The sequence below is a fragment of the Prauserella shujinwangii genome (assembly GCF_003001955.1).
Taxonomy (GTDB): Bacteria; Actinomycetota; Actinomycetes; order Mycobacteriales; family Pseudonocardiaceae; genus Qaidamihabitans; species Qaidamihabitans shujinwangii.
In genome coordinates this window covers 1-52,441 of sequence record NZ_PVNH01000013.1, presented here as the reverse complement: position 1 = coordinate 52,441, position 52,441 = coordinate 1, and the positions used below count along the sequence as shown (strand labels likewise).

Below are 52,441 nucleotides of genomic sequence, written 5' to 3'. Positions count from 1 at the left end.
CGCGCAGGCACCTTCCGCTGGCGGACATCGCGCACGCGGACGCCGACCGGCTGGGGATGCTCGCCATGGGCGGTTTCGGAGTCAGGGTGAACCCGGTCACCGGTGACACCGGCTACGTGCTGCGGGGTGGCCCGGCCCTGGTGCTCTCGCTGCGCTCGGGGCGGCGCGTCTTCGTCACGGTGGACCGGCCGGAGCAGGCGGCGGGGCTGGTCAACGACCTGCTGCACCAGCGGTCGACGGCGCCGGAGTGATCGGGTAGGAACATCCACGATGGGCTGGAAGAGCTGGAGCGCGGCAGGGGTGGCGCTCGTCCTGGTCGCGGCCGCGGTGGTCTTCGGCTACCTGCGAGGGGGCGAGGAACCACCCGCCCGGTACGTCGCGCTCGGCGACTCGTACACGGCCGCGCCCGGCACCGGGCAGCCGGTCGGGACGCCGCCGGGCTGCGGCCGCTCGGACAACAACTACCCGCGGCTCGTCCGGAACGGGCTGACGCCCGCCGAGTTCGTCGACGTCAGCTGCGGCGGGGCCACCACGGAGCACCTGTCCTCCCCGCAGCGGACCCGGGAGGGCACGAACCCGCCGCAGCTGGCCGCGGTCACCGCGGGGACCACACACGTAACCCTCGGCATCGGCGGTAACGACGTGGGTTTCGTCACGCTCGGCGAGCGCTGCGCGACCCGGGACCGCACCGCGACTCCGTGCCGGGACCGGTTCACCTCGGGCGGCCGCGACCGGCTCGCCGAGGCGGTCGCGGAGGCGGCACCTCGGGTGGGCCGGGCGCTGGAGCGGATCCGCGAGCGCGCGCCGGACGCGCGTGTGGTCGTGGTCGGCTACCCGGCGATCCTGCCTGCCGACCCGGCCGCGTGCTGGCCGGAGCTGCCGTACGGCACCGGGGATGTGACGTACCTGCGGCGGTCGATCGAGCGGCTGAACGCGATGCTCGCCGAGCAGGCCCGCGACCACGGGGCGGAGTTCGCGGACACCGCGCGGGCCACCCGGGGGCACAGCATGTGCGCAGCCCCCAGTGCCCGCTGGATCGAGGGTCCGGAGCCGGTGACCGGCGCGGCCCCGCTGCATCCCACCGCCCGCGGGCAGCGGGCGATGGCCGACGCCGTGCTGCCGGCGGTCAGCTGAGCCGGACCACCGCCTGCGCCTTGCCGAGCACGGTCTTGCCGCCGCTGCGGGCGGTGATGTCGACGCGGGCGGTGCCGTCGTCCCGCACCTCGGCGACCTTGCCGGTGAACTCGACCAGGGTGCCCTCGTCGTCGTCCGGGACGACGACGGGCCGGGTGAAGCGGACGCCGTACTCGGCGATGCGGCCGGGGTCACCGAGCCAGTCGCTGAGCAACCTGCCGCCGAGCGCCATCGTGAGCATGCCGTGGGCGATGACGTCCGGCAGGCCGACCTCCTTGGCGAAGCGCTCGTTCCAGTGGATGGGGTTGAAGTCGAGCGAGGCACCCGCGTAGCGGACGAGCTGTTCCCGGGTGACCCGGACCGCCAGCGCCGGAAGTTCGGTGCCCTGTTCGGGGTGCACGAGGTTCATCCGGCCTCCCCTCGGACCACGAGCTGAGCCCGGGTGGTGCACACCGGCTCGCCGTCCTCGGTCGCGATGTCGGCGCGCACGGTCAGGAAGTCGTTGCCCGCCCTGGCGAAGATCTCGTCGATGTGGGTGGTGAGCCGCAGCCGGTCACCGGCGTGGACGGGACGGTGGTGGGTGAAGCTCTGGTCGCCGTGCACCATGCGCGAGTAGTCGAGACCGAGCTCGGGGTCGGCGACGATGGCGTTGATCGCCGCCAGGTTGATGATCGTGAGGAAGGTGGGCGGCGCGATCACGTCCGGGTATCCCGCGGCCGTGGCGGCCTCCGGGTCACGGTAGAGCGCGCTGCCGTCGCCGATCGCGTCGGCGAACTCGACGATCTTCTCCCTGCTGACTTCGTAGCTGCTCGTGGGCGGGTAGGTCCGGCCGACGAAGGAGGCATCCAAAGGCACGCAGGCAGGTTACCGACCGCCGGGACTCGTGAGTGAGAAACGTTGTTCTAACCACGGTTGCCACTCACGAGCCCGGCGGCCGGCTCCCTGTCCGGTTCAGGTTCAGTTCAGGCTCACGCCGTAGGCGTTGAGGGCCTCGACGACCGGCTGGAAGAACGAGCTGCCGCCGCCCATGCCGGAGGTGATGCCGAGCCCGGTGCTGCCGGAGAACAGGCAGCCGCCGGAGTCACCGCGGTCGACCCGCGCCGAGGTCTGCACGAGCTGGTGCACCGAGCCCTCCGAGTAGTTCACCGTGACGTTGGTGCGCTGCACGGTGCCACAGGTCAGGCCGGTGGTGCTGCCGCTCTTGCAGATCGACTGGCCGACGTAGGCGTTGGCCGCCGAGCTGATCCGCTGCGTCGAGCCGTTGTAGAGGGTCACGGCGCCGGGCGCGTGGCCGGTGTCGTTGCGGATCAGGCCGTAGTCGTTGCCGGGGAAGCTGGCGTGCACGGAGGGGCCGACGTTCCACTGGGAGATGGCACCCGTGCAGTGCCCGGCGTCGACGATGTAGTTGCGCCCGCCGTAGTTGGTGTTGAACCCGGCCGAGCAGCGGCTACCGCCACCGGTGATGGCCTCGCCGTTGTACACGGCCTTGCGCATCGTGCCGTCGACCTGCTCCACCTGGACGGCGTCGCCGAAGCGCTTCGCCGTCGCGAGCAGCCGCGCCGCCTTCGCGTCGTCGGCGGCGTCGGCGATCGTCACGACGACCCGGTTGGCGGCCGGGTCCAGTCCGATCGAGGTGTGCGCGGTCGCGGCCCGCTGCAGCTTGGCCTGGATGGACTCCAGTTCCGCGGTCGAGCGGCTGACCACCTTCGCGGTCGCGCCGGAGCGCTTCACCTCGGCCGCCGCCTGCTGGGTCAGGACGTTGACGACCGGGCGTCCCCGGTCGTCGAGGTACGTGCCCGCCGCCTCGCCACCGAGGCGTTCGGTGAGCTGGTCCAGCGTCTCCACGCTGCGCTCCTGGGCGCGCAGGCGCTGTTCGGCGGCGAACTCCGTGATGCCCTCGCTCGAGGCGAGCTCGGAGACCGCGGCCTGCTGAACCTGGCTCGAGTAGCCCTCGATACTCGAAGCCGATGCCACCGAAGGGGAGAGCGAGCCGATCGCCAGCGCTCCCACGGCGAGTCCGATCGCGGATCGGGACAGTTTTCTCATACCGGCAACTCACTTTCGCAGGGTCGACCGGACGCGGCGGTGGCCGCGCCGGCCAGGAGTGGGTTGGCCGGACACTGTTTCGTGACCGACACCGGTGATAACCGGCACTCGATAGGGTGACGAGGGTCACGAACTGGACACCAGTGACTTTCGTCGGGTTCTTTCCCACCGTGCGGGCTCCCCGACAAACGAAAGGAGGCCGCCCCCGATGGACGGGGACGGCCTCGCGAAAGCTACAGCGGTGACGGCTTGGTCAGCGCGTCTCCTTGTGCACCCGGTGCGTACCGCAGTTCGGGCAGAACTTCTTCATCTCCAGGCGGTCCGGGTCGTTGCGCCGGTTCTTCCTGGTGATGTAGTTGCGGTGCTTGCACTCCTCGCACGCCAGCGTGATCTTCGGTCGCACGTCGGTGGCAGCCACAGCGGCTCCTTCTCACTAACTCGACTCCCCCGCGGGACCGGGGGGGTCCAGGGGGGCGGAGCCCCTCCTGGGCGGGGGTTTGGGGGGTCCGCACCCCCCAAGGCTATTGCGAAGCGAGGAAGGCGTGCCGTTCGGCACGCAGCATCCGCCCACTCGCGTAGCGGTGGCCGGACTCGAACCGGCGACACAGCGATTATGAGCCGCTTGCTCTACCGACTGAGCTACACCGCCTGACACGCTCAAGGCCGCGACACGAGTTTACGTATCGCGGCCCCGACGACCGAGCCCCTTTACGGAATCGAACCGTAGACCTTCTCCTTACCATGGAGACGCTCTGCCGACTGAGCTAAAGGGGCGTGCTCAACGAGCCTCGACAAGAGTACCCGAGCCGCCGGTGCGCTCGCGCAGGGGGGTCCCCTCCCGCGAACGCTCAGGTCAGCAGGGTCAGCACGGTCTCGGACTGCCTGCCGACGGAACGCGCCGTCCGCGCCTGCAGCCAGGCCTCCAGCCGTTCCTCGGACAGCGGCCGGGAGATCAGGTAACCCTGCGCCACGTCGCAGCCCATCGCCTCCAGCTGGTCGCGCGCGAGGTCCTCCTCCACGCCCTCGGCCACCACGGTGAGCCCGAGCGAGTGCCCCAGCTCGACGATGGACCGGACCACCGCGAGGTCGCCGAGGTCGGTGCCCATGCCGAGGACGAAGCTCTTGTCGATCTTGACCTGGTCGACCGGCAGCTGGCGCAGGTAGGCCAGCGACGAGTACCCGGTGCCGAAGTCGTCGACGGCGAGCACGATGCCCAGGCTGTGCAGCTCCCGCAGGATCGGCAGCGCCCGCTGCGGGTCGGCCATCACGCCGGATTCGGTGAGCTCGAACGTCAGCAGCTCGGCGGGCACGCCGAACCGTTCCAGCGCCGCGACCACCTTCGCCGGGAACTCGGCGTCGGCGAGGTTGCGCACCGAGAGGTTGACGGCGACGGAGATCCGCAGCCCCTCGTCGAGCCACCGGCGGGCGCGGCGCAGCGACTCCTCCAGCACGAACGACGTGAGCACGCCCACGAGCCCCGCGGCCTCGACGGCGGGCACGAACTCGTCCGGGTCCACCTTGCCGAACTCGGGGTGCTGCCAGCGCACCAGCGCCTCGACACCGAGGACGTGCTTGTTCGGCAGCGCGATCTTCGGCTGGTAGTGGACGCTGAGCTGGCCCTCCTCCAGCGCCTGCCGGAACTGGGTGACCATCTGGAACCGGCGCAGGAAGATCTGGCCCATGCTCGGCACGTAGCCGCGGACCTCCTCGCCGCCGCGGGTCGCCCGCACCGCGACGTCCGCGCGCTGCAGCAGGCTGTCGACGTCGACGATCTCGGAGTTCTCCTCCACCCCGGACGCGGCGTAGCCGACCATCGCGTTGGCCTCGACCGTGAGCCGGTCGACCGGGTACGGGGCGGACAGCTCCGCCCGCAGCCGCTCGGCGACGGGGTGCGCGTCATCGGGCAGGCAGTCCACGAGCAGCGCGGCGAACGAGGCGCCCTCCAGCCGGGCCAGCGGCACGTCGCTGCCGAGGACGTCGCGGATGCGCCTGCCCGCCGCCATCACCATGCGGTCGGCCCAGGCGTAGCCGAGCGCGTCGCTCACGGTGGAGAACACGTCGAGGTCCACCCGCAGCACCACGCAGCTGCCGCGCTCACGCAGCGGGTCGCGCGCCACCTGCCGGAAACCGGGCCGGTTCAGCAGGCCGGTCAGCGGGTCGTGGTAGGCGTCGTGCCGCAGCGTCGCGAGCAGCCTGCGGTTGTCCAGTGCCGTGGCGAGGTGGCTGGCCATCGTGCCGAGCAGCTGCACGTCGTACTTGCCGAAGCCGCGCCAGCGGGACAGCCGGTCGTGTGCCTCGACGACTCCGAGCAGCTGGTTCGCGCTGCGCAGCGGTACGACGAGCGCCTCCTGCGCGCCGCGGTCGAGCAGGGCGGCCCGCACCTCGGGGTTGGCCTCGGTGACCCGGACGTGCCGGACGTGCGCGCCGGGCAGCCGCAGCAGCGGGTCGTCGGCCGGGACGTCGTCGGCGGGCAGCGGCTCGCCCGCGACGACCACGCGCATCGCCTCGTCCGGCTCGAAGCGCAGGCGCAGCACCACGCGGCCGGCGGCGAGCTGGTCCTTGATCCGTTCGGCGATCGTCGCCCACTCGCCCACGTCGATCCCGCGGCGGATCTCGTCGGCGCGGCTGGCCGGGCGGGCGGCGGCCTGCTGGCCCGAGCGGGCGACCATCAGGCTGACGTCGGAGAGCGCCTCCATGTCCCGCTGCTCGCGGAGCAGGTCGGAGTAAGCCCAGTACAGGGCGGCCAGGCCGAGGCAGACGGCGAGGACGATCGGCCACGCCTCGGGGGTCGTGGAGATCACCAGGTAGCCGGTGAGCCCGACCGAGGCGTTGACGAACGCCACCACGAGGATGCGGCCGGCCAGCCGGAGCACCGTGCCGACCCGCATGCGGCGGCGCAGCACCCGGACGGCCGCCATCGCGAGCACGCAGCTGGCGAGCGGCGCGGCGAGCGTGCCGGCGAGCGCGGCGAGCCACGGCATCCCGGCCGGGTCACCGAGGGCCTGCTTGACCAGCCCGGCGACCGCGAAGGCGCTGGTGATCTCCAGGAAGAAGGCGCCGGTGTTGTAGAGGATGCGGCCGGAGACCCGGCGGGCGAGCAAGGTGCTGATGCCCGCGATGACGTGTGCGGCGAGCACCACCTCGAACGGGGCGACGAAGAACGCGATGACGAGCGGGATCTCGGTGAACGAGATCGTCCACGAGATGCCGCTGCGCACGTCGACGTTGACCCCGAGTTGCTCGGCGCCGAGGAAGGCGAGCGCGAGCAGCGGCCCGATCCACCACAGGTGCACCGAGCCCTCGAACGGCAGCCACGCGGAGACGGCGGCCGCGGCGACGAGGCCCGCCGCGAGCACCGCGGCGGTGTAGACGCCGAACCGGCGTTCGTCGGCACGGGCCTCGTCGGAGACCTGCCCGTGTTGTCTGGAGGGACGTGAATCGGCTGCAGCCGCACTGGAGCCGACGGACTCGGCGGGTGCGTCCGGCATGCAACCTCCTTCCGCTGCGCACGCCCTCGATCAGGGCAGGGTCGCCAACGAGGGCATTACTGTACCCCGGAGGGCGTAGTTAAGCCTCGTTTCGAGCACCATGACATCACCTCAGGGTTAACGAGACACCAACGCGGTTACCCGGCTCTGGGTGACGGGGTGACCGCGCCCGCGTGCCGGTCGCCCCGCGTAGTCGAGAGCCGAACCTCGTCGCCGAGGTGCCGTGACGCAGGTCATACGCCGTCCGGTTGGATGGACCGCATGGACACCGAGCACATCGCGAACATCACCGCCGAGCACGCGAAGCGGCTGCTCGCCGAGGACTCGCTGATCCCGCCGCCCACCTCCTGGGCTGGAGCCGGGGGCACGCTGCTCGGCACCGAGCACGCCGTCGCGCTGGCCACCCGCTCCGAGATCTCGCCCACGGCGGCGGAGGCACTGTGGCGCCCGCTGGTGGAGCACCGGCTCGACGTCCGCCTCGCCGGGTCCGACCCGGGCGCCCGGCTCGGGGAGCTGCTCGACGCGTGGGAACCGCACGTGCGCGAGTGCCCGCGCGGCGAGTGGGACACGGCGGCGATCGTGGTCCGGCCGAGCCGCGACACCGCGGGCACCGAGGAGCTCATCCGGCGCGGTTTCGCGCCGGGGAGGGTGATCGCCGTCCGCCCCGCCGACCGGCTGGGCGGCGGTCCGCCCGCCGTGCCGGGGGTGCGGATCCGGCGGGCCGAGTGGCGCGACCGGCCGACGGCTGTGCGGCTGCTGCTCGAGCTGCTGCGCTACGACGCGCAGTTCGGCCTGGTGACCCCGAGGGACGCCGCCGAGCGGGTGGTCACCGAGCAGGTGGACCGGGAGCTGGCGCAGCGGGAGCCGCAGCTGTGGATCGCGGAGCTCTACGGCGAGCCGCTGGGGATCGCGCAGCTGCAGCTGCCCCCGGCGTCGGACTGGGTGCGGGGCCAGGTCTCCGCGGGGCGCGTGGGCTACCTCACCTCACTCAACGTAGCCGAGCAGGCCCGCAGCACCGGTGTGGGCACGGCGCTGGCCGAGCACGCGCACCAGGTGTTCGACGAGGCGGGCGCGGAGGTCGTGCTCCTGCACCACGCCCTGGCCAGCCCGCGGTCGACGCCGTTCTGGTACGCGCAGGGTTACCGCCCGTTGTGGACCTACTGGTACCGCCGTCCGGCGGTCCGGTAGAACGGTGCGGTGACCGAGAGCAACGACGTGGCCCCTGAGGCGCCCTCCGGAGTCGACACCGAGCGGCCGTCCGCCGCCCGGGTCTACGACTGGTACCTGGGCGGGAACCAGAACTGGGCGGTGGACCGGGAGTTCGGCCGGAGAATCGAGCGCACCTTTCCGCCGATCAAGGAGCTGGCCACGCAGAACCGCAGATTCCTCGGCAGGCTCGTGCGGGCGGCGCTGGACGCGGGGATCCGTCAGTTCCTCGATCTCGGCTCCGGGGTGCCCACCGTCGGCAACGTGCACGAGATCGTGCGGGGGCACCTGCCGGAGGGCGAGCACGCCTCGGTCGTCTACGTGGACTACGAGCCGGTGGCCGTCGCGCACGCCACGGTGATCCTGGAACGGGACGGCGCGACCGACTGGGCCGGCATCGTGCAGGCCGACCTGCGTGACCCGGCGGCCGTGCTGGACCACGCCGAGACGCGGCGGCTGCTCGACTTCGCCGAGCCGGTGTGCGTGCTGATGATCGCGGTGCTGCACTTCGTCGGCGACGACGAGGACCCCACCGGGCTCGTCCGCCGTTACCGCGAGCGGCTGGCGCCCGGCAGCTGGCTGGCGATTTCGCACATGACCGGTGAGCTGGCGACGGGCGAGCAGGCGGAGCAGCTGCGCCGGTTCGTCGACATGTACCGGGGAACGAGTAACCCGATCTGGTTGCGCGACCGGGGTGAGCTGGAGCCGCTGTACGGCGGGTGGCCGCTGGTGGAGCCGGGGTTCGTGCACCCGGCCGACTGGCGGCCGGACGTCGAGCTCAACGGGCTGCAGCTGCGGGCGCGGCCGTTCGGCTGGTGCGGGGTGGCCGAGCGACCGCGCTGACCGGCGCTCGCTCACGGCGAACGGCGTGGGGGAATCCCCGCTCGCTCGGGAAGGTTGAGTCGGAGGTACTCAACTACTGAGGGAGCGATTCGATGAGTCAGACACAGCTCCTCCCCGTGCTTCCCCTCGACGACGACGTGGTGCTGCCGGGCATGGTGGCGCCGTTCGACCTGACCTCCGACGAGACCCGCGCCGCCGTGGAGTCGGCGCAGGCGCGGCAGCCGGGCGCGGTGCCGCTGCCCGGGATCCGGTCGGAGCTGCCGCGTGCGGCGGAGGTCCTGATCGTGCCGCGGCTGGACGGCGTCCTCGCCGACGTCGGCACGGTGGCCACGGTCGAGCGCGTGGGCCGCACTCCCGACGGCGCGTCGGCGGCCCTGCTGCGGGGCACGCACCGGGCCCGGCCGGGTGAGCCGGGCGCGGGCCCCGGCGCCGCCGCGTGGGTGCACGCGGAGACCCTGCCGGAGCCGTCCGACGCGCGCACGGCCGAGCTGGCCGGCGAGTTCAAGTCGATGGTGCTCGCGGTGCTGCGGCAGCGCGGCGGCTGGCAGCTGCTGGACGCGGTGCAGCGGATCGAGGACCCGTCGGCGATCGCCGACCTCGCGGGCAACGCGCCGTACCTGAGCGTGCAGCAGAAGCTCGACCTGCTGCGCACGGCCGACGTCTCGGAGCGGCTGGCGAAGGCGCTGGAGGCCACCAGGGCCTACCTCGCCGAGCTGGAGGTGACCGAGGGCATCCGCAAGGACGTCGCCGACGACATGGAGAAGCAGCAGAAGGAGTTCCTGCTGCGCAGGCAGCTGGAGGCGATCCGCAAGGAGCTCGGCGAGCTCGACGGCGGCGCCGACCGGGACGACTACCGCGCCCGGGTGGAGGCGGCCGACCTGCCCGAGCACGTGCGCGAGGCCGCGCTGGCCGAGGTGGACAAGCTGGAGCGCACGTCGGAGCAGTCGCCGGAGAGCGGCTGGATCCGCACGTGGCTGGACACGGTGCTCGACCTGCCGTGGCGGGTCCGCACGACCGACGTGCACGACATCGCGGAGGCGCGGCGCGTGCTCGACGCCGACCACGCGGGACTGGCGGACGTCAAGGAGCGGATCATCGAGTACCTGGCCGTCCGGCAGCGGCGCGCCGAGAGCGCGGCGGAGGTCGGCGGCAGGCACTCGGGGGCGGTGCTCGCGCTCGCGGGTCCGCCCGGGGTCGGCAAGACGTCACTGGGCGAGTCGGTCGCCAGGGCGATGGGCCGCGAGTTCGTCCGCGTGGCCCTCGGCGGGGTCCGGGACGAGGCGGAGATCCGCGGGCACCGGCGCACCTACGTCGGGGCGCTGCCGGGCCGGATCGTGCGGGCCATCCGCGAGGCGGGCGCGATGAACCCGGTCGTGCTGCTGGACGAGATCGACAAGGTCGGCGCCGACTACCGGGGCGACCCGACCGCCGCGCTGCTGGAGGTGCTGGATCCGGAGCAGAACCACACGTTCCGCGACCACTACCTCGAGGTGGAGCTGGACCTGTCGGACGTGGTGTTCCTGGCGACGGCGAACTCGCTGGAGACGATCCCGGGTCCGCTGCTGGACCGGATGGAGCTGGTGACGCTCGACGGTTACACCGAGCAGGAGAAGGTGACGATCGCGCGGGACCACCTGCTGCCCCGTGAGCTGGAGCGGGCCGGGATGAACCCCGGTGACGTGGTGCTCTCCGACGAGGCGCTGAGCCGCATCGCCGTGGAGTACACGCGCGAGGCGGGGGTGCGCGAGCTGAACCGGATGCTGGCGAAGGTGCTGCGCAAGGTCGCGACGCGGGTGGCGCTCGGCGAGGCCGCGCTGCCGATCCCGGTCGGCGACGGCGACCTGGTCTCCTACCTGGGCAGGCCGAGGCACGTGCCGGAGTCGGCGCTGCCCTCGGGTGCGCGGCGCACGGCGATCCCCGGTGTCGCGACCGGGCTGGCGGTGACCGGCGCGGGCGGGGATGTGCTGTTCGTCGAGGCGTCGCTCGCCGACGCGGAGACCGGTGGCACCGGGCTCTCGCTGACCGGTCAGCTCGGCGACGTGATGCAGGAGTCGGCGCGGATCGCGCTGTCCTACCTGCGGTCGCGGGGAGCCGAACTGGAGCTGCCGGTGGGTGATCTGAAGGACCGGGGTGTCCACGTGCACGTGCCCGCGGGCGCGGTGCCGAAGGACGGTCCCTCGGCGGGGGTCACGATGACGACCGCGCTGGCGTCGCTGCTGTCGGGGCGGCCGGTGCGGGCGGACGTGGCGATGACCGGCGAGGTGTCGCTGACCGGCAGGGTGCTGCCGATCGGCGGGGTGAAGCAGAAGCTGCTGGCCGCGCACCGGGCGGGCATCACCACGGTGGTGATCCCGGAACGGAACGAGCCGGACCTCGACGACGTCCCGGCCGGGATCCGGGAGCGGCTGGACGTGCGCCCGGTGTCGACCGTGCGGGAGGTCCTGGAGATCGCGCTGGAGCCCGCCGCCGCTCCCCTGGCCCACGCCGCCTGACCCCGCCACCTGAGCCCGCGGGGCAGTGAAGGCCACCTTCAGTGCGTTGAACGCAGTGAAGGTGGCCTTCACTGCTGTCCGGCGGGCGTTACTGGCGCTGGCGGGCGCCGCGCAGGCGGCTGACCACGAACCAGACGACCGCGAAGCCGACGGCGACCAGGACGATCGTCTGGAAGATGCCCGCGTAGGTCTCCACGACGTGCCAGTTCTCCCCCAGCAGGTAGCCGGCGACGACGAACCCGCTGTTCCACAGCAGGCTGCCCGCCGTGGTCAGCAGCAGGAACAGCCAGAACGGCATCCGCTCGATCCCGGCGGGCAGTGAGATGAGGCTGCGCACGAGCGGCACCATCCGGCCGAGGAACACGGCTTTCGTGCCGTACCGCGCGAACCACGCCTCCGCCCGGTCGAAGTCGTCGGTGGAGACGAGCGGGATGCGGCCGAGCAGCCGCCGGGTGCGCTCGCGGCCGAAGGTGCGCCCCACGAAGTACACGATGACCGCGCCGAGCACCGAGCCCAACGTGGTCCAGAACAACGCGCCCGCGAGGGTGAACGTGCCCTGGCTGGCGGTGAACCCGGCGAGTGGGAGGACGACCTCACTCGGGATGGGCGGGAACAGGTTGTCGAGCCCCACGGCGATCGCGGCGCCGGGTCCGCCCAGCGTCTCCATCAGGTCGACGACCCATCCGGACAGCCCGCCGAGGGGTTCGGCGGCTGCTGTTGCCAGCGTGTTCATAACGGCCTTTCGTGTTCGGTTGGCGACACACCGAACGTTACGAACCGGCCCGTCTGCCGACCATGAAGCGCGGCACCCGGTCCGCCGGATGGCTACCCCAGGGTGAAACTGTGGAAAACCTCAGTTCACCGGCTCGGGAGCGTCGCTAACCTCGGGGGCGTGCCCCAGCCCCGCCTCGACCGGCTCGCCGCGCTCGCCGTGCGCGGGAGCCGGGTGACGGCGGGCCTCGCCCTCGGTGGCGCCTCCGCGTTCGGCGAGTTCGCGTTCGCCGTGCTCGCCGCGCTCGCGGTGGCGGTGCCCGCCACGCGGCCCCGCGTTTTCGCCGTGGCCAGGGCGCTGGCCGGGTTCGAGCAGTGGCGGCTCGCGCGGTTCCTCGGCACCGAGAGCGCCTCGGGCTACTCGGGGCCGCGGGCGTTGCGCTATCTCGCGCTGCGCAGCGTGGTCGGTGGCCTCGGCGCGGGCGTCTTCCTGCTGATCCTGTGGGGCGCGGTCACCGGCGCGATCATGCTCTGGCAGCTGCTCGACGGGCAGCCGCTGGGCGGCGGCGATCCCGTCGGCACCGACCAGGACTGGTACGACCCGATCGTCGTGTTCCTGTTCGGCATCCTGCTGGTGTTCCTCGCCGTGCAGGGCCTGATCGGGGTCGCCGCGCTGGAGCGGCTGCTGGCGCGCCGGTGGCTGGGGCCGAGCGAGCAGGAGCGACTGCGGCGCCGGGTCTCGGAGCTGGCGACGAGCCGGGCCGCCGTCGTGGAGGCGGTGAACGACGAGCGCAGGCGCATCGAGCGGGACCTGCACGACGGGGTCCAGCAGCGGCTGGTGGCACTCGGCATGGTGCTCGGCAGGGCGCTGCGCGCGGAGGAGCCGGGCCGTGCCGGGGAGCTGCTGCGGCAGGCGCACGAGGAAGCCCAGCGGGCGTTGCGGGACCTGCGCGAGGTGACCTGGCGGGTGTACCCGGTGGCGCTCGACTCGGGCGGGCTGCACGTGGCGCTGGAGTCGCTCGCCGAGCGGTCGAGCCTGCCGGTTCGGCTGCGGTTCGACCTGCCTGCGCGGCCGGACACGGCGACCGAGACCGTGGCGTACTTCGTGGCGTCCGAGGCGGTGACCAACGCGGCCAAGCATGCCGGTGCGAGCCGCGTCGACATCACCGTCTCGGCCGGGGACGGCGCGGTGGTGGTGCGGATCACCGACGACGGGTGCGGTGGGGCGGTGCCGGAGGGCGGCGGGCTGTCCGGGCTCGCGCGCAGGGTCGCCGCCGCGGATGGGGAGTTCACTGTGGACAGTCCGGTCGGTGGGCCGACGACGGTGACGGCGGTGCTGCCGTGCGGGTGATCCTGGCTGAGGACTCGACGCTGTTGCGCGAGGGGCTGGTACGGCTGCTCGCGGAGGAGGGGCACGAGGTGGTGGCGGCCGTCGGCGACGGACGGGCTCTGGTCGAGGCCACCGCGGCGCACCGGCCCGACGTGATCGTCACCGACGTCCGGATGCCGCCGGGGCGAGGGGACGAGGGGCTGGTGGCGGCGCTGGAGATCCGCAGGCGGTGGCCGGAGATCGGGGTGCTGGTGCTCTCGCAGTACGTGGAGAAGCGGTACGCCACCGAGCTCATCACCGACGACGCCGGGCGGGTGGGTTACCTGCTGAAGGACCGGGTCGCGCAGGTCGGCGAGTTCCTCGACGCGCTCGAGCGGGTGGCGGACGGCGGCGCGGCGTTCGACCCGGAGGTGGTGCGCAGGCTACTGGCTCGCACCACGCACGTGGATCCGCTGGCTCGGCTGACCGCGCGCGAGCGTGATGTCCTGGAGAAGATGGCGCAGGGCCACACCAACGCCGGGATCGCCGCGCGGCTGTATGTCTCGCAGAGCGCGGTGGAGAAGCACGTGAACGCGATCTTCGACAAGCTGGAGATCGTGGCGGATGCCGGGTTCAGCCGCCGCGTGCTGGCGGTGCTTCGCTACCTGGGCTCCTAGCCGGGCGAGCAGGCCGGGACGGGCAGCCCCCGGCGGACGTCGCGGACCGTGCGGGCGAACAGCCGGATCGCGTCGGCGGCGAACCGGCGCCTTGGCACGCCGAGCCGGGCGAGCGCGGAACCGTGGTCGACGGCGACGACCGCCACCGCCGCCAGGTACAGCGCCCACCACGCCCCGCGCACCGCGGACCACAGCGCCGGGGACAGGTGGCCGTAGTCGGCGTGCAACCGCTGGACGTGGAAGGGGACGTGCCGCTCCTCGTCGGTGAGGACCCGGTCCGCGACCTGGGTGGTCAGCCGGTCCCCGGCGCCGTCCCGCAGGGCCCGGTAGTACCGCAGGGCGATCACCTCGGCGACGAGCAGGGTCATCAGTTCCAGCCGGAGGCCCAGCGCCCGCCGCACCGCGACGAAGGCCGTGTCCGTCCAGTGGCGGGTGATGGTCGGTGCGTCCGCCGCGCGGAGCAGCCGTGCGAGCAGGCGGGCGTGGTCGCGTTCCTCCGCGACGAAGAGCCGGACCGCCTCGGCGTAGTCGGCGTCACCCGTGCGCTCGGCGGCCCGGATCAGGTTCGCGCCGTCGCCGGACTCGCCGACCTGGAACCGCTGGAGGCTGCGGACGACCGCGGGGGAGAGCCCGGCGGCGCCCCGGGTCCAGTCCGGGTCACCTTCCTCTCGTCTCCGGCCGTCCGCGGCGCGGAACTCCCGCACCCACCCCGAGAACCACCGTGGGTCCATCTCGGACTCCTCCCTGCTCGCCGTCCACTACCAGATGGACGTTTCAGCGGGCCGGGCGTTGCGTTCCCGTCGTTCGCCGTCGGCGAGCACGTTACGCCGCAGGCGAATTCCGGCTCCGCGCCGACGGTTCCGCCGCTACCGTCGGCGGTAGTCCACAGGCGACCAATCGGAGGACGGAATGAGCGGTGGTCCGGCGACGCTGAACGACTCGGTGTACGAACGGCTGTTGCGGCAGCGGGTCGTCGTGCTTGGGCAGCAGGTCGACGACGACGTCGCGAACCGGATCACGGCGCAGCTGCTGTTGCTGGAGGCCGAGGACCCGTCCGCCGACATCTCGCTCTACATCAACTCGCCGGGCGGCGCGGTGCTCGCGGGGATGGCTATCTTCGACACCATGCGGCTGCTGGACTGCGACGTGGCCACGTTCGGCATGGGCCTGGCGGCGTCGATGGGCCAGTTCCTGCTCTCCGCGGGCACGCCGGGCAAACGGTACGCGTTACCGCACTGCCAGGTGCTCATGCACCAGCCGTTGGCCGGGATCGGCGGCACCGAGTCGGACATCCGCACGCAGGCCGAGTTGTTCCGGCGGAGCAAGCAGGAGCTGGCCGAGCTGATCGCCGGGCACACCGGCCAGCCGGTGGAGCGGATCCTGGCCGACTTCGACCGGGACCGCTGGTTCGACGCCGAGGGCGCCAGGGAGTACGGGTTCGTCGATCACGTCCTCGGGAGCGGTCCGCCCCGATGACAGCGAAGCGGACCGTTCCCGTGTGGACATTCAGGCCAGCTGCGGTCGCCGTTCACGCACGAGCAGGTACAGCAGGCCGGAGGCGAGCATGATGCCGCCCGCGACCCAGGTACCCACGGCCCAGCTGCCCGTGGCGTCCCGCAGCACGCCGCTGACCACGGGGCTGGCGACGGCTCCGATCTCGGACACCAGGTTGAGCATGCCGAACGCGGCGCCGCGCTGCGCGGCGGGCACGAGGTCGCCGGTGATCCCCTGCGCGATCGGCTGCAGCGCGTTGAAGAACAGCCCGGAGCAGAACAGGATCGTGCCGAGCAGCAGCAGTGAGGGCCGCTCCCCCGCGCCGATCGACAGCGCGAACGTGAAGACCAGCACCGAGTAGATCATGGTGAACGCCACCAGCAGCGGCTTGCGGCCGTAGCCGCGGCGCAGTGCCCAGTCGGCGAGCCAGCCACCCGCGGGGAAACCGAGGATGCCGGCACCGGCGTTGAACGCCGCCGTGAGTGCCGCCGCCAGCAGCGAACTGTTCGCCGCCTCGCGCACGATCTCCACCGACCAGAAGCTGAAGAACCACAGGTTCCACAGGATCGCGATGTAGGCGATGTAGATGATGACGATGTCGCGGCCGAGCAGGCTCGCGGCCTCGGGGGTCCGCCGCAGCCTCGTCACGATGATGCCGATGACGAGGACGGCGAGCACCCCGGAACCGATCGCCGTGCCCCAGGTGGGCCACCGCAGCTCGTCGGCGACCACGAACAGCAGCAGCACGGCGGCGAGCAGGGGCGCGGAGACGCCGAGCAGGCGCACCAGCGGCGGTCCGAGGTGCAGCCTGCCGCCGAGGTGGTGGTGGAAGAACCACCAGCAGCCGAGCGCGACGGCGACCGAGACGACCGCGAAGACCAGGAACGGCATGCGCCAGGCGCCGTCGCCGAACCCGAGTGCGGTGCCCCATTCGATGAGCAGCGGGGTGCAGATGATGCCGATGGTGAGACCGATCGACAGTCCGGAGATCACCACGCCGAGGCCGAGCGTGCGCCGCCTCGGCGGGGTGTTGTTGAGGATCAGCGTCCGGTCGTTGGAGTAGAAGACGCCCTCACCGAGGCCGGTGAGCACGCGCGCGGCGACGAACGCGATGAGCCCCACCACGATGCCGGACAGCGCCGTCATGACACCGGCCCACAGCAGCGAGAGCACGATCATCTCGCGGTGGCCGAACCGGTCGCCGAGCCTGCCGCCCGGGTACTGGGTGAGCATGTAGCCGGTGAAGAACAGCGAGCCGACGAGCCCGCCGAGCGCGCGCGGGTCGTTGGCCTGGCCGATGAAGCCGACCTCGTTGGCGAGCATCCAGCTCACCACGGGCCCGGTCAGCGTGCGGTCCGCGTAGCTGACGACCCAGCCCAGCAGCAGCGCCGCCCACAGTGCTCGGTACGGCCTGCCGGTGCCTTCGGCCCCCAGGAACGGAGTCTGCTGTGCCGACTCTGTCGGCTTGGGTCCTGTCATGGCGCGTCACGATGACAACCCGGCGCGGAAAACGCTCGCGGCGCGTTCCGGCGAACGGAACGGACAAAGTCTTTCAGGGACTGAAAACGGCCGTGGCCGGGCCCGGTCGCCGCCGCGCACAGTCAGCGCGGTTTCCCACCACGCATGCCAAGGAGCGACGTCGATGACGACAACGGCGACCTTTGCCCGTAACCAGTGGTACGTCGCGGCGTACAGCCGCGAGGTCGGCCGGGAACTGCTCGGCCGCACGATCCTCGGTGAGCCGATCGTGTTCTACCGCACGGAGTCCGGCGCTGCGGTCGCCCTGGCCGACCGCTGCGTACATCGCAGGTACCCGCTGTCGGAGAGCAGGTTGGACGGCGACACGATCGTCTGCGGCTACCATGGCTTCACCTACGACCGGTCCGGTTCGTGCGTGTTCGTGCCCGGCCAGTCCCGCGTCCCGCGCACCGCCCGGGTGCCGAGCTATCCCGTCGTCGAGCAGGACTCCTTCGTCTGGGTGTGGATCGGCGACCGGGACGAGGCCGACCCGGCGCTGATCCCGCGCGCGCCGTGGCTGGCCGATCCGGCCTACACCACGGTGTCCGGAATGGAGCCACTCGCCGCGCGGTACAGCCTGCTGGTGGACAACCTCATGGACCTGTCCCACGAGACGTACCTGCACGGCGGCTACATCGGCACGCCGGAGGTGGCGAACACGCCGATCACGACGGAGGTCGACGAGGAGAACGAGGTCATCTACGTCAGCAGGCACATGGCCGACGCGGAATGCCCCTCGTTCTACGCCAGGTCGACGGGTATCGAGGGGCGCATCACGCGGTGGCAGGACATCGAGTACCACCCGCCGTGCCTCTACCTGCTGCACAGCCGGATCGCGCCGGTGGGTGTGCTGCCGAACGACGACGGCACCGACCCCGACGCGTTCCACGTGGAGGTGGTCTACGCCATCACGCCGGAGACCGAGCACAGCACGCACGACTTCTGGGCGGTGGCGAGGGACTTCGCCCTCGACGACGAGGAGGTGTCGGCGTTCCTGGCGGAGAGCAACCGCACGGTGGTGCTGCAGGACGTCACGGCGCTGAACATTCTCGAGCGGGTGATCGAGGGCGAGCGCGACGGTTACCAGGAACTCAGCATCAACATCGACACCGGCGGGCTGGCCGCGCGCCGGTTCCTCAAGCGCATGATCGAACGCGGCGAGCGGGGCGCCGCGGCGCGGCCGGTGGCGGTGCGGTCGTGACCGACCGCGTCCCGATGCTGCGCGGCGACTCCGTGTACCGCATCCACTGGGTACTGGGCACCGACCGGCTGCTCGGCGTCTGCCACTGCGGCGCCGAGCACGAGTCGGACGACCCCGTCGAGCTGTGGGACTGGCTGCTCGCGCATCCCGAGCGGCACCCCGCCGGTGCGTGAAGGAGGCGCGATGGAGGAGCGCGAGCTCGTGCTGGCACACCGGGAGCCGGTGGCCGACGGGGTGGTGTGCCTGACGTTACGCGCCCCGGACGGCGGCCCCCTGCCCGCGTGGGCTCCCGGTGCGCATCTCGACCTGCTGCTGGCCGAGGGGCTGGAGCGGCAGTACTCGCTGTGTGGCGACCCGGCGGACACCGGCGCGTACACGGTGGCGGTGCTGCGCGAACCGGAGGGGCGGGGCGGGTCGGCGTTCGTGCACGACCGGCTCGCCGAGGGCGACACCGTGCGGGTGCGCGGCCCGCGGAACCACTTTCCGCTGGAAGCGTCGGCGCGCTACCTGTTCCTCGCGGGTGGCATTGGGATCACGCCGATCGTGCCCATGGTCGCCGAGGCCGAGGCGAGAGGCGCCGACTGGCTGCTGGTGTACGGGGGCCGGAGCCGGTCGTCGATGGCGTTCGCGGACGCGCTCGCGGCCGAGTACGGCGACCGGGTGCGCCTGCACCCACTGGACGAGTGCGGTCCGCTGCCGCTCGACGAGGTGCTCGGCACCCCGCACCCGGGCACGGCCGTGTACTGCTGCGGGCCGGAGCCGCTGCTCGCGGCGGTGGAACAGCGGTGCGTTGCGTGGGGTCCGGGGGCGCTGCACGTCGAGCGGTTCGCTCCGAAGGCGGATGCGGACGCGGGACCGCGGGTGGCGTTCGAGGTGGAGCTGGCCGTTTCGGGGCGGACGTTGCCCGTTCCGCCGGGGAGGTCGATCCTTGAGGTCGTCGAGGACGCCGGGGTGCCGGTGCTCTCGTCGTGCCGGGAGGGCACGTGCGGCACGTGTGAGACGGAGGTGCGCGCCGGAGTGCCCGACCACCGCGACTCGCTGCTCACCGACGAGGAGCGGGCCGCCGGTGAGACGATGATGATCTGCGTGTCGCGTTCGTGCGGCCCGCGGCTGGTTCTCGAGTTGTAGGAGTTCGGGTGGGCACAGTGGCCCGGGACACGCGGTCGGTGACGGCCAAGGTCCTCGCCATGCTCGAGGCGTTCACCCCGGCCACCCCGCAGCTCACCCTGAGTGAACTCGCCCGCAGGGCGGGCATCTCGCTGCCGACGGCGCACCGGCGAGCGGCCGAGCTCGTCGAGTGGGGCGCGCTGGAACGCGGCGCGGACGGGCGTTACCGCATCGGGCTGCGGCTGTGGGAGGTCGCCTCGCTGGCCCCGCGCGGGCTGCGGCTGCGGGACGTGGCGATGCCGTTCCTCGAGGACCTCTACGAGGTGACGCACGAGAACGTCCAGCTCGCCGTGCGGGAGGGGCTGGAGCTGGTGTTCGTGGAGCGGATCGCGGGCAGGCGGGCGGTGCCGGTGCTGACCAGGGTCGGTGGCCGGTTCGCGCTGCACGCCACCGGGGTCGGTCTGGTGCTGCTCGCGCACGCCCCCGCGGAGGTGCAGGAACGGGCGCTGGCCGCGCCGCTGCAGGCGTACACGGCGAAGACGGTCACCGAGCCGGACCGGCTGCGGGAGGTGCTGGCGGCCGTGCGGCGGAACGGCTACGCGGTCAGCGACGGGCAGGTGACGCTCGACGCCCTGTCGGTGGCCGCGCCGATCCGGGGCCCCGGGGACGAGGTGATCGCCGCGGTGTCGCTCGTCGTGCGGGCGGACACCGCGGCGCCCATCACGCTGGCTCCGCTGGTGCAGGCGGCCGCGCGCGGGATCTCCCGCTCGCTCGCGCCGGGCAGGGACCGCTGAGCGCGGTCACTCCCCCTGCTCCTGCTGCTCGGCGGCGGCCTTGACCTCGTTCATGTCCAGCTCCCGCACCTGCCGGATGAGGTCCTCGAGCGCGTCCTCGGGCAGGGCGCCGGGCTCGGCGTAGAGGAGCACCCGGTCGCGGATCACGGCGACGGTGGGGATGGACTTGATGTCGAACGCCGCCGCCAGCTGCGGCTGCGCCTCGGTGTCCACCTTCGAGAACACCACGTCCGAGTGATTCTCCGACACTCGCTCGTAGGTGGGTGCGAACTGGCGGCACGGGCCGCACCAGTCCGCCCAGAAGTCGATGAGGACGAACTCGTTGTCCGCCACGATCTGGTCGAAGTTGTCGGTGGTCAGCTCGACTGTGCTCATACCGGGGCAACGACGGACGGCCGATCCGCATTCCCGCGCGTACCGTGGCCGGTGCCGGACGAAAGGAGTCGAAGCGATGGCCGACGGGGCTGGCTCGGAAGAGATGATCGCCCGGATCGACGCGCTGATCGCCGAGGAGCACGAGCTGCGGGGGCGGGCGACCGGCAAGGGCCTGAGCGAGCGCGACCGGGCCCGGCTGCGCTCGCTTGAGGAGCAGCTCGACCAGTGCTGGGATCTGTTGCGGCGGCGGCGCGCCCGCGCGGAGTTCGGCGAGGACCCGGACACGGAGGAGCCGCGCCCGGTCAGCGAGGTCGAGTCCTACCAGCAGTAGTAACCAAGGGATGCGCAGGTCCGCCCCTGGGTCTACCGTGATGCGGGACAGGGCACCACTCGGGCGGAGGTGCGCGACTTGGACACCCAGATCGGCCTGCGGCCGACCCGAATCCAGCACCCGGCCCCGCACCGGGGAAAGCGCGGCCAGGTACTGCTTTCGTACCTGAAGACCACCGATCACAAGAAGATCGGGATGCTCTACCTGAGCACCTCACTGGCGTTCTTCATGATCGGCGGCCTGCTGGCGCTGCTGATGCGCGGTGAGCTGGCGGCGCCGGGACTGCAGTTCCTCTCGAACGAGCAGTACAACCAGCTGTTCACCATGCACGGCACGATCATGCTGCTGCTGTACGCGACGCCCGTGCTGTTCGCGTTCGCCAACCTGGTGCTGCCGCTGCAGATCGGGTCGCCCGATGTCGCGTTTCCCCGGCTGAACGCGCTGTCGTACTGGTTGTTCCTGTTCGGCGGCACGATCGTGCTGAGCTCGTTCCTGACCCCCGCGGGTGGAGCCGACTTCGGCTGGACGGCGTACACGCCGCTGTCCAGGGCCGAGTACTCGGTGGGCATCGCGGGCGAGCTGTGGATCATGGGGCTGGTGGTGTCGGGGCTGGGCACGATCCTCGGCGCGGTCAACATGATCACCACGATCGTGTGCCTGCGCTGCCCCGGCATGACGATGTGGCGGATGCCGATCTTCACCTGGAACATCCTGTTCACCAGTGTGCTGATCCTCATCGCGTTCCCCATCCTCACCGCGGCGCTGCTGGGCCTGATGGCCGACCGGCAGCTCGGGGCGCACGTGTTCGACCCGGAGAACGGCGGGGCGATCCTGTGGCAGCACCTGTTCTGGTTCTTCGGGCATCCCGAGGTCTACATCGTGGCGCTGCCCTTCTTCGGCATCATCACCGAGATCATCCCGGTGTTCAGCCGCAAACCGCTGTTCGGTTACCGGCTGATGGTGTTCGCGACCATGGGGATCACCGCGCTGTCGGCGGCGGTGTGGGCGCACCACATGTTCGCCACCGGGGCGATCCTCATGTCGTTCTTCGCGTTCATGACCTTCCTCATCGCGGTGCCGACCGGGATCAAGTTCTTCAACTGGATCGGCACGATGTGGAAGGGACAGATCAGCTTCGAGTCGCCGATGCTGTGGTCGGTCGGCTTCCTGGTGACGTTCCTGCTCGGCGGGCTGACGGGGATCATCCTGGCGTCGCCACCGCTGGACTTCCACGTCACCGACAGCTACTTCGTGGTGGCGCACTTCCACTACGTGTTGTTCGGCACGATCGTGTTCGCCACGTTCGCCGGGATCTACTTCTGGTTCCCCAAGTTCACCGGCCGGATGATGGACGAGCCACTGGGCAAGCTGCACTTCTGGCTCACCTTCATCGGGTTCCACCTGACGTTCCTCGTCCAGCACTGGCTCGGCGACGAGGGCATGCCCCGCCGGTACGCCGACTACCTGCCCGGCGACGGCTTCACCGCGCTGAACACGGTGTCCACCGTCGGCGCATTCGTCCTGGGGCTGTCGATGCTGCCGTTCCTGTGGAACGTCGTGCGCAGCTACCGCTTCGGCGACCCGGTCGAGGCCGACGACCCGTGGGGTTACGGCAACTCGCTGGAGTGGGCCACCTCGTGCCCGCCGCCGCGGCACAACTTCACCGAGCTGCCCCGGATCCGGTCGGAACGGCCCGCGTTCGAGCTGCACTACCCGCACATGGTCGAGCGGATGCAGGACGAGGGGCACATCACGCTCACCGGCAAGGCCAAGCCGCATACGGCGGAACCGGAGCCGCCGTCGAAGAGGGCTTCCGAGGCCACGGAGGGCAAGACCGGCGAGTAGGGCGTGCGAGACTCGGGACGTGGCTGATCGGGACCGAGACGAGGAGGGCCGCGCCCGCAACGCCCGGCCGCGCGACGGGCTCGGCAGGCCCCTGCCCTACGGCGCGGAGGGCGTCGAGCGGCAGCCGGAGGGCGTGGTCCGCGCCCCCGGCGAGGCGCTGCGGGAGGCACAGCGGCTACTGGACGACGGCAAGCCGTTCCACGCCCACGAGGTGCTGGAGGACGCCTGGAAGTCGGGACCGGAGGACGAGCGCGCGCTGTGGCGGGGGCTGGCGCAGCTGGCCGTCGGCGTCACGCACGCGGCGCGCGGCAACCCGGGTGGCGCGGCGTCCCTGCTGCGCCGGGGCGCCGAGAACATCGGCCCCTACGCGAGCGCCCCGCCGCACGGCATCGACGTCGCCGGGCTGCGGGAGTGGGCCGAGCAGCTGGCGACGTGCCTGCCCAGCCGTCGGCAGCCCCCTCGGCCCGAGGCGATCGCACCCCGGTTGCGCTCCTCGTGAGCGGGACCTTCCGCGCTCACGAGCCGCCGAGCACGGGCCTGCCGTTGTCGAAGTGCATCTCGACGGTGTACAGCGCGCGGTATCCGCGATCGGGGCCGCGCCACGCGTGGAAGAACGCGTGCGTGCCGCCGGGGCCGGGGAGTACGTCGGCCGAGCCGGGACCGTCGACGTTCGCGCCGAGCACGCGGCGGGAGATGAACGGTGCGCCGCTCTTCGTGTACGGCCCGGTCAGCGCCGGCGCGGTCGCGTAGGTGGTGCGGTAGCCGGGGCTGGTGAAGTGATCGGCCGAGTAGAACAGGACGTACCGCGAGGGCAGCCGCACCAGGGTCGGCGCCTCGACGATGCCGTGCTCGTCGGGATGGTCGGCCCGCAGTAGCTCGACGCGGTCCCCCACCGGCCGGATCCCGCCGGGACCGACCCGCTGCAGGTAGAGGATCGCGGGCTCGCCTTCGTGCCCGTTCGCCTTGTAGAGCAGGAAGCGGCGGCCGTCGGCGGTGGTGAACGCGGCCGGGTCGATGTTCCCGTCGTCCCGGGGGTCACACACCACCGGTTTCCGGCCGACGGGACGGAACGGGCCGAGCGGCGACCCGGCCACCGCGGCGCCGATGCACATGGTGCCGTCCGCGCCGCGCGCCCCGCTGAAGTACATCAGGTAGTCGCCGTCGGCGCGGCGGACGACGTCGGGCGCCCAGATACCGCTCTTCCGTGCCATCCAGGCGGGCCGCTCCGGCAGGGCGTCCCCGCGTGCGCGCCACGGGCCTGCCGGGGACGGCGCGGTGGCCACCGGCGCCCTGGTGTCCCTGGTGCCGGTCGCGTAGCCGTAGTAGTGCGAGCCGAACCGGTTGACGTCCGGATCGGGGAAGTTCGCGTCCAGCAGCAGTCTCGGCTCGGCGGCGGGCGCGCCGGGCGCGAGCACGGCGGATCCGGTCAGGACACTGAGCAGGAGGTTGAGCAGCCGCGTTCGCATCGGAACGCGGTTACCCCGGAGTGTGGATCACACACTCGTCGCCCGGGGTGGCGAAGAGCCGGTCGAGGTGGTAGCGCAATACCCCGGCCGCGGATTCGGCGGTGCGCTGCCCGACGAGGACGCCGGTGCCGAGGCCGTGGTGGAGGGCGAGCAGCCGGGCGGCCTCCGCTGCCGGATCCAGACCGGCGGCCAGTTCCCCGTCCGTTCGCGCCTGGTCGAGGACCTCGGTGAGCTGCCGTTCCAGCCGGTTGGGTCCCTCGACGAACGGCTGCTCGGCCAGCTCGGGATCGGTCATCGCCAGCACCGCGTAGGACGTCCACACCAGGTGGAAGGCGCGGCTGGCTTCGTCGGTGGGCAGGGCCTCGGCCAGCAGCGCCTCGACGAACGCGCGGGCGGGCGGCGGGGCCGGCAGGTGGGCGAGCCGGGCGGCCCAGCGCTCGTGGCCGCGCCGCTCCAGGTGGTCCAGCGTCGCGCTCATGAGCTGCGCCTTGCTGTGGAAGTAGTACTGCACCAGCCGCAGTGAGATCCCCGCCTCGGCGGCGACCGAGCGCATCGTCACCGCGTGCAGGCCCTCCCGCGCGGCGAGCCGGACGAGGGCGTCGGCGATCTCCGCCCGCCGCCAGGCATGGTCGACGATCTTCGGCACCCCTTTATGGTACACACGTATCATGAAGAGGGCGGTGCTGGCGCTGGCGTGCACGGCGCAGTTCATGGTGGTGCTGGATCTCTCCGTCGTGAACGTCGCGCTGCCCGCCGTGCGGGTCGCGCTCGGTTTCGACCAGGTCGGCCTGCAGTGGGTGGTCACCGCGTACGCCCTCGCGTTCGCCGGCTTCCTGCTGCTCGGCGGGCGGCTGGCCGACCTGTACGGCCGGGGCCGGGTGTTCGTCGCGGGGCTCGGCGTGTTCGCCGCGGCCAGCCTCGTCGGTGGGCTGGCGACGACGCCGGGAACGCTCGTGGCCGCGCGCGCCGTGCAGGGGCTCGGCGCCGCGGTGCTGGCTCCGGCCACGTTGACCGTGCTGACCACGACGTTCCCGGAAGGCACGCGGCGCACGCGGGCGCTCGCGGCGTGGACGGCGGTCGGCATCGCCGGTGGCGCGGCGGGCAGCCTCGTCGGTGGGGTGCTCACCGAGTACCTGTCGTGGCGGTGGATCCTGCTGGTGAACGTGCCGCTGGCCGTGGTCGCCATTCCGCTGGCGCGGCGGCTGCTCGGCCGGGACGGGCACCGTCCGGCGGCGGAGCGGGGGCTCGACGTCGCGGGCGCCGTGACGGCGACCGCGGGGTTCGCGCTGCTCACCTATGGCGTCGCCCGGACGCACGAGCACGGGCTGGCCGATCCGGTGACGGGCTGGTCGCTGCTGGGCGGGCTCGGCGCGCTGGCCGCCTTCGTGGTCGTGGAGCTCCGCCTGGCGCGGGCGCCGCTGCTGCCGCCTGCCCTGTTCCGGGCGCGGACGGTGTCCCTCGGCAACGTCGTGCTGCTGCTGGCGGGGATGTGCTTCAACCCGATGTGGTTCTTCCTCACGCTGTTCATGCAGCGGGTGCTCGAGTACGGGCCGCTGCGGGCGGGTCTCGGCTTCCTCCCGCACACCCTGCTCACGATGGCGGTGGGCATGTGGCTCACGCCCAGGCTGATGCGGTGCGTGGCCTGCCGCACGCTGATCGCGGCCGGAGCGGTCGTCGCGGCGGTGGGTTTCCTGTGGCAGAGCCGGGGAACGCCGGCCGACGGCTATGTCGGGGCGATGCTCGGGCCCGCCGTGCTGATCTCGCTCGGCAGCGGTCTGCTGACCACCCCGGTCACGGCGATGGTGACGTCCGGTGTGCCCCGGGAGGCGGCCGGGGCGGCGTCCGGCGTGCTGAACACCGCCAAGCAGGTGGGCGGCGCGGTGGGGCTCGCGGCGCTCGCCGCGCTCGCGGGCGGTGGTGGCGACCGCGCGGCGCTGGCGGCGGGTTACGGCCGCGCGTTCGCCGGGATCGCCGCGATCCTCACCGTGGTGGCGCTGCTCGCGCTCGCGTTGCCCGGGCGGCGGCACGAGGCCGGTTCGACGCCGCCGAGCCGGGTATCCGGGCAGCGGACCTCACCACGACCGGAGCAGGAGCTGCCATGACGGAATCGACGACTCGCCCGCTGGCCGTGGTCACGGGCGCCTCCAGCGGGATCGGGCTCGAACTGGCCAAGCAGTTCGCGGAGCACGGGTTCGACCTCGTCGTGTCCGCGGAGGACGCGGAGCTGGAGGACGCGCGGCGCGAGCTGGAGTCGTACGGCGTGACGACCGAGGCCGTGCGGACCGACCTGGCGACCTACGACGGCGTCGAGGAGCTGGTGCGCCGGGTCTCGGAGGTGAACCGCCCGGTGAACGCCCTCGTGCTCAACGCGGGGGTCGGCGCGAACGGGGCTTTCGTGGAGACCGAACTGGAGGACCACCTGCGGGTGCTGGACCTCAACGTGCGGTCGGCGCTGCACCTGGCCAGGCGGATCCTGCCGGGCATGGTGCGCCAGCACGCCGGACGGGTGCTGTTCACGTCCTCGGTGGCGGGTCTGATGCCGGGCCCGTACCAGTCGGTGTACGCGGCGACGAAGGCGTTCCTGACGTCGTTCTCGGAGGCGCTGCGCGACGAGCTGCGCGGCACGGGCGTGACGGTGACCGCGCTGCTGCCCGGCCCGACCGACACGGAGTTCTTCGAGCGGGCGGGCATGCAGGACACGAAGATCGGCGCGGGCGAGAAGGACCCGGCTTCGCTCGTCGCACGCCAGGGCTACGAGGCGACGATCGAGGGCAGGGAGCAGGTCGTCGCGGGCGCACGGCGCAACCGGGTGCAGGCCGCGGTGGCCCGGGTGGCCCCCGACTCGATCATGGCCGCCGTGCACCGGCGGATGTCCCGCCCCGGCTCCGCGCGCCGCTGACCGCGCGCCGCATTCTGCGGGCAGAACGCGGTCGGCGGCCGGCCGCCGACCGCGTTCTGCCCGCTAAAGTCGCCCGGCCGGGGGCACGGCCGCGGCGTAGCGGTCGGCGAGTTCGCGCAGGTGGGCAACCAGTTCGGCGGGTTCGGTCACCTCGAACCGTGCGCCCAGCATGCCCAGGTGGACGCCGAGCGTCTCCACCGAGTCGGCGCCCGTGTCCAGCACGCAGCGGTGTTCGTCGACGGCCTCCACCACCCCCACCGCGGGGGAGATCCGCTCGGCGACGACGGGCGCGGGGGCGTGCACCAGCACGCGGGCCCGGAGGCGCCACGCGGCGGAGGACACGCCCCGCGAGACGTACGCCGCCGCGTCACCACCGGGCGGTTCGCGCGGGATGAACCGGGGACCGGTCGGGATCCGTGGCCGGAGCCGGTCGACCCGGAACGTCCGCCAGTCCGCCCGGTCGAGGTCCCAGGCCACGAGGTACCAGCGGCGGCCCCAGTTCACCAGCCGGTGCGGCTCCACCGTGCGCACCGACTCCGCGCCGCCGTGCCCCGCATAGTCGAAGCGGAGCCGCTCGTGGTCCCTGGCCGCGGTGACCAGCGCGGTGAACACCGCCGGATCGACGGTGGGCCCGCCGTCGTCGCGCGGCACCGTCACCGTGTAGCTCTGCAGCGCGTTGACCCGGTGCCGCAGCCGGGACGGGAGCACCCGTTCGAGTTTCGCGAGCGCCCGCAGCGACGTCTCCTCGATCCCGGCGATCGTGCCGCCCGCGGCCGTGCGCAGGCCCACCGCGACGGCGACGGCCTCCTCGTCGTCCAGCAGCAGCGGCGGCAGCTGCGCTCCGGCCTCCAGCCGGTAGCCGCCCGCCGCACCGCGTGTCGCGTGGACCGGATAGCCCAGGTTGCGCAGGCGTTCGATGTCATTGCGCACCGTCCGGGGTGAGACGGACAGCCGCTCCGCCAGTTCCGTGCCACGCCACTCGCGCGGGGTCTGCAGCAGGGACAGCAGGCGGAGCAGGCGCGCCGAGGTCTCCAACATTTTTCCGATTCTGCCCGACCATTAGGAACGAACCGTGCCTAAAGCACTCCTAGCGTTGTGGCCATGACGAACAACACCGGCATCCGCCCCTTCCGCATCGACATCCCGCAGGCCGATCTGGACGACCTCACCGACCGGATCGGCCGTACCCGCTTCCCGGACGAGCTGCCCGGCGCGGGCGCCGACTACGGCGTGACCACCGAGTACGTGCGCAAGCTCGCCGAGCGCTGGGCGGACGGCTACGACTGGCGCGCGTTCGAGCGGCGCGTCAACTCCTTCCCGCAGTTCACCACCGAGATCGACGGCCAGAACGTGCACTTCCTGCACGTCCGCTCCCCCGAGCCGGACGCGCTGCCGCTGATCCTCACGCACGGCTGGCCGGGATCGTTCGTGGAGTACCTCGACGTGATCGGCCCGCTCACCGACCCGCGCGCCCACGGCGGCGACCCGGCGCAGGCGTTCCACGTCGTGATCCCGTCGGTGCCCGGGTTCGGGTTCTCCGGCCCCACAAGGGACAAGGGCTGGAACGTCCACCGCGTCGCCAGGGCGTGGGCCGAGCTCATGCGACGGCTCGGGTACACCCGCTACGGCGCGGTGGGCAACGACGGCGGGTCGATGATCTCCCCCGAAGTCGGCCGGGCGGACCCCGAGCACGTCGTGGGTGTGCACGTGACGCAGATCTTCTCCTTCCCCACCGGGGACCCCGCGGAGATGCGGGACCTCACCGAGCAGGAGACCGCCGCGCTGGAGCACCTCCAGTGGTTCTGGGAGAAGATGGGTGCCTTCAACACCCTGCAGGCACAGCAGCCGCAGACGCTGGCGTTCGCGCTGCAGGACTCGCCCGTCGGGCAGCTGGCGTGGAACGGGCAGCTGTTCGGCGACGCGGTGGACGCGGATTTCGTGCTCGACAACGTGAGCGTGTACTGGTTCACCCGCACCGCCGCGTCCGCCGCCCGCTTCTACTACGAGAACGACAAGGCCGAGCAGCCCGCCGAGCCGACGACCGTGCCGATCGGCCTCGCCATGGCGCCGGGCGACTTCCAGACCATCCGGCGGTTCGCCGAGCGCGACCACAAGAACCTCGTCCACTGGAGCGAGCTCGAACGCGGTGGCCACTACACCGCCCACCAGGCGCCCGACCTGCTGGTCGACGACCTCAGGACGTTCTTCGGTTCGCTGCGCTGAGCACGGGACGTCGGAACGGCCTCGCCGGCCACGGGCGGCGGGGCCGTTCCGCGTCACCGCGAGCGGAGGGTCCGCTAGGAGCTGTTTAAGAACGGGCCCTGGTGTCTGGGTATAGCGAGGTCGCCGGTAGATGGATCAACGACCAAGTAGATCAGCATCTATTCGGATCTGCCTGGATGGCGATCTGGGGAAACTCGTCGGAAAGCATGGAGATTCGGGGGCAGGGCGGGCGTGGTGACGAGCTCGGCGACGGGCCGATTCCAGACATCCAGCATGGCTCGGGGGCGCATCCTCATCTGGTGGCAGTTGTCGCGGTGAGGTGACGGACATGATGGTCCGTCACAGCAGTTCCTGCTGGTACAGTGCACGTACTCGATCCTGCGATATTCGGCAGGCCGCCCGGCCCAGGCGAAGCGGCACGGCGGCCCGGCTGCCCCGTGCCCGATTCCACGGTCGCGGTAGTTGTCCAGGCAACATCTGTCATGACTGTTGACACGCCGACGGCGCCATGCGGGGCTGCTCGACGCCGGACTCGCTCCGTCGGGGTGGCCGGAACGACGGCGGTCACAGCTTCTTGAGCCGCCGCCGATTGACCGTCAGCACCTCGTCCGACAGGTCCGGGGCAGCGTCCGCGATCGCCCGGGAGAGGACCAGCGCGCCGACCATCTGGCTGAACAGCGCCACCGCGTGCTCGCGGGCTTCGGCGGGAGTGAGTTCGGTGCCGGATTGGCGTGCGCGGTCGAGCAGCATGTCGGTGATGGTGGCGAAGTAGCCGTCAAGCCCGCGCCGGTATTCGGCCTGGGCGGCGGCGCCGTGGCGGCCGACGTCGGAGACGAGGGCGGCCGAGGCGCAGCCGATCTCGGGGTGGTCGCGGTGCTCGGCGTTGACGTACCCGTCGACCATGTCGTGCAGGGCCGCGCGCGCCGAGCGGGGATGCGCTTCGCGGATGGCGTCGAGCGCCTCGAGCGAGTCGGCGAAGCCCTGGTGGAGGACTTCGAGAGCAAGGTCGTCCTTCGAGGCGAAGTGGTTGTAAAACCCGCCGTGCGTCATGCCTGCCGACTTCATCAGCTCCTCGATGCCGATGCCGTCGATGCCGCGCAGCCGGAATCCCGCACCGGCCGCGTTGACGATCTTCTCGTGGTTGAGCCGCTTCTGCTCTTGCGTGATGCGGGGCACGTCGACCACCTTCCCGGCGAGCTCGTCTCTCGCGATGGTACTCATCATCAAAACGAGAGTGCGCGGAGGAGTCCAGGCTTGACAGTTAATGATGACGTCTACAATCATAAATTATGATGGCGGACGTCATCGAAGACTGAAGGGACAGTCATGAACTTCGGAACCATCGGCGCCGGGACGGTCGCGCAGGCCATCGCCGGCCACCTCGTGACGGCCGGCCACAAGGTAACGCTCAGCAACAGCCGCGGCCCGGACACGCTGCTCGACGTCGTGACCCGGCTGGGGCCGCTCGCGAGCGCAGGCACGGCCGACGAAGCGGCCACCGCCGACATGGTCTTCCTCACCGTGATGTGGCCACAGGTCGGTGACGCGCTGGCCGGGCTGCCCGAGTGGGACGGCCGCATCCTGGTCGACACCACCAACACCGTCGCCGACCTCGAGGTCGAGACGGCGAGCGAGTTCGTCGCGGAGCGCGCACCGGGCGCGCGCGTGGTCAAGGCCTTCAACACCCTCTACGCCCAGTACATCGCCGCCGATCCCCGGCACACGGAAGGGCGGCAGCTGCTGTTCTACGCCGGTGACGACGAGGCCGCCAAGGCGGATTTCCACACCGTCGCCGACGGCATCGGATTCGCGCCGGTCGACGCCGGATCGCTGCGCGATGGCGGCCGCCTGATGCAGATCGGCGGCCCGCTCTCGGCACTGCACGCCCTGAGGCAGGAATGAAGCCATGAAGGCTCTCGCCTACGAGAAAGCGCACGCGCTCGACACGTTCGCCATCACCCTGGCCGAGGTCGCCGAACCTCGGCTACGCGACGGTGACCTGCTGATCGAAGTCCGTGCGATCGGCATCAACCCGGGTGAAGCCGCGATCCGGCAGACGCGCAGCGCCGAGCCCGGCGGGCGGGTCATCCTCGGCTGGGAGTTCGCCGGGGTCGTCGCCGCGGCCGGGCCCGCGGCCACCGGGTTCGCGGTCGGGGACCGGGTGATGGGAACCGGCGACTTCACCCGCGACGGCAGCTGGGCCGAGCGCGTCGCGGTCGACCACCGGGTGGTTGCCAAGATCCCGGACCGGCTCGCGTTCACCGACGCCGCATCGCTGCCCATCGGCGTCCTCACGGCCTGGGAATCGCTGTTTCGCGACCAGGATGCGTTGCTGCCCGGTGTCGGCCGCGTGCTCGTCATCGGCGGAGCCGGCGGCGTCGGGTCGATGGCCACGCAACTGCTCAAGGCCACGACGCCGGCATTCGTGATCAGCACGGCCTCGCGGCCTGAGTCACGGAAGTGGGCGACGGCGATGGGCGCCGACCTGGTCGTCGATCACCGCGGCGACCTGGCCGGACAGCTCCACGCGGCGGGGATCGACCACGTCGACCTGGTGTTCTCGACCTCGGGCACCAGCGGTCACCTGGGGGTGATCGTCGAGGTGCTGCGCCCCTTCGGTCACCTGGCCTCCATCGACCTCGCCGGCCCCTTCGACCCGGGGGCCCTCACCGGAAAGTCACTGTCGCTGCACAGCGAGATGGTGTTCAGCAAGATCGTGGCCGGCGGCGACGTCGGCAGCCAAGGCCGGATCCTCGCCCGGGCGGCGGACGACGTCGCGGCGGGCCGGCTGCGCCCGATCGTCACCACCACGCTCGAGGGCCTGACCGCCGAGACCATGAAGACGGCGCACGCCCTCGCCGAGAGCGGCCGGACCATCGGGAAGACCGTGATCCAGGTAACCGGCTGAAGCCGGTGAACGTGTTCGGCTCCACCGTCCCGCCGGTTCTGGCTGCGACATCCACGGCCGCGCGTGAAACGCCACCCCCCAATGAAAGGAATTCCCTGACATGACAACGGATCTGCTCGACGGTGAGTACGTCCCCAGTGCCGACGCGACGACCCGCGACCAGGTCGAGCTCTACGAGCGCACCGACGGCCGCGAATGCGCGACGACGGAGGGTGGCCCCGTGGTCGTGGTGACCATGCGCGGCGCCCGTTCGGGCAAGCTGCGCAAGGTCGCCCTGATGCGCATCGAGCGTGACGGCGTCTACGCCATCGGCGCGGCGGCCGGCGGCCAGGCTCGCAATCCGAGCTGGTTCCACAACCTCGTGGCGCACCCGACGGTGCAACTGCAGGACGGTCCCGATCGCCGGCTGATGACCGCCCGGGTAGCCGAAGGCGCGGAGCGGGAGAACTGGCTGGCCTACACCGACGAGCTCTACCCGTTTTCGCCGACTTTCGCGCCCGGGCCGTCGAGGCCGGCAACCGCGAGGTGCCGCTGATCCTGCTCGAACCCACCGAGAGCTGACCGAACTCGCCACGGGCGCCCGGGCTCGCACCCGGGTGCCCGCCATCCGGCCGACGCCGACCGAACCATCCTGTGGCTCAACCCCGCCTCCCACTAGGAGTTGTTTAGGAATTGGTCTTGGTGAGGTTGTGTAGCCAGATGTCGATGGTGGCGACGTGGAGGGTGGCTTCGTAGCGGACGGCGAGTTTGTCGTAGCGGCTGGCGATGGCGCGGTGGTGTTTGAGCTGGTTGATGCCGCATTCGACGGCGTGGCGTTGCCGGTAGTGGTGGGGGTCGAAGGCGGGTGGGCGGCCACCGGCTGATCCGCGGGCGCGGCGGTGGGCAGTTTGATCTTTGGGGGTCGGGATCGTGGCCGCGATCCCGCGTTTGCGCAGGTAGGCCCGGTTCGAGCGGGAAGAGTAGGCCTTGTCGGCCAGCACGCGCCGTGGGCGTGTGCGCGCTCGTCCAGGTCCGGGCCGGGGCACCCGGATCGCGTCCAGCACGCCGGTCATCTGAGGGCTCTCACCGCGTTGACCGGCGGTGATCACCAGTGACAACGGTTTGCGTCCTTGTTCGCAGGCCAGGTGGATCTTCGTGGTGAACCCGCCCCGGGACCGACCGAGCGCGTGGTCGCCCGGCTCGTCGCCGGGCGGTTCGACCTGCTCATCGGGTCGGCGGCGGGCCCCGGACGCGTGCTGGTGGGCCCGATTGATCGTGGAATCCACCGACACCTGCCAGTCGATCAGCCCTGCCCGGTCGGCCCATGCCCACAGCATCGTGAGAATCCAGGACCACACGCCCTCCCGTTGCCAGCGACGGAACAACTGATAGATCGACTGCCAGTGCCCGTACCGTTCCGGCACGTCCCGCCAGGGAGCACCAACTCGTACCCGCCACCGGATCCCGTCCAGCAACTGACGCCACGTCCACTTCGGGCGACGTCCCACCCCAGAACGAGGCGGCAACACACGCTGCAACACCTGCCACTGCCGGTCCGTCAAGTCTTTGCGCGCGCCCACCGATACGCTTCCCACCGAGGTCTCCGGATAGATGCTGATCTTCTTGGTCGTTGATCCATCTACCGGAGACCTCGCTATACCCAGACACCAGGGCCCGTTCTTAAACAGCTCCTAGCTGCCGCGCTCCCGGCCGGAGAGGTCGAGCACGGCGGTGCCGTGGTCGAGGTCGATCCTGTTGCGGGGCGGGGCGCCGTCCTCCTCGAGCTGGGGCATCACCAGTTCGGTGTCGCGCTGGTCCAGCTCGGCGCGCTTGGTGGCGTAGAGGAACGAGAAGAGCTCCTCCGCCGCGAGGCCGGTCGCCATCCTCCGTTTCCTGCCACGTCGCCAGGGGATCCAGTCGAACTTGCTCGCGGCCAGCTCGAGCGCCGCGAGCACGAACAGCAGCAGGACGAGTCCCGGGATCGACATCGCGAACAGAGTGCCCACGACGCGACAACGACGCCCGGTTCATCCGGGTTCCGCGACGGTGGTGTCGGACGCGGATGGCATGATCGGCTCGCCCGCTCAGCCCGGCCGGAAGGGATCGTGTGACCGGACTCCGCGTGCGTCGAGGTGTCGCCGCCCTCGCGCTCACCGTTGCCGGGCCCGCGCTCGCGGGCTGCGCGTTGCCCGGCCTGTCCGCCCACCCCGCGTCGGCACCGGCCACCGTCGACGTGGCGGCCCTGCCCGAGCTGCGGGTGGCCCCCGAGGACACCGGCGCGCACTACGACCGGGACGACTGGCCGCACTGGACGTCTGTGGGCGACGGCTGCGACGTGCGCGACGAGTGCTCCGGGAGCAGGGGCGGCGGGTCCGTGTCGGGCATGACTGCGCGCTGTCGGGCACCTGGTTCAGCGGCTACGACGGCGTGACCGTGACCGACCCCGGTGACCTGGACATCGACCACATCGTGCCGCTGGCCGAGGCGGCGCGGTCGGGTGCCCGCCGCTGGCCCGAGGAGCGGCGGCGGGCCTTCGCCAACGACCCGGACGTACTGGTCGCCGTCACCGCCACGAGCAACCGGCAGAAGGGCGACCAGGACCCCGCCGAATGGCTGCCCGACCGCGACCGGTGCGGCTACGTCGCCCGCTGGGTGCGCATCAAACACACCTACGGCCTGACCGCGGACCAGGCCGAGGCGGACACGATCCGGTCCGTGCTGCGGCGGTGCCGCTAGTTTCCGGGAAGGAACCGCGTGGACCGTTCCGTGCGCACGGTGGACGACGTGCTGAGGTTGCTGGACGGCCTGTTTCCGCCGCAGGCCGACCGCTGGGACGCCTTCTACGGCGACCGGTCGAGGCAGGTCCCGTTCTTCGTGGCCAAACCGGACGAGAACCTGGTGTCCTATCTCGAGCGGGGGTTGATCACGACGGGGCGCGTGCTCGACCTCGGGTGCGGGCCCGGCCGCAACGCCGTCCATCTCGCGCGGCACGGTTTCGAGGTGGACGCCGTCGATCTCTCCCCGACCGCCCTGGCGTGGGCCGAGGACCGCGCCCAGGAGGCGGGCGTCGAGGTGCGCTTCCGCCGCGCCGACATCGTCGACGCGGAGTTCACCGGCCGCTACGACCTGGTGTACGACTCCGGTTGCTTCCACCATCTGCCGCCGCACCGGAGGGTGAGCTATCGGGCACTGCTCGACCGGGTGCTGGCCCCCGGCGGGCTGTTCGGGCTCGCCTGTTTCGCGGCCGGGGAGATGGGTTCCGAGCTGCCCGATGCCGAGCTGTACCGGGAAGGCTCCCTGCGGGGTGGCCTCGCGTACACGCCGGAGGAGCTCCGGTGGATCTTCGCCGACCTCACGGAGCTGGAGCTGCGCCGGATGCACGACGAACCCGCCGAGTCGCCGTGCTTCGGGGAGAGGTTCCTCTGGACGGCGCTGTTTCGCGCCTCGTCATCGCACCCCCACGTCGATGACCACGGCTGAGATGTTGTCGCCGCCGCCGTGGCTCGCGGCCAGCCGGGTCAGCTCCGACGCGGCGTCCTCCGGGTCCGCCGCCGAACGGAGCACCTCGGCGATCCGGTCGTCCTCCAGCTCGTTGAACAGACCGTCGGTGCACAGCAGCAGCCGGTCCCCGGGCTGAGGGACGATCTCGACGAGGTCGGCCGCCACCTCAGGGCCGACGCCGACGGCGCGGGTGAGGAGGCTGCGCCGCGGGTGGTTCCGCGCGTCCCGCTCGGTCAGCTCGCCGGCCCGGACCAGGTCCGCAGCCACGCTGTGGTCGGCGGTGACGCGGGTGAGCTGCTGCCCGCGCAGGCGGTAGCCGCGGGAGTCCCCGACGTTCGCCGCGACGAGCCCACCGCCGGCGACGGCGACCAGGGCGAGCAGGGTGGTTCCCGAGGCCGGCGCCTCGCCACCCTCCCGCCACACGGCGCGGTTGGCCTGGCGAACGGCGTCGGCCAGCGTCTCGCGGGTGCGGTCGCCGGTCAGGGCCGCTCGCATCGTGTCCACCGCGAGGCGGCTCGCGGCGCGGCCTTGCTCGCCGAAGCCGTCAGCCACGGCGAAGATCGCGTCCTCGGCCAGCACACGGTCCTGGTTCTCGGGCCGCACGGTGCCGGTGTCGGTCGCGGTCGCGGCGGTCAGGTTCGTCATCACAGGTCCCTTCTCCTGGACTGTCCGGGTGATCGGTGGCGCGGCGGTGCCGGGCGTCATCCGGGCGCGGACCTCGGTCAGCGCCTCCCGGCGTGAGCGGTACTCGGCGTCCAGCGCCCGCTCCCACGCCGCCACCCTGGCGGGCGTGGGGTCGCGGAGAAACGCGGCGATGTCGGCCAGGGCGACCCCGCCCCGCCGCAGTACGGCGATGAGCTCGGCCTCGGGCACCTGGGCCGGTGCGTAATACCGGTAGCCGTTCGAGCGATCGACGGCGGCCGGTGTGAGCAGCCCGGCGGCGGCATAGGCCCGGAGCATCTTCGGGGACAGCCCGGACCTGGCCGAGAACTCCCCGATCGTCAGCAGTTCCTCCACGTCGAGCACAATGGGTCCTCCCCGAGGGACAAGGTCAAGCCTTCGCCCGACGTCCGACAGGAGGCCCCATGCCGAGGCGGAAGCACATCGCCGGTGGTGCGCTGATCCTCACCCTCGGGCTCGCGGCCGGATGCGGCACGTCGGGCGACGCGGAACCCGCCCCCTCGACGGGGCCCGCCCCGGCCACAGCCACCAGCGCGCCGAACGGCGACGACCACAACCGCAGCGACGTCGCCTTCGCGCAGGAGATGGTCCCGCACCACGAGCAGGCGGTGGTGGCCGCCGAACTCGCCCTCGAGCGCACGGCCGACCCCGCGATCCAGGATCTCGCGCGGCGGATCACGTCGGTCCAGGATCCCGAGACGAAGCAGCTGATGGCGTTGCTGACCATGTGGGGCGAGACGGTCACGCCGGGCGGCGCCTCGGGCGAGCACGACCACTCGCACCTGATGACCGAGGAGACGTTCCAGGAACTCCAGCAGGCCACAGCGGCCGAGTTCGACGAACTGTGGCTGCGCACGATGATCGAGCACCACCAGGGAGCCGTGGAGATCGCCGAGGCGCAGCTACGGGACGGCAACGACTCCCTGGCCTCGATCCACGCGCGGGAGATCGCCGACCGCCAGCGCCAGGAGGTCACGGAGATGACGGCGCTGCTGGAGCGGTAGCGCGGGTTCTCAGCCCGCGATCAGGTGCGGGCTGGCGAGGCCGAAGTACACCGCCGCCCACAGCAGCAGCCGCCACGACCTCGTCATCACGGAGTCCGCGGGACTCGCCACCGGCGCCGCCGCCCTGGCCGCCTCGATCCGCTCCCGCACCCGCCGCTGATACCGGTTGCCCCGCAACGCGTTCAGCACCGAGGCGCCACCCACCCCCAACGGCACCACGGTCTCGTCCCGCAACACCACCGCCACCGCGGGATCCACCTCGATCTCCGCCACCGCCGACCACGGAATCCAGTACCGGGTGAACCAGTTGTCCACCCGGATACCGCCCCCCAGCACCACCACCTTCGACGTCACGATCGCGCCGATGAACCACATGCCCACGGTCGCCAAGGCGAGCGAACCGAGCGGCCTCCTCGGTTCTCTGCCCGCCATGGCACCGTCGTGACACTCGTCGCCGGGAATGGTCGCAGCAGCCGGCCCGGTGCCGGGCAGGCTGCCTCGACCGTTGGCGTATCGATACCTTTGGACATCGGCGGAGTACCGACTGCGATCCAGCCCACGTGGGCCGTTCCGGCGGTCAGGGCCTGACACCGGACGGAGAACGCACGCAGTCACCCGTCGCCGTTCCGCTGCGATAGTAGGACGGCCAGCGCAGCGCGACCCGGGTGTTCGGGCCGTAGATCCCGTCCGATACGACGCCTCGCCGGAACTGGGCGTACTTCAGCGCTTCCTCGGTGCGCGGCCCGAAGTCGCCGTCCACACGCAGACCACCGGCGTAGTTGCACTGCCGCAATGCCCGCTGCAGCGCGCTCACCGCACTGCCGGATGCTCCTCGGGCGAGCGTGCAGTCCACTCTCCCCGTGCCCCTGTGATACGGCTGCACGATGAACTGACTGCCGACACTGACCCTCGTCGAGCCGTTGCACCAGCCCACGGAGTCAGCGGCCGCACTTCCCGCGGTGGTGATGCCGATTCCCGCCACCAGTGCGGCGGAGGCGGCGGCTGCCGCGAGATACCGGCGCATGGTTCCCCTCTCGTTGTCCGGCACTGTTCCGTCTCTCCTGCGCGGCGAAGGTCATCAGGGATTCGCGAGGTAGGCCCGGCCCCACAGCGGATCGTGGTCGGAGTAGTTCGAGCTCGTCGCGTCGCCCCAGAAGCTGTAGAAGTGGGACGAGTAGAAGAGGTAATCGATCTTGCCCTTGCTGTGCGTGCCCTCCCCGCCCCGGCCGTCGCACTTCGCGCGATCCGTCTCGTAGAACCTGCCCTTGCCCCCGGGGTAACAGGAGGCGTACATCGGATCGATCCAGGGACTGTTCGGCGTGACGTTGAAGTCGCCGCCGACGACGACCCGGTTGCCGCCGTTCCGGTAGGAATCGACCCTGGTGGCGACCGCGTTGATTTGCGTCTTCTGGTCCGCCGACTTGTGCGAGATGTGGGTCACGCAGGCGACCCACTTGTCGTACCGGTTCGACCTGACGCAGAGGATCTTCCGCTGCTCGGTGTTGTTCGGATTGGGCAGCGCGAAGTTGCCGAGGATCGTGCGCCCGGACTTGACGAAGATCGCGTTGCCGTAGGCGGCGCCGTTCTTACACTTCGGCCCGGTCGGGCCCCACGTGCCGACATAGCCGTGGTCGTCCAGCCGGGTCCTGATGTAGTTGTGCTGGTTCAGGCAGACCTCGTTCAGCGTCACGATGTACGGCCACCGCTTGCTGTCCTTCACCGAAGCCACCACGGCCTTGGCGACACCGACGCCGCCCTCGTTCATCGTGTTGCCCGCCATGTTGAACTGGAAGAAGTAGAACCTCGTCGCCGCCTCGGCCGGCGCGGCGAACACGGTCGCCGCGAGTGCCGCCGTCGCGGCAGCGGCGAACAGTTTGCGAATCCTCATCGACCCACCCCCGGTGGACATGTGATCAAAGAAGGCCGGGCGGCCCCCAGTGATCGTCGGCAGCCGCCTCCCAAGCCGGGCTTCCTCCCCTGCGAATACCGGCGCTTCTCACCCTAGAAGGGCGCCGGCTCCGGTGTTGTCCGGTGAACACCCGACACGTCGGCCGCCAGCGTGCCCACCAGGCGCTCCGGCGCGGCGACCGGGGGCAGCGTCGCGACCCGCAGGACGACCGCGTACCGGCGGCCGAATCGCCACAACAGGCGTGCCGTCTCCCCGGCGGGACGGAGCGTGGTCCACGGCACGAAACGACCTCCGTCGGCGACGAGTCCGGTACCGGCAGAGGAGCGGTCGGTGTCACGCTGGACACCGGGGCGGAGAAGGGAGAACGGATGAGCCCGATCGACGTGCCACAGGTCCACGGGCGGCCTTCCTATGCTTCGGAGAAGCAGATCTGGCGCACCCTCTGCGCGTACTGCGACGCCATCGACAACGGCGACCTCGACGCGGTCGCGCGGCTCTGGGAACACGGGACGTGGCCGTTCGCGGAGGCGCCCGGGCCGGAACCGGCCCGCCGCTGGTTCGAAGACCACGTCATCCGGTACGACGGGAAAACACACACCAAGCACCAGTTGTCGAACGTCGTGATCGACGTCGACGACGACGCGGGAACCGCTGTTTTCTCCAGCTACGCCAGCATCTGGCAGGCGCTACCGGATTTCCCGCTGCAACCGATCATCTACACGCGATTCAACGGGACGTTCGAGCGTGTGGACGGACGGTGGTGGTGGAAGACGGCGGAGGTGCTACCGGACCTTCTGGGCGACACGAGCCGGCACGTCCGCGGGTGAGGGCCGGTCCGCGCCGCTGCGGCTCACCGGGACGCGGCCTCCCAGCCGAACCCGTCCGGGTCGGTGAAGGGCCCGGCATCGCTGGCGATGCCGAGCCGGTGTGATCCCGTGCCGTCGGCGGAGACACCGGCGACCTTGGCGAGGGCGCGGCGCCGGTTGAGGGTCAGCTTCACCGGGCCGGTGTCGAACTCGACGTACCTGCGGCCGAAGCTCTTCGCCACGGTGAAACCGCGGTCGACGTAGAACCGCTTGCTCGCGGCCACGTCCGCGACACCCAGCTGGAGCACGATCTCGTCGATCCGCCGGGTGGCGGGGCCGGTGTCCTTCTTCGCCGAGGACGCGATCGACCAGATGGTCCCGTCCGGGGCCTGTACGACGCCGCCGTAGCCCCAGAGCGACTTCGCGGCCGGCTTCAGCGCCGTGGCGCCCGCGGCGAGCGCGGCGTCGACGAGGCTGTTGACGGTGGCCGGCCGCGACACGACGAGCGACAGCGTGCACCCGCGGAAACCGGTCGTCGGTGCCTCCGCCTCCCGCAAGCGCACCCGGGCCCCGAGATCGAAGGCGGCGGTATAGAAGCGGTCGGCGGCCGCGGTGTCGGCCACCTCGATCGTCACGTACTCGATGGAAGCCATACCGGTCACGCTAGTGAGGGTCCGGGAGCCCGGACTTCTCGATTCCTGACCGATCGGCCTGCCGGTGCGCGGTGACGCTCAGCGGAGTTCCTGAACGCGGATCAGGTTTCCGGCGGGATCGCGGAAGGCGCAGTCCCGGATCCCGTACGGCTGCTCGATCGGCTCCTGCGCGACCTCCGCGCCGCGTGCCCGCACCCGCTCGAACGTGCCGTCGAGGTCGGCGGTGGCCAGGTGGATCCAGCCGTAGGTGCCCTTCGCCATCATCTCGGCGATGGTGCGGCGCTCGTCGTCGGTGATGCCGGGATCGGCGCCGGGCGGCCCGAGGAGGATGGACGTGGCGGGCTGGCCGGGCGGGCCGACCGTGATCCAGCGCATCTCGCCCTGCCCGACGTCGCTGCGAACCTCGAAGCCGAGGACGTCCCGCCAGAAGGCGAGGGACGCGTCCGGGTCATCGTGCGGCAGGAAGCTCGTGTGAATCCTGAGGTCCATGGCGCTTCAGGCTAACCACGCTCGGTGGCCGCCGCTTCTCGATTCCCGACCGCGACCGGCCAGTCCCGAGCGGGTGGGACGAGATCGGCCCCGTGGCCTCTCTGCGCTGGTCGCGGGGCCGGTCCGGCTGGTGTGGCGGGCGCGGGACGCGAACCCCGAAGGGGGACGCGGGTCGGCGTCAGCCGTCGCCGCTCGCGCTCGCCACAGTTCTCCAGGCCTGCCGGTCGGAGGCCAGCGTCCGCATCCCACCTTTGTCGTCGCCTATCCCGGCGCTGACCATCGCGGTGGCCCCGACCATCGCGGTAGCCGCGGCGTGCGCCAGCGTGGCGTGCACGAGAGCAAGCTCGCGCAGCTCACGCGCACGCTCACCGGTGAGGCCCGCGGCTTCGGCCAGGTAGTTCTCGGCGTGTCGATAGTGCTCTGGCCCCGTCATTCACCGTCTCCTGTCGTGGAAGGTCGCGCCAGCATACGGCGAGCACGCGGACGCCACCGTGCCGCGCCGCATCAGGAAAGCATTGTCCCGTGCCGTGTGAGTACCCGCTGACCTGCGAAGCAGCGTCGAACCGATCCCGGGCCGGGATACGTAGGGAACGACTCCCGCTCCGCCGGTCGGCGGTTTTTCCGCCCACCCGGCCAGGAATTCGTAGCGAACCCAAGTGCCATGCTCGGGGGCTTCGACCTGCATGGTTACGGCCCAGAGGCCGCACCTTGCCAAGCACCTGCCGGGACTGCCCCGAGACGGCTTCCCAGCGCCGCTCTCAACGTGCGACCGTCCCGCTGCGGGCGATTCAACCCCGGCCATGTCGCGCATGGCCGCGTAACGCCACCTGGGGTGGTCGCCTCAGCAGGTCGTGGCCGTACCTGAGCAGATGCCGCTCACGTGGGACACGCCGGAAAGGCGACATCGTGCGAAACCAGTGCGACACTGGCCACGGCAGTCCGATCGTTGGAGGTGCGTGATGACGGCTGGCGGAGCGGAGCATCAAGAGCGCCCCGGCCACCGCGGTGCACCGTTGTCGGTGGACGAGGTGGCCAGAGCGCAGGGTGTGCAGCCGAAGACCGTTGACGATCTGGCCTGCGACGAGGTCTTCGAGAGCGAAGAGGCACTGGCCGAGTTCCTCCAGTTCGTGCGTGACCAGCGCAACGCCAATCTGGTGTAGGACGTGGGATACGCCGTCCTTGACACCGACGCAGCTTCGCTGTCTTTCAAACAGCAGTTGCCGCCCAGGCTGCTCGCGGAGCTGACAGGAAGGCCGGTCTGCATCACGTCACTTTTGGCGAACTCAGCCAATGGGCGGTGATGCGTCAATGGGGCGTACAGAAGCGAGCAGTATTGCTCGATTGGCTCGAAGGCATCCCGGTATTGCCAGGCAGCAAGGAAGTGGCCGAAGTGTGTGGGGGGATATTCGCGAACTCCAAGGCGCGTGGCAGGCCACGCCCCCAGAACGACACGTGGATCGCGGCTTGCTGCATCATCTACGAGCTCCCACTCGCCACATTGAACATCAAGGACTTCACAGACTTCGCCGAACACGAGGAGCTTCGCATTGTTGGCCAAGGCACCGAATAGCGCGGCAGTCTCCGCAGACGGGAAGTGCGGCATTGTAACGATGTTGACGCTGCGTCCGTGGGCCAACGGCTTCGTCAGCCCACCCGGAACCGGTGGAAACACGCCCAAGCCGCCCAAGCCGTAGCGCAACAGCGCGGATGCGACCTCAGCGGTCGGCCGGGCCGGCAGCACGGCGAAGTGCCGCGGGCTCCGGCTGTGCCGCCGCGAGGGAGCGCGTCGAGCGTGCCCTGCAGGACTGGTGAGCGGCCCACGGAGCTGGGACGCCCAGGGGACAACCGGCCGTAGCGGGCCGGACGCGGCCGGATGAGACAAGATCGGCCCCGTGACCTGTTTCCGCTGGTCACGGGGCCGATCCGGCTGGTGTGGCGGGTGAGGGATTCGAACCCCCGAAGGCAGAGCCGTCTGATTTACAGAGCACCGGCCAAACCAGTGTTGACCTGCACTTTTATGGCCGTGGCCGTGCTTCTTGCCGCGCACTTGCCGCGACCGGCTCAAGATACGACCCCTCAGAGCCTCTCTCAGCCCATGAATGGCCTCCCCCAGACCCACACCGTCCAAGTCGCTCGTCGCCAGGCAGCGGCCGTCTGAGAGAGCCATCCCTGGAGGTCACAGCAGCGCAAGCACGCAGATGTCCCCCGCGTGGGACACTAGACACGCTGGAAAGCGACATGTCGCAAGACAAGTGCGACACTGGCCACGTTAGGCCGGAACAGTGGAGGTGCATGATGACTGCTGGCGGAGCAGAGCGTTCAGGCCGCCCCGGTCACTACGGTGCACCGTTGTCGGTGGATGAGGTGGCCAGAGCGCAGGGTGTGCAACCGAAGACCGTCGACGACCTGGTGTGCGACGAGGTCTTTGAGACCGACGAGGAGCTAGCCGAGTTTCTCAAGTTCGTGAGGGACCAGCGCAACGCCAACCTGGTGTAGATCGTGGAATACGTCGTCCTCGACACCGACGTTGCTTCGCTCTCCTTCAAGGGCCAATTGCCATCAGGATTGCTCGCCGAGCTGGCCGGAAAGCCGGTCTGTATTACGTTCGTCACCTTTGGTGAACTCACACAATGGGCGGTAATGCGCCAATGGGGAACACGAAACCGTGCGGCACTTTTGCACTGGCTTGAAAGTGTTCCAGTCATACCGGGCGGCAAAGAAGTGGCGGAGGTGTGGGGCGAGATATCTGCACATGCCAAGGTACGCGGCAGACCACGCCCCCAAAACGATACTTGGATCGCCGCATGTAGCATCATCTACGAGCTACCGCTCGCGACATTGAACATAAGGGATTTCGCGGATTTCGCCGAGCACGAGGGACTTCAACTTGTCTGCCAAAGTGCCGAATAGTGCGGAAGCATCCGCAGACGGGATGCGGAAAGCTGTGACAATGGTTGAGGATGCTTCAGCCCTCGCTAGGCGCCTCGTTGGTCCACTCGGCAGGCGATGGGAACATGTCCAAGCCGTAGCGCGGCGAGCCAACGACATTTCAGCCGCAGTAAGCGTTGAGGGCAGGCCGACACTGCTAACCGCTGCATGGCTACATGACATCGGCTATTCGCGAGAGATTGGGCATACGTGCTTCCATCCACTCGATGGTGCTCGTTATCTGAGAGCCAACGGCTGGCCAGCGCACATTGTCAGCCTCGTAGCGCACCATTCCGGCGCGCGCTTCGAAGCCGCCGAGCGTGGTTTGTCGGAGGAGCTTGCTGAATTCCCGTTTGAGAATGGCCCGGTGATGGACGCCCTGGTCACGGCCGACCTGACGACCGGACCCAGCGGTGAGCGGTTGACCTATGACGAGCGTATCGCGGAGATTTTGGAGCGCTACCCGCCTGACCACCCGGTGCATCGGACGTGGGTGAAGGCGGCGCCGATTCTGCGGGAGTGCGTGGAGCGCACGGAGGCGCGGCTACGGGGCGATCAGCCGAGGTAGGGCTGGGTGCGGCTGGTGTCGAGGGCGTGGTCGATGCGAAGGCGCATCGAGGGGTGGATGTTGAGGTGGTCCAGCTCGGCGGGGTCGACCCAGCGGGCGGCCTTGGTCTCGGTGCCGTCCTCGCGCGGCTGGCCGCCGACCCAGCGGCCGTGGAAGCACAAGGAGAACTGCTGGCGGACCTCGCCGTCGTCGTAGGCCATGACGTGGCCGGGGTTGGTGTAGGTGCCGACCAGGCCGGTGACCTCGATGTCGAGGCCGGTCTCTTCCTTGACCTCGCGCACGGCGGTGTCGGTGATGCGCTCGCCGGGGTCGTGGCCGCCGCCGGGCAGTGCCCAGAGGTCGTTGTCGACCTTGTGGATGAGCAGAAGGCGGCCCCGGTCGTCGCGGACGGCGACGGTGACCGAGGGGACGACGCTGTTGACGGCCGGGGCGTTGGGGTCGTCGAGGTAGTCGATACGAGCCATGTCCGCTGCTCCTAGCTGGGTTCAGGGGTCGCCTGCTCCCACACGCGGTCGAACGAGCGCATGTAGTGCTGCCACATCGACCCGGTGGGCAGGCGTTTGAGGTGCAGGACGGGGTTCTGGCCGGCCAGCGCGCCGTGTGCGTGGCCGTTGACCAGGAGGTCGTCGTCAAAGCGGTAGAGCGAGTTGTAGAGCACGGTGCCGTGCGTGCGGACCTCGACACCGTCGAGGCCGGTCACATCGGCGAGGTAGCGGCGCATGAGCTGGATGCGGCCTTCCAGACCCCCTGGGGTGCCCTCGTCGACGGCACGCTGGATCACCGCAGGCGCCGTCTCGTCGCCGACGAGGAGCCGGAATCGCACGCCTTCGGCCACCTTGCGCTGGATGATCGGTATGAGGTTGTACTGCTCGACCAGGAACGCGCCGGAGAACACCAGCACGTCCATCTGCTCTCGTACGCCGTTGATGAACCGTTCCCAGGTTGATCCGGGGATGGCCGAGCGCGCCGGGTACAGATAGACGAGTTCGGTCTCGCTGGCGCTGGCAGGTAGTTCGGCGCCCGGCGCGGGCCACAGGTCGGTTTCCTTGGTGCGCAGGAGCTTGGCGACCTCCTGTCGCGTGGTGCGGTGCGGCTTGCGGGTCTCGTTGCCGATCCAGCGCTCGACCGTCTTCGGGTCGACCCCGACCTTGACCGCCACATCTTCCACGGTCAAACCCGCCGCGATCATCGCGGTGCGCAGTCGATCATTCGCCATCGCTGTCAACCTGGGACGTTTCGGGGACGTTGTCCGGACGTTTTGGCTGGTCGAGACGTCTCCAGCCGTGTCGGCAAACGTGGTGTAAGCGTCCGCCGATTCGCGGTCTCCTTGAGCCATGCCAGCGGGAACCACCACTCACCGAGGAGGCAGCGATGTCGAAGAACAAGAACGTCCTTCCGATGCCGACCGGCTCCAGCGCCAAGCCGAAGATCATCGGCACGCTGGTCACGCTCGGACTGCTTGTGTTCGTCGTGAAGTACCCGGGCGAGGCGGCCGAGGCCGCCAAGGGCCTGCTGGGGATGTTCGAGACGGTCGTCGAGGGCATCGCGGGGTTCATCCGTCAGCTTGCCTAGCGCGCTGCTCGATGCCCTCGATGCGCTCCTGCAACGCGGTGACCGTAGCTCGCAGCTCGGCGAACCCGCGCCGGAGGTCGTCGAGTGTCTCGGGAGCCGCCTCTTGGGGCTGGGTGTCGTTAACGTACACCCCGACCGAGGCACGTGAGACGAGCCAGCCCTCGTCCTGCAAGACCCCGAGTGCCTTCTGCGTGGTGACCAGGGAGACACCTTCCTGCCGTGCCAACTCGCGGTTGCTCGGCAGCTTCTCCCCCGGCTTCATTCGCCCGGACCGGATGGCCTGCCGGATGTTCTCGGCGACGCGCTCGAAGGGCGCCATGCCCGTCCTCCTGCTTTCCACGCGGCGAGCATACCGCCCTTGACCAACCCTGACCTAGTTCACGCGGATGGCCTAACGACAAACTGACCGAGTCTGACCTATGTTAAACCATGTCAGACGAACAGAAAGGACCTCGATGAAGACCGGACAGATCACTGACCGTCAGGCCCGCGAAGTGGTGGACCTGGCGGTGGATGTGGACGTTTGCGCTGCTCAGGAGGTGGACGTGAGGTACGCGGAGCGGGATGAGATCGAGCGGTTGATTGAGGAGGTCGATCGGGAGATCGCTGCTGAGCAGCGCACGGCGTCGGTGCGGCTCTCGCACGAGTTCACCGATCAGCGCCGGGCGTGGCGCTCGGTGCGGCGGGCTGAGCGCGAGGCGCTGCGGTCGCTTCCGGCTCGGCTCGATGTGGCCGTCGTGGCGGAGAGCGAGGCCGCGTGATGGCCGCGCTGAACGTGCTGGCCGAGCTGGGCCAGCTGCACCTTTCGCGCCCGGCGCTGGATGCGTCGCCGGAGCAGGTGGCCCGCTGGTACGAGCGCAAGGCCACTGTGCTCGAGCACCTGGCCTCGCAGGGCAGCGACACCGCCGAGCTGGCCGAGGCCGCGCACCGGCGCGCCGAGGCGCTGGGGGTGGGCCGATGTGCCGCATGACCGTTTCTGACCCCGGCCCGGCGCATCCCGCCAAGAACGCCGCCGGACCGGGCTCCCCAACCACTCGCGTAACGAATCGAAGGGAAGGACACCGATGGTAAGCCCGGAGGATGCCCGCCCGTGGTGGCAGTACGAGCCTGCGAGCACGTGCGGCATTTGCGGCAGCGACGAGCACACCGATCCCTGGCACGACGAGTACTGGGACGGCGGCGCGGTTACCTGCACGCGGAAGGACCGGGCCGCTGATCCGGCGTTCGCCTACAGGTACTTGTCCTCGGCGGTGCGTGCCTACCTCGATGGCGAGTGCTCTGCCGAGTATGTGCGGCTGGTGCTGGACAAGCTGGACACCGCCGTCTACGCCCCGGGCACGAACGGGGGTGAGGGCCGGTGAACCCCCGCAACCGCAGGCAGTCGGTGGTCACCATTCACGACGGCCGGACGCACGTGGTGGCGCTGTGCCGGGGCTTCCGGGACGGGCTGCCGGTGTTCGGCTGGGGCGAGGCCCCGGCGACGCTGCTGACCCGCACCCAGTTGCGGGCGGCCGGGTTGCGGCCGAATGGGCAGGACCCTGTGGCGTTGCTGGTGTTTCGGCATCACCGCCCGTATGCGCGGGAGACGGTGGCCGAGCTGTTCTCCACCGAGCGGGCCGCGCCGCGCCGGGTACCCAGCCCGGCTCAGCGGCGGGCGCTGGCCTTCGCGCTGCGGGCGCGGCGGGTGTGTGTCGAATGCGCGCGCGAGAAGGACTACTGCGTGCCGACCTCCACCCGGCAGTGCTGGGACTGCTTCGAAGCCGAGGCCGCCGACGCCACGGACGCGCTGGAGGTGGCGTGATGGGCATCCGCGACAAGTTTCAGCAGTTCAAGCAGGACTGGGCCGCTTCGCGCGAGGCCCTGGAGGACAACATGCGCGCCGGTCAGCGCCGCCGTGAGCGGAGTCAGGCGCAGCGCCGTGGGGCCGGTGGGTGCGCGACCGAGGGCTGTGCCCGGCACGCAGCCAAGGACGGCTACTGCCTTCCTTGCTGGGCCGCGATCTTCGGGGGTGCGTGATGTCCACATTCGACGTTCTCGCCCGCTACGGCACAGCGGCGCTGCTGCGGTTCGCAGGTGCGGTGGTGCTGTTCCTGCTGCTGCACCTGGCACGGATCCCCCTCGTACTCGCCGCACGGGTGCTGGAGGTGGCCATGCGCCGTCTCGACGGCTACGCCACGCGGCAGGCCAGTCAGCCACCGCGTGGGCCGATCAACCACTACTTCGACCGGGAGGTGCCCGCATGACTGAGCAGGAACGCGCACGGCTTGAGGGCCAGGCGACCCGCACGGATCGGGTCGTGTCCTGGATCGGCTGGCACGTCGGTGAGCTGGTCGCGGTCGGGGTGCCGCTGTTGCTCGCGGCGACGGTGAGCGTGTGGCTGGCCGTCGTGTCGGTGCTGGCCGGTGCCGCGTGGGGTGTGCACGAGTTCCGGCACGCCCGTCAGCAGCGCGCGATCCGCGCCGAGACCGAGCAGCGGCGGCACCTGGCGGCCGCCGAGCAGACCAGCGACGACACCAACGGCACCGACGGCGGTGACGGCACGACCGGGACGGGGGCGAGCGCATGAGCACGTGGCGAGACGAGCGCCGCAAGGATCGCGCGGCGGAAGCGGAGCAGAAGCGCGCCGACCGGCTCGCCGCCGCCGAGGCGGAAGCAGTGCGGCTGGCCGCGCTGAGTGAGGCGAACCGGGCCGCGACCGAGCAGGCCCACGCCCACGAGCAGGCCCGCGAACAGGCCCGCCGAACTGCGAAGCAGCAGCGGGCACAGCGCCGCCGGGCGATGCTGGCGGGACTGCGGGCGTGGGCGGGGACGCATGCGGTGGACCTGCTGATCTATCCGCTGGCGCTGGTCAGTGCGGTGATGGCGGTTCCGGCGATGGCCGCCTATGGCCACGACGCCTACGGCGGCGCCACCGGCTACGTGCTGCCGGTGCTCTCGGAGCTGGGTATGTGGGCGTTCGCGGTGGCTGTGCAGGTCTCGCGGGCGAGGTTCCCGCAGCGGCCGGTGTGGGCGTTGCAGCTCGGGGTGTGGCTGTTCGCCGGGGTGGCGTTCGTGCTCAACTTCCTGCACGGCCTGACCACTCCCTCGGGCGGTGTGGACATCGCGGTGGTGATGGGGCTGGTGTCGGTGGCCGGGGTGCTGGCGCATCAGCTCATCACCGCCGGAGCCCGCCGCTCCCGCGCCGAGCGGGACGCCGCCCGGATCGACCGCCGGGCCGCGCGCAAGGTCGCAGCGGTGCGCAAGGCAGCGGTGCGGCAGGCCGTGGCCGAGATCGACCCCGACGGCACCGCGCGGCTGGTGTACGCGCCGGGCCGCTACGTCCTCGCCCGCCGCCAGCTCGGCCGCCGCCGGGAGTTGCAGGCCGCGATCGTGCCCGGCCTGCCCGTCGACCCGGTTGTCGACGGCGAGCTGGACGCGCTGGACCGGGAACTGGCCGCGCTGCTCGACGCCGACCACCCGACCACGCCCGGCACGACGATCGCCGAGGCGATCGACCACGCCGACCACGCCACCGACGAGGGGGGCGACTCGGGTGGTGTCGCCACCCTCGACCGGGGCGCTGACCAGCGAGAGTCGAGGGTCAACCGGGGCCTGATCGAGCCGCCCCCGGCGCGGTCGATGGAACAGCTCCGCGCCGAGCTGGCGACGGCGGTCGAGGCCGGTCGGGTCGATCCGACCTCGGCGGAGTCGATCCGTAAGGGGCTGCGCTGCTCCGCCGCGCGCGCCCGCCAGCTTCGCGACGAACACCGCACGGGGGAGGACCAGTGACCACCGAGCACGACAACGAGCACACCGGGGAAGAGCTGGCGCGAGTGCACTACCTGCCCACCCACGACGCCACCGACTCGGCCCGGCCGGTCGAGGCCGAGGTGGTCGAGGGCGAGCTGGTCACCGACGAGGAGTACCAGCGGCTGACCAGTCAGAAGGCGCAGGCCATCGCCCGCTATCAGGGCTACAAGCACGACCTGGTCGTCGTCGGGCGCCTCACCCGCCGGGTGGCCACGCACGAGCGCACCAGGGCGGTGCTGCGGCACGCGGTGGCCTACCCGGTGGCTGGGGTGGGGGTGGCGTGGCGCCGCTGGCGCGACACCCACGGCGCGGGCCGCTACGAGCGGCAGATGCGCGCGGCCGAAGCCGCCGGTGATGAGGAGAAGCTGCGGTACTGGCAGGAAGCCGACGTGGCGGAGAAGCAGCGCCGCCACGACCGCGTGATGGACTGGCTACGCGCCCCCGCGCAGTGGATCAAAGCCGCCGCGATCGGCGCGGCGGGGATGGCCGGGCTGCTGCTGGTGCTCGGCATCATCCTCGCCATCAACAGCGGCGAGCTGGCCGATGTGGTGGCGCCGATCAGCGGGGTGGTCCACGCGATCGCGTTCGTCGTGTGGTTCGTGGTCACCTACGGGGTGTTCCTGCTGCTCGGCGGCACCGCCGCCGGGATCGCCTACCTGTACTTCCAGGGGCGGCAGCACGCCGAGATGCCGTCGTGGCTGGCCAGCCGCGCCACGCCCGCCGAGGGCCGGGACACCGTCCCCGACGAGGGCGCCATCCTCGCGGCGCTGCGGGAACTGGGCTACGGGCCGCTGACACGGGCGTTCAAGGAGGGCTGGCAGCCGCGCTGGGTGTCGCCGACCACCCGGGTCGGTCGGGGTTATCACACGCAACTGCTGCTGCCCCGGCAGGTGCCGGTCGAGGAGATCGCCAAGCGCAAGGGCGTGCTGGCGCACAACCTGCTGCGCAAACCGATCGAGGTCTGGCCCACCGAACCGAAGGACCAGCCCGGGGTGCTCGACCTGTGGGTGGCCGACCAGGGCATCCTCACCGGCCCGGTCGACGCGTGGCCGCTGCTGCACGAAGGGTCCACGGACTACTTCACCGGCGTGCCGGTCGCGGTCGACGCCCGGGGCGAGCAGATCACCGGCAAGCTCATGGCCTGCAACTACCTGGTCGCCGGGATCATGGGCTCCGGCAAGTCCTCCCTGGTCATCTGCCTGCTGCTCGGCGCGATGCTCGACCCGCTGGTCGATATCGACGTGCACGTGCTGGCCTACAACGTCGACTACGACCCCATGAAACCGCGCCTGCGCACGCTGGTGAAGGGCGACGAGGAGGAGCACATCGAGGCCGCCATGGCCACCCTGCGCAACCTGGTCGGCGAGGTGTCCGAGCGGGGCCGCATCCTCGAAGAACTCGGCGGGGAGGAGGCCAAGCTCACCCGCGACATCGCCGAGCGCGACCCGCGCATGCGCCCCCGCGTCGTGGTCTTCGACGAGGTGCACGAGCTGTTCACGCACAAACAGCACGGCGAGGAGGCCAAGGAGCTGGCGCTGAAGGTGACCAAGAAGGCCCGCAAGACCGGGATCACGCTGCTGTGGGTCACCCCGGACGCCGACGCCAACAGCCTCCCGCGCGGCATCTCCAAGACCGCCTCCCACCGGGTCGCCTTCGCCATCAACGACCACCAGGGCAACGACGCCATCCTCGGCACCGGCATGCACAAGCGCGGCTACTCCGCCACCACCCTGGTCGCCGGGGAAGACGTCGGCACCGCCATGGCCGCCGGGTTCGCCAAGGTCCCGGGCCTGATCCGCTCGCACTACGTGCGCAAGGAGAAGGGCCTCGACGAGATCACCCCCGTGGTCGAGCGCGCCCTCGCGCTGCGGGACCAGGCCGGGATCACCGCCACCACGCCGAAGCTGCTCGACGCGGCCGAGGCCGACCCGCTGGCCGACATCGCCGCCGTGCTCGGCCAAGCACCCCGCATGAAGACCCGCGAGGTGCTGCAACACCTCGCCGAGCGCAACCCGGCCGTCTACCGGGACTGGACCCCGCAACGACTCACCGCCTACCTCGCCGAGCACAACGCCGCGCCCTACAAGACCGAAGGAGCGATGCAGGTCTCCGCCGCCCGCATCCGCGAAGCACTCACCGAACGTAACCACAACGACGACACCGACACCGACGACCACGACGACGAGGACTGAGGGAGACACCGCCACCGAGGGAGTTTTCCCCCACCCCCTCCCTCACCACTCCTCCCTCGCGATGAGCAGCCACAACAACCGCTGAGGGAGCCGAGGGAACCACCGCCACACCCACCTCGCCACCCCGCACACACCACACCCACACCAGCCGACGCGGCTCCCTCCCCACACCAGCCGCGACGGCACCCCCTACCCACCATCCGTTACACACCGTCACCACAGAGAGGGCTGTTCGATGGGCACCCGTATCACCGACGAGCGCCACCTGAACCGGCTGGTCACCTGTCACCACGAGGCCGGGCA

66 protein-coding genes, 2 tRNA genes and 1 pseudogene (1 of these 69 cut by a window edge) are annotated in these 52,441 nt (G+C 70.9%); 41 read left to right on the top strand and 28 right to left on the bottom strand.

The features are described 5' to 3' along the window. Positions 1 to 251, top strand: partial view of a DUF1648 domain-containing protein gene (locus tag B0I33_RS27135; protein ID WP_106181844.1) — the final stretch only. Its footprint begins 736 nt before the window's first position; the window shows 251 of its 987 coding nt (coding positions 737-987); its start codon lies off the left edge, out of view; its stop codon occupies positions 249 to 251. 19 nt (positions 252 to 270) lie between these two features. Next, positions 271 to 1,134, top strand: a complete 864-nt coding sequence (locus B0I33_RS27130) for an SGNH/GDSL hydrolase family protein (protein WP_106181843.1) — start codon at positions 271 to 273, stop codon at positions 1,132 to 1,134. Here B0I33_RS27130 and B0I33_RS27125 read toward each other — a convergent pair. The 7 genes from B0I33_RS27125 to B0I33_RS27095 all read right to left on the bottom strand — a co-directional run bounded on the left by B0I33_RS27125 (position 1,127) and on the right by B0I33_RS27095 (position 6,668). After that, positions 1,127 to 1,543: a MaoC family dehydratase gene (locus B0I33_RS27125; protein WP_106181841.1), complete on the bottom strand. Its 417-nt coding sequence runs from the start codon at positions 1,541 to 1,543 to the stop codon at positions 1,127 to 1,129. The two genes, B0I33_RS27130 and B0I33_RS27125, sit on opposite strands and share 8 nt — an antisense overlap. Further along, positions 1,540 to 1,989 (bottom strand): MaoC family dehydratase N-terminal domain-containing protein, encoded by a 450-nt coding sequence (locus tag B0I33_RS27120; RefSeq protein ID WP_106181840.1) that lies wholly within the window; start codon positions 1,987 to 1,989, stop codon positions 1,540 to 1,542. Before B0I33_RS27120 ends, B0I33_RS27125 begins: the two co-directional genes overlap by 4 nt. 102 nt (positions 1,990 to 2,091) lie before the next feature. Further along, the gene (locus B0I33_RS27115) at positions 2,092 to 3,180 is read right to left on the bottom strand and encodes a S1 family peptidase (protein ID WP_106181839.1); all 1,089 of its coding nucleotides are present in this window, start codon (positions 3,178 to 3,180) and stop codon (positions 2,092 to 2,094) included. A gap of 253 nt (positions 3,181 to 3,433) precedes the next feature. Next, the gene (gene rpmG / locus B0I33_RS27110; protein WP_006238057.1) at positions 3,434 to 3,598 is read right to left on the bottom strand and encodes a 50S ribosomal protein L33; all 165 of its coding nucleotides are present in this window, start codon (positions 3,596 to 3,598) and stop codon (positions 3,434 to 3,436) included. A 158-nt stretch (positions 3,599 to 3,756) separates the two neighbouring features. Beyond that, positions 3,757 to 3,829 (bottom strand) — tRNA-Met (locus B0I33_RS27105). Between the two features lie 52 nt (positions 3,830 to 3,881). Beyond that, positions 3,882 to 3,954: transfer RNA gene (locus tag B0I33_RS27100), tRNA-Thr, on the bottom strand. 74 nt (positions 3,955 to 4,028) lie between these two features. Next, entirely contained in the window at positions 4,029 to 6,668 is a 2,640-nt protein-coding gene (locus tag B0I33_RS27095) for a putative bifunctional diguanylate cyclase/phosphodiesterase (protein ID WP_106181837.1), read from the bottom strand. 261 nt (positions 6,669 to 6,929) lie between these two features. On the opposite strand from B0I33_RS27095, the gene B0I33_RS27090 reads away from it, so the two are divergent. The 3 genes from B0I33_RS27090 (at position 6,930) to lon (ending at position 11,209) form a co-directional block, all read left to right on the top strand. Continuing rightward, entirely contained in the window at positions 6,930 to 7,856 is a 927-nt protein-coding gene (locus tag B0I33_RS27090) for a GNAT family N-acetyltransferase (protein WP_106182060.1), read from the top strand. A 9-nt stretch (positions 7,857 to 7,865) separates the two neighbouring features. After that, positions 7,866 to 8,717, top strand: a complete 852-nt coding sequence (locus B0I33_RS27085) for an SAM-dependent methyltransferase (protein WP_106181835.1) — start codon at positions 7,866 to 7,868, stop codon at positions 8,715 to 8,717. Between the two features lie 92 nt (positions 8,718 to 8,809). Next, positions 8,810 to 11,209, top strand: a complete 2,400-nt coding sequence (lon, locus tag B0I33_RS27080; RefSeq protein ID WP_106181833.1) for an endopeptidase La — start codon at positions 8,810 to 8,812, stop codon at positions 11,207 to 11,209. 88 nt (positions 11,210 to 11,297) lie between these two features. Here the strand turns inward: lon and B0I33_RS27075 are convergent, their stop codons facing one another. Next, complete coding sequence (locus B0I33_RS27075; RefSeq protein ID WP_106181832.1) at positions 11,298 to 11,942, bottom strand: DedA family protein; 645 nt, start codon at positions 11,940 to 11,942, stop codon at positions 11,298 to 11,300. A 159-nt stretch (positions 11,943 to 12,101) separates the two neighbouring features. Between B0I33_RS27075 and B0I33_RS27070 the strand changes: the two genes are divergently transcribed. Both B0I33_RS27070 and B0I33_RS27065 read left to right on the top strand, forming a co-directional pair. After that, the gene (locus tag B0I33_RS27070; protein ID WP_106181830.1) at positions 12,102 to 13,271 is read left to right on the top strand and encodes a sensor histidine kinase; all 1,170 of its coding nucleotides are present in this window, start codon (positions 12,102 to 12,104) and stop codon (positions 13,269 to 13,271) included. Further along, positions 13,262 to 13,906, top strand: coding sequence for a response regulator (locus B0I33_RS27065; RefSeq protein ID WP_106181828.1), 645 nt, complete (start codon positions 13,262 to 13,264; stop codon positions 13,904 to 13,906). Before B0I33_RS27070 ends, B0I33_RS27065 begins: the two co-directional genes overlap by 10 nt. Here the strand turns inward: B0I33_RS27065 and B0I33_RS27060 are convergent. Next, positions 13,903 to 14,637: a ferritin-like domain-containing protein gene (locus B0I33_RS27060; protein ID WP_106181827.1), complete on the bottom strand. Its 735-nt coding sequence runs from the start codon at positions 14,635 to 14,637 to the stop codon at positions 13,903 to 13,905. The two genes, B0I33_RS27065 and B0I33_RS27060, sit on opposite strands and share 4 nt — an antisense overlap. Before the next feature lie 178 nt (positions 14,638 to 14,815). Here B0I33_RS27060 and B0I33_RS27055 point away from each other — a divergent pair, with 178 nt between their 5' ends. Continuing rightward, positions 14,816 to 15,382, top strand: coding sequence for a ClpP family protease (locus B0I33_RS27055; protein WP_106181825.1), 567 nt, complete (start codon positions 14,816 to 14,818; stop codon positions 15,380 to 15,382). 30 nt (positions 15,383 to 15,412) lie between these two features. Here B0I33_RS27055 and B0I33_RS27050 read toward each other — a convergent pair whose 3' ends face one another. Then, positions 15,413 to 16,879, bottom strand: coding sequence for an MFS transporter (locus tag B0I33_RS27050; RefSeq protein ID WP_106181824.1), 1,467 nt, complete (start codon positions 16,877 to 16,879; stop codon positions 15,413 to 15,415). Between the two features lie 163 nt (positions 16,880 to 17,042). Between B0I33_RS27050 and B0I33_RS27045 the strand changes: the two genes are divergently transcribed. Genes B0I33_RS27045 through B0I33_RS27030 form a run of 4 tightly spaced genes read left to right on the top strand, consistent with a single transcriptional unit; the run spans position 17,043 to position 20,020 of the window. Then, complete coding sequence (locus tag B0I33_RS27045) at positions 17,043 to 18,119, top strand: aromatic ring-hydroxylating dioxygenase subunit alpha (protein ID WP_106181822.1); 1,077 nt, start codon at positions 17,043 to 17,045, stop codon at positions 18,117 to 18,119. After that, complete coding sequence (locus B0I33_RS27040; RefSeq protein ID WP_181193480.1) at positions 18,116 to 18,292, top strand: hypothetical protein; 177 nt, start codon at positions 18,116 to 18,118, stop codon at positions 18,290 to 18,292. Before B0I33_RS27045 ends, B0I33_RS27040 begins: the two co-directional genes overlap by 4 nt. Positions 18,293 to 18,302: 10 nt before the next feature. Next, on the top strand, positions 18,303 to 19,247 hold the full coding sequence (locus tag B0I33_RS27035; protein ID WP_106181821.1) for a PDR/VanB family oxidoreductase: 945 nt from the start codon (positions 18,303 to 18,305) through the stop codon (positions 19,245 to 19,247). 8 nt (positions 19,248 to 19,255) lie between these two features. Then, a complete protein-coding gene (locus B0I33_RS27030; protein ID WP_425440527.1) occupies positions 19,256 to 20,020 on the top strand; it encodes an IclR family transcriptional regulator in 765 nt (254 codons plus the stop codon). A 6-nt stretch (positions 20,021 to 20,026) separates the two neighbouring features. Here the strand turns inward: B0I33_RS27030 and B0I33_RS27025 are convergent, their stop codons facing one another. After that, on the bottom strand, positions 20,027 to 20,395 hold the full coding sequence (locus B0I33_RS27025) for a thioredoxin family protein (protein WP_106181817.1): 369 nt from the start codon (positions 20,393 to 20,395) through the stop codon (positions 20,027 to 20,029). Positions 20,396 to 20,471: 76 nt separating this feature from the next. Between B0I33_RS27025 and B0I33_RS27020 the strand changes: the two genes are divergently transcribed. The 3 genes from B0I33_RS27020 to B0I33_RS27010 all read left to right on the top strand — a co-directional run bounded on the left by B0I33_RS27020 (position 20,472) and on the right by B0I33_RS27010 (position 23,070). Further along, positions 20,472 to 20,726: a DUF2630 family protein gene (locus B0I33_RS27020; RefSeq protein ID WP_106181816.1), complete on the top strand. Its 255-nt coding sequence runs from the start codon at positions 20,472 to 20,474 to the stop codon at positions 20,724 to 20,726. Between the two features lie 78 nt (positions 20,727 to 20,804). Continuing rightward, positions 20,805 to 22,571 (top strand): aa3-type cytochrome oxidase subunit I, encoded by a 1,767-nt coding sequence (gene ctaD / locus B0I33_RS27015; protein ID WP_106181814.1) that lies wholly within the window; start codon positions 20,805 to 20,807, stop codon positions 22,569 to 22,571. 19 nt (positions 22,572 to 22,590) lie between these two features. Next, positions 22,591 to 23,070 (top strand): DUF309 domain-containing protein, encoded by a 480-nt coding sequence (locus B0I33_RS27010; protein ID WP_106181812.1) that lies wholly within the window; start codon positions 22,591 to 22,593, stop codon positions 23,068 to 23,070. Positions 23,071 to 23,086: 16 nt separating this feature from the next. Here the strand turns inward: B0I33_RS27010 and B0I33_RS27005 are convergent, their stop codons facing one another. Both B0I33_RS27005 and B0I33_RS27000 read right to left on the bottom strand, forming a co-directional pair. Further along, on the bottom strand, positions 23,087 to 24,037 hold the full coding sequence (locus tag B0I33_RS27005; RefSeq protein WP_106181811.1) for a glycoside hydrolase family 43 protein: 951 nt from the start codon (positions 24,035 to 24,037) through the stop codon (positions 23,087 to 23,089). Between the two features lie 10 nt (positions 24,038 to 24,047). Then, the gene (locus tag B0I33_RS27000) at positions 24,048 to 24,683 is read right to left on the bottom strand and encodes a TetR/AcrR family transcriptional regulator (RefSeq protein ID WP_106181809.1); all 636 of its coding nucleotides are present in this window, start codon (positions 24,681 to 24,683) and stop codon (positions 24,048 to 24,050) included. Between the two features lie 22 nt (positions 24,684 to 24,705). On the opposite strand from B0I33_RS27000, the gene B0I33_RS26995 reads away from it, so the two are divergent. Beyond that, positions 24,706 to 26,139, top strand: coding sequence for an MFS transporter (locus B0I33_RS26995; RefSeq protein ID WP_106181807.1), 1,434 nt, complete (start codon positions 24,706 to 24,708; stop codon positions 26,137 to 26,139). Next, on the top strand, positions 26,136 to 26,936 hold the full coding sequence (locus B0I33_RS26990; protein WP_106181805.1) for an SDR family NAD(P)-dependent oxidoreductase: 801 nt from the start codon (positions 26,136 to 26,138) through the stop codon (positions 26,934 to 26,936). Before B0I33_RS26995 ends, B0I33_RS26990 begins: the two co-directional genes overlap by 4 nt. Positions 26,937 to 26,999: 63 nt before the next feature. Here the strand turns inward: B0I33_RS26990 and B0I33_RS26985 are convergent, their stop codons facing one another. Next, positions 27,000 to 27,974 (bottom strand): helix-turn-helix transcriptional regulator, encoded by a 975-nt coding sequence (locus B0I33_RS26985; protein ID WP_106181804.1) that lies wholly within the window; start codon positions 27,972 to 27,974, stop codon positions 27,000 to 27,002. Between the two features lie 63 nt (positions 27,975 to 28,037). Between B0I33_RS26985 and B0I33_RS26980 the strand changes: the two genes are divergently transcribed. Next, positions 28,038 to 29,159, top strand: coding sequence for an epoxide hydrolase family protein (locus B0I33_RS26980; RefSeq protein ID WP_106181802.1), 1,122 nt, complete (start codon positions 28,038 to 28,040; stop codon positions 29,157 to 29,159). A gap of 564 nt (positions 29,160 to 29,723) precedes the next feature. Here B0I33_RS26980 and B0I33_RS26975 read toward each other — a convergent pair. Then, positions 29,724 to 30,335 (bottom strand): TetR/AcrR family transcriptional regulator, encoded by a 612-nt coding sequence (locus tag B0I33_RS26975; protein WP_245901123.1) that lies wholly within the window; start codon positions 30,333 to 30,335, stop codon positions 29,724 to 29,726. Positions 30,336 to 30,485: 150 nt separating this feature from the next. Between B0I33_RS26975 and B0I33_RS26970 the strand changes: the two genes are divergently transcribed. The 3 genes from B0I33_RS26970 (at position 30,486) to B0I33_RS26960 (ending at position 32,602) form a co-directional block, all read left to right on the top strand. Then, a complete protein-coding gene (locus B0I33_RS26970; RefSeq protein WP_106181800.1) occupies positions 30,486 to 31,061 on the top strand; it encodes an NADPH-dependent F420 reductase in 576 nt (191 codons plus the stop codon). A gap of 4 nt (positions 31,062 to 31,065) precedes the next feature. After that, positions 31,066 to 32,067 (top strand): zinc-binding alcohol dehydrogenase family protein, encoded by a 1,002-nt coding sequence (locus tag B0I33_RS26965; protein ID WP_106181798.1) that lies wholly within the window; start codon positions 31,066 to 31,068, stop codon positions 32,065 to 32,067. 100 nt (positions 32,068 to 32,167) lie between these two features. After that, complete coding sequence (locus tag B0I33_RS26960) at positions 32,168 to 32,602, top strand: nitroreductase/quinone reductase family protein (protein WP_245901122.1); 435 nt, start codon at positions 32,168 to 32,170, stop codon at positions 32,600 to 32,602. Positions 32,603 to 32,732: 130 nt separating this feature from the next. On the opposite strand, the gene B0I33_RS26955 is transcribed toward B0I33_RS26960, so the two are convergent. After that, positions 32,733 to 33,641, bottom strand: coding sequence for an IS5 family transposase (locus B0I33_RS26955; RefSeq protein ID WP_106181797.1), 909 nt, complete (start codon positions 33,639 to 33,641; stop codon positions 32,733 to 32,735). A gap of 96 nt (positions 33,642 to 33,737) precedes the next feature. Beyond that, on the bottom strand, positions 33,738 to 34,034 hold the full coding sequence (locus tag B0I33_RS30095) for a DUF6191 domain-containing protein (RefSeq protein ID WP_181193467.1): 297 nt from the start codon (positions 34,032 to 34,034) through the stop codon (positions 33,738 to 33,740). Between the two features lie 119 nt (positions 34,035 to 34,153). Between B0I33_RS30095 and B0I33_RS30605 the strand changes: the two genes are divergently transcribed. Genes B0I33_RS30605 through B0I33_RS26940 form a run of 3 tightly spaced genes read left to right on the top strand, consistent with a single transcriptional unit; the run spans position 34,154 to position 35,526 of the window. Further along, entirely contained in the window at positions 34,154 to 34,477 is a 324-nt protein-coding gene (locus tag B0I33_RS30605) for a hypothetical protein (protein ID WP_245901119.1), read from the top strand. Then, entirely contained in the window at positions 34,474 to 34,782 is a 309-nt protein-coding gene (locus B0I33_RS30600) for an HNH endonuclease family protein (RefSeq protein ID WP_245901117.1), read from the top strand. The genes B0I33_RS30605 and B0I33_RS30600 overlap by 4 nt, the downstream gene beginning before the upstream one ends. Positions 34,783 to 34,800: 18 nt before the next feature. After that, the gene (locus B0I33_RS26940) at positions 34,801 to 35,526 is read left to right on the top strand and encodes an SAM-dependent methyltransferase (RefSeq protein ID WP_106181793.1); all 726 of its coding nucleotides are present in this window, start codon (positions 34,801 to 34,803) and stop codon (positions 35,524 to 35,526) included. On the opposite strand, the gene B0I33_RS26935 is transcribed toward B0I33_RS26940, so the two are convergent. After that, complete coding sequence (locus B0I33_RS26935; protein ID WP_146147569.1) at positions 35,494 to 36,564, bottom strand: MerR family transcriptional regulator; 1,071 nt, start codon at positions 36,562 to 36,564, stop codon at positions 35,494 to 35,496. The two genes, B0I33_RS26940 and B0I33_RS26935, sit on opposite strands and share 33 nt — an antisense overlap. Positions 36,565 to 36,632: 68 nt before the next feature. Between B0I33_RS26935 and B0I33_RS26930 the strand changes: the two genes are divergently transcribed. Next, entirely contained in the window at positions 36,633 to 37,232 is a 600-nt protein-coding gene (locus B0I33_RS26930) for a DUF305 domain-containing protein (protein ID WP_106181790.1), read from the top strand. Positions 37,233 to 37,241: 9 nt separating this feature from the next. Here the strand turns inward: B0I33_RS26930 and B0I33_RS26925 are convergent, their stop codons facing one another. From B0I33_RS26925 to B0I33_RS26910, 4 genes are all read right to left on the bottom strand, one after another. Beyond that, positions 37,242 to 37,664, bottom strand: a complete 423-nt coding sequence (locus B0I33_RS26925; RefSeq protein ID WP_146147568.1) for a PH domain-containing protein — start codon at positions 37,662 to 37,664, stop codon at positions 37,242 to 37,244. A 145-nt stretch (positions 37,665 to 37,809) separates the two neighbouring features. Beyond that, on the bottom strand, positions 37,810 to 38,280 hold the full coding sequence (locus tag B0I33_RS26920; protein ID WP_146147567.1) for a peptidoglycan-binding domain-containing protein: 471 nt from the start codon (positions 38,278 to 38,280) through the stop codon (positions 37,810 to 37,812). Between the two features lie 30 nt (positions 38,281 to 38,310). Next, the gene (locus B0I33_RS26915) at positions 38,311 to 39,120 is read right to left on the bottom strand and encodes an endonuclease/exonuclease/phosphatase family protein (RefSeq protein ID WP_181193466.1); all 810 of its coding nucleotides are present in this window, start codon (positions 39,118 to 39,120) and stop codon (positions 38,311 to 38,313) included. A 113-nt stretch (positions 39,121 to 39,233) separates the two neighbouring features. Beyond that, on the bottom strand, positions 39,234 to 39,422 hold the full coding sequence (locus tag B0I33_RS26910) for a hypothetical protein (RefSeq protein ID WP_106181782.1): 189 nt from the start codon (positions 39,420 to 39,422) through the stop codon (positions 39,234 to 39,236). Positions 39,423 to 39,509: 87 nt separating this feature from the next. Here B0I33_RS26910 and B0I33_RS26905 point away from each other — a divergent pair, with 87 nt between their 5' ends. Then, positions 39,510 to 39,968 carry a nuclear transport factor 2 family protein gene (locus B0I33_RS26905; protein WP_106181781.1) on the top strand — a complete coding sequence of 153 codons (459 nt, stop codon included), beginning with the start codon at positions 39,510 to 39,512 and terminating at the stop codon, positions 39,966 to 39,968. A gap of 23 nt (positions 39,969 to 39,991) precedes the next feature. On the opposite strand, the gene B0I33_RS26900 is transcribed toward B0I33_RS26905, so the two are convergent. The 3 genes from B0I33_RS26900 to B0I33_RS26890 all read right to left on the bottom strand — a co-directional run bounded on the left by B0I33_RS26900 (position 39,992) and on the right by B0I33_RS26890 (position 41,522). After that, a complete protein-coding gene (locus tag B0I33_RS26900; protein WP_106181779.1) occupies positions 39,992 to 40,600 on the bottom strand; it encodes a VOC family protein in 609 nt (202 codons plus the stop codon). 78 nt (positions 40,601 to 40,678) lie between these two features. After that, positions 40,679 to 41,089 (bottom strand): VOC family protein, encoded by a 411-nt coding sequence (locus B0I33_RS26895; protein ID WP_106181777.1) that lies wholly within the window; start codon positions 41,087 to 41,089, stop codon positions 40,679 to 40,681. 178 nt (positions 41,090 to 41,267) lie between these two features. Beyond that, positions 41,268 to 41,522 (bottom strand): hypothetical protein, encoded by a 255-nt coding sequence (locus tag B0I33_RS26890; RefSeq protein WP_106181776.1) that lies wholly within the window; start codon positions 41,520 to 41,522, stop codon positions 41,268 to 41,270. Between the two features lie 586 nt (positions 41,523 to 42,108). On the opposite strand from B0I33_RS26890, the gene B0I33_RS30090 reads away from it, so the two are divergent. From B0I33_RS30090 to B0I33_RS30595, 5 genes and pseudogenes are all read left to right on the top strand, one after another. Beyond that, positions 42,109 to 42,249, top strand: a complete 141-nt coding sequence (locus B0I33_RS30090) for a hypothetical protein (protein ID WP_181193479.1) — start codon at positions 42,109 to 42,111, stop codon at positions 42,247 to 42,249. Between the two features lie 1,189 nt (positions 42,250 to 43,438). Beyond that, a complete protein-coding gene (locus B0I33_RS30085; RefSeq protein ID WP_181193465.1) occupies positions 43,439 to 43,585 on the top strand; it encodes a hypothetical protein in 147 nt (48 codons plus the stop codon). 3 nt (positions 43,586 to 43,588) lie between these two features. Further along, positions 43,589 to 43,999 carry a type II toxin-antitoxin system VapC family toxin gene (locus B0I33_RS26875; RefSeq protein ID WP_106181772.1) on the top strand — a complete coding sequence of 137 codons (411 nt, stop codon included), beginning with the start codon at positions 43,589 to 43,591 and terminating at the stop codon, positions 43,997 to 43,999. A gap of 22 nt (positions 44,000 to 44,021) precedes the next feature. Next, positions 44,022 to 44,270 (top strand): annotated as a pseudogene (locus B0I33_RS30830) (phosphohydrolase); the annotation flags it as partial. Positions 44,271 to 44,384: 114 nt separating this feature from the next. After that, a complete protein-coding gene (locus B0I33_RS30595; RefSeq protein WP_245901116.1) occupies positions 44,385 to 44,585 on the top strand; it encodes a hypothetical protein in 201 nt (66 codons plus the stop codon). On the opposite strand, the gene B0I33_RS26865 is transcribed toward B0I33_RS30595, so the two are convergent. Both B0I33_RS26865 and B0I33_RS26860 read right to left on the bottom strand, forming a co-directional pair. Continuing rightward, on the bottom strand, positions 44,573 to 45,049 hold the full coding sequence (locus B0I33_RS26865; RefSeq protein WP_106181768.1) for an NUDIX hydrolase: 477 nt from the start codon (positions 45,047 to 45,049) through the stop codon (positions 44,573 to 44,575). The genes B0I33_RS30595 and B0I33_RS26865 overlap by 13 nt on opposite strands. Positions 45,050 to 45,060: 11 nt before the next feature. Then, positions 45,061 to 45,801 (bottom strand): helix-turn-helix domain-containing protein, encoded by a 741-nt coding sequence (locus B0I33_RS26860; RefSeq protein ID WP_106181767.1) that lies wholly within the window; start codon positions 45,799 to 45,801, stop codon positions 45,061 to 45,063. A 155-nt stretch (positions 45,802 to 45,956) separates the two neighbouring features. Between B0I33_RS26860 and B0I33_RS26855 the strand changes: the two genes are divergently transcribed. Further along, positions 45,957 to 46,157, top strand: coding sequence for a hypothetical protein (locus tag B0I33_RS26855; protein WP_106181765.1), 201 nt, complete (start codon positions 45,957 to 45,959; stop codon positions 46,155 to 46,157). Here the strand turns inward: B0I33_RS26855 and B0I33_RS26850 are convergent. After that, a complete protein-coding gene (locus tag B0I33_RS26850) occupies positions 46,138 to 46,497 on the bottom strand; it encodes a GntR family transcriptional regulator (protein ID WP_245901114.1) in 360 nt (119 codons plus the stop codon). The genes B0I33_RS26855 and B0I33_RS26850 overlap by 20 nt on opposite strands. Before the next feature lie 115 nt (positions 46,498 to 46,612). Between B0I33_RS26850 and B0I33_RS26845 the strand changes: the two genes are divergently transcribed. The 9 genes from B0I33_RS26845 (at position 46,613) to B0I33_RS26805 (ending at position 52,138) form a co-directional block, all read left to right on the top strand. Then, the gene (locus tag B0I33_RS26845) at positions 46,613 to 46,918 is read left to right on the top strand and encodes a hypothetical protein (RefSeq protein WP_106181761.1); all 306 of its coding nucleotides are present in this window, start codon (positions 46,613 to 46,615) and stop codon (positions 46,916 to 46,918) included. Beyond that, positions 46,918 to 47,127, top strand: a complete 210-nt coding sequence (locus B0I33_RS26840; RefSeq protein ID WP_219927274.1) for a hypothetical protein — start codon at positions 46,918 to 46,920, stop codon at positions 47,125 to 47,127. Before B0I33_RS26845 ends, B0I33_RS26840 begins: the two co-directional genes overlap by 1 nt. Before the next feature lie 94 nt (positions 47,128 to 47,221). Beyond that, the gene (locus B0I33_RS26835; protein WP_106181759.1) at positions 47,222 to 47,518 is read left to right on the top strand and encodes a hypothetical protein; all 297 of its coding nucleotides are present in this window, start codon (positions 47,222 to 47,224) and stop codon (positions 47,516 to 47,518) included. Beyond that, entirely contained in the window at positions 47,515 to 47,958 is a 444-nt protein-coding gene (locus tag B0I33_RS26830; protein ID WP_106181757.1) for an RRQRL motif-containing zinc-binding protein, read from the top strand. The genes B0I33_RS26835 and B0I33_RS26830 overlap by 4 nt, the downstream gene beginning before the upstream one ends. Further along, positions 47,958 to 48,173 carry a hypothetical protein gene (locus B0I33_RS26825; protein WP_106181755.1) on the top strand — a complete coding sequence of 72 codons (216 nt, stop codon included), beginning with the start codon at positions 47,958 to 47,960 and terminating at the stop codon, positions 48,171 to 48,173. The genes B0I33_RS26830 and B0I33_RS26825 overlap by 1 nt, the downstream gene beginning before the upstream one ends. Then, positions 48,173 to 48,400, top strand: a complete 228-nt coding sequence (locus tag B0I33_RS26820) for a hypothetical protein (RefSeq protein WP_106180830.1) — start codon at positions 48,173 to 48,175, stop codon at positions 48,398 to 48,400. Before B0I33_RS26825 ends, B0I33_RS26820 begins: the two co-directional genes overlap by 1 nt. Continuing rightward, positions 48,397 to 48,723 carry a hypothetical protein gene (locus B0I33_RS26815; RefSeq protein ID WP_106181753.1) on the top strand — a complete coding sequence of 109 codons (327 nt, stop codon included), beginning with the start codon at positions 48,397 to 48,399 and terminating at the stop codon, positions 48,721 to 48,723. Before B0I33_RS26820 ends, B0I33_RS26815 begins: the two co-directional genes overlap by 4 nt. Next, complete coding sequence (locus tag B0I33_RS26810) at positions 48,720 to 49,925, top strand: ATP synthase subunit B family protein (RefSeq protein ID WP_106181751.1); 1,206 nt, start codon at positions 48,720 to 48,722, stop codon at positions 49,923 to 49,925. The genes B0I33_RS26815 and B0I33_RS26810 overlap by 4 nt, the downstream gene beginning before the upstream one ends. Next, positions 49,922 to 52,138, top strand: a complete 2,217-nt coding sequence (locus B0I33_RS26805; RefSeq protein ID WP_106181749.1) for an FtsK/SpoIIIE domain-containing protein — start codon at positions 49,922 to 49,924, stop codon at positions 52,136 to 52,138. Before B0I33_RS26810 ends, B0I33_RS26805 begins: the two co-directional genes overlap by 4 nt. Positions 52,139 to 52,441: the final 303 nt, after the last annotated feature.

Excerpts from the sequence above, each read along its gene's own strand:
- B0I33_RS27130 (WP_106181843.1), top strand. The coding sequence starts at position 271 with ATGGGCTGGAAGAGCTGGAGCGCGGCAGGGGTGGCGCTCGTCCTGGTC.
- B0I33_RS27125 (WP_106181841.1), bottom strand. The coding sequence starts at position 1,543 with ATGAACCTCGTGCACCCCGAACAGGGCACCGAACTTCCGGCGCTGGCG.
- B0I33_RS27115 (WP_106181839.1), bottom strand. The coding sequence starts at position 3,180 with ATGAGAAAACTGTCCCGATCCGCGATCGGACTCGCCGTGGGAGCGCTG.
- B0I33_RS27095 (WP_106181837.1), bottom strand. The coding sequence starts at position 6,668 with ATGCCGGACGCACCCGCCGAGTCCGTCGGCTCCAGTGCGGCTGCAGCC.
- B0I33_RS27090 (WP_106182060.1), top strand. The coding sequence starts at position 6,930 with ATGGACACCGAGCACATCGCGAACATCACCGCCGAGCACGCGAAGCGG.
- lon (WP_106181833.1), top strand. The coding sequence starts at position 8,810 with ATGAGTCAGACACAGCTCCTCCCCGTGCTTCCCCTCGACGACGACGTG.
- B0I33_RS27075 (WP_106181832.1), bottom strand. The coding sequence starts at position 11,942 with ATGAACACGCTGGCAACAGCAGCCGCCGAACCCCTCGGCGGGCTGTCC.
- B0I33_RS27060 (WP_106181827.1), bottom strand. The coding sequence starts at position 14,637 with ATGGACCCACGGTGGTTCTCGGGGTGGGTGCGGGAGTTCCGCGCCGCG.
- B0I33_RS27055 (WP_106181825.1), top strand. The coding sequence starts at position 14,816 with ATGAGCGGTGGTCCGGCGACGCTGAACGACTCGGTGTACGAACGGCTG.
- B0I33_RS27050 (WP_106181824.1), bottom strand. The coding sequence starts at position 16,879 with ATGACAGGACCCAAGCCGACAGAGTCGGCACAGCAGACTCCGTTCCTG.
- B0I33_RS27045 (WP_106181822.1), top strand. The coding sequence starts at position 17,043 with ATGACGACAACGGCGACCTTTGCCCGTAACCAGTGGTACGTCGCGGCG.
- B0I33_RS27035 (WP_106181821.1), top strand. The coding sequence starts at position 18,303 with ATGGAGGAGCGCGAGCTCGTGCTGGCACACCGGGAGCCGGTGGCCGAC.
- B0I33_RS27025 (WP_106181817.1), bottom strand. The coding sequence starts at position 20,395 with ATGAGCACAGTCGAGCTGACCACCGACAACTTCGACCAGATCGTGGCG.
- B0I33_RS27020 (WP_106181816.1), top strand. The coding sequence starts at position 20,472 with ATGGCCGACGGGGCTGGCTCGGAAGAGATGATCGCCCGGATCGACGCG.
- B0I33_RS27005 (WP_106181811.1), bottom strand. The coding sequence starts at position 24,037 with ATGCGAACGCGGCTGCTCAACCTCCTGCTCAGTGTCCTGACCGGATCC.
- B0I33_RS26995 (WP_106181807.1), top strand. The coding sequence starts at position 24,706 with ATGAAGAGGGCGGTGCTGGCGCTGGCGTGCACGGCGCAGTTCATGGTG.
- B0I33_RS26990 (WP_106181805.1), top strand. The coding sequence starts at position 26,136 with ATGACGGAATCGACGACTCGCCCGCTGGCCGTGGTCACGGGCGCCTCC.
- B0I33_RS26985 (WP_106181804.1), bottom strand. The coding sequence starts at position 27,974 with ATGTTGGAGACCTCGGCGCGCCTGCTCCGCCTGCTGTCCCTGCTGCAG.
- B0I33_RS26980 (WP_106181802.1), top strand. The coding sequence starts at position 28,038 with ATGACGAACAACACCGGCATCCGCCCCTTCCGCATCGACATCCCGCAG.
- B0I33_RS26970 (WP_106181800.1), top strand. The coding sequence starts at position 30,486 with ATGAACTTCGGAACCATCGGCGCCGGGACGGTCGCGCAGGCCATCGCC.
- B0I33_RS26965 (WP_106181798.1), top strand. The coding sequence starts at position 31,066 with ATGAAGGCTCTCGCCTACGAGAAAGCGCACGCGCTCGACACGTTCGCC.
- B0I33_RS26960 (WP_245901122.1), top strand. The coding sequence starts at position 32,168 with ATGACAACGGATCTGCTCGACGGTGAGTACGTCCCCAGTGCCGACGCG.
- B0I33_RS30095 (WP_181193467.1), bottom strand. The coding sequence starts at position 34,034 with ATGTCGATCCCGGGACTCGTCCTGCTGCTGTTCGTGCTCGCGGCGCTC.
- B0I33_RS26930 (WP_106181790.1), top strand. The coding sequence starts at position 36,633 with ATGCCGAGGCGGAAGCACATCGCCGGTGGTGCGCTGATCCTCACCCTC.
- B0I33_RS26925 (WP_146147568.1), bottom strand. The coding sequence starts at position 37,664 with ATGGCGGGCAGAGAACCGAGGAGGCCGCTCGGTTCGCTCGCCTTGGCG.
- B0I33_RS26915 (WP_181193466.1), bottom strand. The coding sequence starts at position 39,120 with ATGAGGATTCGCAAACTGTTCGCCGCTGCCGCGACGGCGGCACTCGCG.
- B0I33_RS26905 (WP_106181781.1), top strand. The coding sequence starts at position 39,510 with ATGAGCCCGATCGACGTGCCACAGGTCCACGGGCGGCCTTCCTATGCT.
- B0I33_RS26900 (WP_106181779.1), bottom strand. The coding sequence starts at position 40,600 with ATGGCTTCCATCGAGTACGTGACGATCGAGGTGGCCGACACCGCGGCC.
- B0I33_RS26895 (WP_106181777.1), bottom strand. The coding sequence starts at position 41,089 with ATGGACCTCAGGATTCACACGAGCTTCCTGCCGCACGATGACCCGGAC.
- B0I33_RS26890 (WP_106181776.1), bottom strand. The coding sequence starts at position 41,522 with ATGACGGGGCCAGAGCACTATCGACACGCCGAGAACTACCTGGCCGAA.
- B0I33_RS26865 (WP_106181768.1), bottom strand. The coding sequence starts at position 45,049 with ATGGCTCGTATCGACTACCTCGACGACCCCAACGCCCCGGCCGTCAAC.
- B0I33_RS26860 (WP_106181767.1), bottom strand. The coding sequence starts at position 45,801 with ATGGCGAATGATCGACTGCGCACCGCGATGATCGCGGCGGGTTTGACC.
- B0I33_RS26855 (WP_106181765.1), top strand. The coding sequence starts at position 45,957 with ATGTCGAAGAACAAGAACGTCCTTCCGATGCCGACCGGCTCCAGCGCC.
- B0I33_RS26845 (WP_106181761.1), top strand. The coding sequence starts at position 46,613 with ATGAAGACCGGACAGATCACTGACCGTCAGGCCCGCGAAGTGGTGGAC.
- B0I33_RS26840 (WP_219927274.1), top strand. The coding sequence starts at position 46,918 with ATGGCCGCGCTGAACGTGCTGGCCGAGCTGGGCCAGCTGCACCTTTCG.
- B0I33_RS26835 (WP_106181759.1), top strand. The coding sequence starts at position 47,222 with ATGGTAAGCCCGGAGGATGCCCGCCCGTGGTGGCAGTACGAGCCTGCG.
- B0I33_RS26825 (WP_106181755.1), top strand. The coding sequence starts at position 47,958 with ATGGGCATCCGCGACAAGTTTCAGCAGTTCAAGCAGGACTGGGCCGCT.
- B0I33_RS26820 (WP_106180830.1), top strand. The coding sequence starts at position 48,173 with ATGTCCACATTCGACGTTCTCGCCCGCTACGGCACAGCGGCGCTGCTG.
- B0I33_RS26815 (WP_106181753.1), top strand. The coding sequence starts at position 48,397 with ATGACTGAGCAGGAACGCGCACGGCTTGAGGGCCAGGCGACCCGCACG.
- B0I33_RS26810 (WP_106181751.1), top strand. The coding sequence starts at position 48,720 with ATGAGCACGTGGCGAGACGAGCGCCGCAAGGATCGCGCGGCGGAAGCG.